The organism is Silanimonas sp., from assembly GCF_027530345.1.
Taxonomy (GTDB): domain Bacteria; phylum Pseudomonadota; class Gammaproteobacteria; order Xanthomonadales; family Xanthomonadaceae; genus Silanimonas.
Genome location: NZ_JAPZQK010000003.1, coordinates 57039 through 112597, shown reverse-complemented (window position 1 = coordinate 112597; position 55559 = coordinate 57039). Strand labels below are relative to the sequence as shown.

Sequence of the window (55559 nt, the reverse complement as noted above, 5' to 3'; positions counted from 1 at the left end):
CACCGAAGATGTTGATGCCCGCTTCGAAGGCCTCGGGGTGGAAAGTCAGTGCCGCTGCAGTGATGTAGCCGCCGTAGGAGCCGCCCATCACCGCCACCTCGTCATCGGCCACCCAGTCCTGCGCACGCAGCCAGTCGCCGCCGGCCACGATGTCACGCAGGTCGCCCTCGCCGTGCTGGCGGTCGTCCATGTGGAAGAAGGTCTTGCCGTAGCCCGAGGAGCCGCGGTTGTTGGCGCCGAGCACGGCATAGCCGTGGTTGACGAGGTGCTGGACCATCGCGCTGTAGCCGCGGCGCGTCTGCCCACCGGGGCCGCCGTGCACCAGCACGACCGCCGGCACCGGGTTCGCGGCGGACGCGCCCTTCGGGCGGTAAAGCACGGACGGAATCTGCACGCCGCCCTCGGCCGTGTAGCGGACGATCGTCGCCTCGACGAGGTGCGACTCGTCGATGGCGGGATTGAGCGCGGTGGTGAGGCGACGCACCTTGCGGTCGGCGAGATCGGCGACGAAGACATCGGACGGCGAGGTGTCGGAGGCCACGGTGAAGGCCACGCGCGCCTCGTCCGGCGAGAAGCGAACCGCGCCGATGTCGCCGTCGGGCAGGCCCTCGAAGCGCAGCGGCTGGCCGTCGCGGGTGTCGAGGATCGTCAGCGCGGTGCTGGCGTCGGCATTGATCGCCGACACGCGGTAGCGGCCGCTCGGCGACCAGGCCACGAACATCACGTCCCAGTCGGCTTCGATCAGCGGCTTCTGCTCGCCGTTGACGAGGTCGTGCGTCCACGCCTGGTTGAACTCGCCGTGCGCATTGGTGGCGATCACCAGCGTCTTCGAGTCCGGCGTGAAGCCATAGACGCTGTTCGACACCGCGCCCTCGCCCGGCGTGATCAGTGCAGGTTGGCCGTCGCCCTTCAGGTCGACGAGGTACACATCGGAATCGGCCGAGGTGTTGGGCTTCTCCAGCGCCACCCAGCGGCCGTCGTTCGAGACCTCGGCGGGCAGGAAGCCACCGGGGTTCTGGAACAGCACGCGGCTCTCGAAGGTCGTGGTGTCGTAGGCGAGCACATCGAAGGCTTGCGGATCGCGCGCGTTCGAGGTGATCCACAGCGTCTTGCCGTCCGGGCTCAGGCCCGCGAAGCCGGCCTTGAGCGTGTCGCCAGGCGTGAGGTCGCGAAGCGTGCCGTCGGCCTCGCGCAGGTAGACGTGCGTGAGCTCGTTGCCACCCTTGTCGCCCTGCACCAGCACGCGACCGTCGGGCAGGTAGCTGGCGGCGAACACGGCGTCGGTGGTCGACGCGGTGAGCGGCACCGGTGCGCCGCCGGCCACCGGCAGTGCGTAGGCGTTGAAGACGCCCGTGGCGTCGGAGCTGATCAGCACCGAGCCGCCGTCGGGCGAGAAGGCCAGACCACCGGCATCGGCGACGCGGAACGAGGTGGTGTCGAAGAACTGCGCGGCCGTGTACTTCGGCACGGCTTCGGCAGCGGCGGACCCACCGGGCGCGAGCGCGCCGGCGAGCGTCAGGGCAGCGGACAACAGGACGGTGGCGCGCATCGGCGGACTCCCGGGTGTGGAAACGCCCGCGCAGCCTACTCCGTCACGACACCCGACGCCCGGCGCCTCCCGCCCGCGGGGTTCAGCCCTCGGGCGAACCCGGCATGGCGGCCTGCGCGCGCAGCGCCTCGGCCACCTCCTCCGCCGCCGCCATCATCGGCATGTGGCCGCAGCCCGGAAGCATCACCGTGCGCGATTCGCGCAATCCCGCGGCATAGAGCGCCGCAGAGCTCGGGTCGATCACGCGGTCGTCGTCGCACCACAGCAGCAGCGCGGGCGCACGGATGTCCCCCAGCAGCGGCTGCACCGCGAAAGCCTCGACGCCGCGCAGGCGCGCGAGGACCTCGCGCTCGAACGCGTTGTCGGTGATGCGCCGCGCGATGAGGGCACGGTCCGCGGGCCACGGCACGAAGGGCGGGTCGGTGAACACGAGGCCGAGGTAGCGGTCGAGCGACGCGCGGTCCTCGACGGCGAAGGGGTGCCCGCCATCGAGCACGGCGCGGCCGAATTCGTTCGGCGCGAAGGGCACGCCTGCCGCCGACAGCAGGGCGATGCGCCGCACGCGCTCGGGATGGCGGGCGGCGACGAGGCCGGTGATGTGGCCGCCCATCGAGTGCCCGGCCAGAAGATCGGGCACGCGCGGCAGCGTGCCGAGCCACGCGGCGATGCGCTCGGACTGCGCCACCACGCCGTAATCGGCGCCGGGCTCGCGCTGGCTCTCGCCCCAACCGGGCAGATCCGGCGCGATGACGCGATGCGTCGCCGAGAGCTCGGCCATCAGCGGCAGCCAGTTCTCCTTCGTCCCGGTGAAACCGTGCAGCAGCACGACCAGCGGCGCGTCGACGGGGCCGGCCTCGAGCTGCACGATGCGCTGGCCATCCACCTCCACGCTGCGCACCTCGGCACCGGCCTGGAGGCGCTGCGCGGCGAACCAGCCCTGCAGCGCCCACTCCGGCCGCCACGCGAGCAGGCCGATGACGATCAGGACGTCAAAGGCCAGCGCCGCGAGGATGATCGTGCGGCGCCGCGAACCTCGCGGCGCACCGGACGACACGGTCGGCACGCGCGCGTCGGGCATCGCGGCTTACTTCGCCGCCGCGTCGAGCACGGCCTGCACGGCGCCGCGGGTGATCGGGTGGTAGCCCGCGCTGGCCTGCTGCAGCACCTGGGTCGCGAAGGCGAGGCCATCCGGCGTCTCGGCAAGCGCCACGTAGCTCGGCAGGATCAGCTTGCGACGACCGACCTTGCGCAGGAACTGCGCCAGCGCCGGACGCGCTTCGAAATAGCCCGCACGCACGGTGATCGGGTACCAGCGCTGCGCGATCTCGCCGTTGGCCGTACCGGTGAAGCGGAAGGCGCCGTCCAGCTCCAGCAGCCGCTCGGCGGCGATGTCCTCCGGCAGGCCCTCGAGGAAGTGCACCCACTCCTGCGTGATCCATTTCGACGTGTCGAGCTCGGCGACCGCGACGCGGCGCTTCAGCCAGTCCTCGCGCGCGGCGTCGACGGCGGCGAGGCGCGGCGACGTGGCCGCGACGGCGGTCTCGGGCAGGCCGGGGCCGGCGATCCACGCGGCCAGCTCGGCCTCGGTGAGCTTGCCCGGGTTCTTCGCGATCAGCTCGCGACGCAGGAAGGCGAGGAAGTCATCGGTGGTCACGCTCTTGAACGCATGCTCGTCGAACCACTTCCGCAGGAAGGGATCGAAGGCCTCGCGGCCGAAGCGCCCCTCGAGGAACGAGAGGAACCACTGGCCCTTGATGTAGGCGACGTCGGTGAGGGCCTCGTCCGGGTCGCGACCCGGCGATGGCGGCAGCGCCAGCACCTGCTGGGCCGGCGGCAGCGAGGCCAGTTCGGCGCGCAGGCCGCCCTGGCTCACCACGTCCTCCATGTCGGCCTGCTCGCGGCCGTACACGGCTTCGACGATGCGGTTCTCGACGTAGCTGGTGAAGCCCTCGTTGAGCCACATGTCCTTCCAGCTGGCATTGGTGACGAGGTTGCCCGACCACGAGTGCGCCAGCTCGTGCGCGATCAGCGAAACGAGCGATTTGTCGCCGGTGATCACCGTCGGCGTGATGAAGGAGAGGCGCGGGTTCTCCATGCCGCCGAACGGGAAGCTCGCCGGCAGGATCAGCAGGTCGTAGCGCTCCCAGCGGTAGGGGCCGTAGAGCGTCTCGGTGGCGGCGATCATCTTTTCGGTATCGCCGAACTCCGCGGCGGCGCGGTCGAGCACCGGGGCCTCGGCCCACACGCCGGCGCGCTCCGAGATCGCCTTGAAGCGGAAATCGCCCACGGCGATGGCCAGCAGGTAGCTGGGGATCGGCTGCGCCATGGTGAAGCGGTAGTCGCCGTCGGCGCGCGCGGCCGGGTCGTTGTCGGCGCTCATCAGCGCCATCAGGCCCGCCGCCGTGCGGATTCGCGCCGTGTAGGTGAAGCGCACGCCTGGCGTGTCCTGCAGCGGCACCCAGCTGCGGGCATGGATGGCCTGCGACTGGCTGAACAGCAGAGGCTGCTTACCGCCCGCCGTCATCGCCGGGGTCATCCACTGCAGGCCGGAGGCCTCGGGCGAGGTGCGGTAGCGGATGCGCACCGCATCCATGCGCGAAGGCAGGGCAATGCGGAGCGTGCTGCCGAAGATGGCATCGCGCTCGGCAAGGCTGAACTCGACGCGCTGCCAGCGGCCGTCGCCCTTGCGGGCCTGCACGCGCTCGATGGCGAGATCGCGGGTATCGAGCACCAGTTCGGCGGGGCCGGCCGCCGCCGGGTCGGCCCAAGCGAGGGTATGGACCACCTCGCCGGCCAGCGTCCGGGCGGCGAAATCCACCCGGAGGTCCAGCGCCATGGCGCTGATGCGCACGGTAGCGGGCTCGGCGGCGCTGTGTTCGTCATGGGCACGGTCGGCCGACTGGGCGACCGCCGCGAACAGGGCGAGGACGAAAGCGAGAAGCAGGCGCATGCAGGCTGGGCCGTTCAGGGGACGGCTTGAGTTTACTCAAAGCGCGGCAGCCGCCTGCCCCCCATGCTGGGAAGCATGGACCTTTTCGATCTCGACGACCCCGCCCGCCTCGACGACTACCTGGCCCGCCTCGCGAGCGGGCTCGACCCGCGCCTCGGCCACGGCCACACCCCCACCGTCGACCTCCGTCGCATCGCGCCGGACCCGAAGGCCCTGGCCCAGATCCCCGGACGCGCCGCGCGGCGCCTTCACGGCCTGCCGCTGCGCCGGCATGGCCATCTGCTCGCCGTCGCGATGGCACACCCCGATGACGCGGAATCCCGGCAGTCCATGGGCTTCCTGACCGACTGCACGGTCATCCCCTTCGCCGCCGACCCGCATCAGTTGACGGTGGCGCTCGCCGATCACTACGACCGCCAGGACGACGTGCAGATCGCCCGCGACCTCGGCCTCGACGCCGGCGACTCGCGCAACGAGCCTGGCTCGCCCATGGAAATGGAGCGCATCGCCGGCCAGGCACCGATCATCCGGCTGATCAACGAGGCACTGGCCGACGCCATCGCCCGCCGCGCCTCCGACGTGCACCTGCGCCCGGGCGAACACCACGCCGAGTTGCTCTACCGCATCGACGACGAGCTGGTGCCCGTGCGCCGCTTCCTGCCCGCGCTGCTCCCGGCGCTGGTCTCGCGCATCAAGGTGATCGGCCGCATGAACCTCGCCGAGCACCGCACGGCGCAGGACGGCCGAACCGCCTTCACCCTGCCCGACGGCCGCGCCATCGACCTGCGCATCTCGGTACTGCCGAGCATCCACGGCGAGAGCGTGGCCATCCGCCTGCTCGATACCTCGCAGGGCCTCCGCGACCTCGGACAGATCGGCCTGAGCGCGCGCGACCGCGAGCGCATCGACGACCTGGTCACCCGCGACCACGGCCTGTTCCTCGTCTGCGGGCCGACCGGCTGCGGCAAGACCACCACGCTGTACGCAGTGCTGCAAGCGCTGGCGAAGCAGCGCATCAACATCCTCACCATCGAAGAGCCGGTCGAGTACCGCATCGATGGCATCCAGCAGATGCAGGTGAACCGGCCGGCGGGCTTCACCTTCGCCACCGCCATGCGCAACTTCCTGCGCCACGATCCCGACGTGATCATGGTGGGCGAGATCCGCGACCGCGAAACCGCCGAGATCGCGATCGAAAGCGCGCTCACCGGCCACCTCGTGCTGAGCACGCTGCACACCAACACCGCCGCGACCGCCGTGACGCGCCTGCTCGACCTCGGCGTCGAGCCCTACCTGCTGCGGGCGAGCCTGCTCGGCGCGATGTCGCAGCGCCTGGTGCGCAAGATCTGCCCGGCCTGCCGCGAAGCCACCACGCCGGACCCGCGCATCGCCGGGCTGTTGGGCGTGCCCGCCGACGCCACGGTGTGGAAAGGCCGCGGCTGCGCGCAGTGCGAAAGCCTGGGCGTGCGCGGACGCGCCGCCGCCTACGAACTGATGGTCACGTCACCGGGCATCCTGCCGCTGATCCACGCCGGTGCCGAGGCCGACCGCATCCATGCGACGGCCGTCGCCGAGGGCATGGTGCCGCTCACCACGACGGCTGCGGCAATGGCGATGCGCGGCGAGATCTCGCTCGAGGAGGCCTTCCGCGCGCGTACCGACTGAGGCCGAGGCCTCAGACGCGATAGCCGGAATGGATCGCGCAGATGCCGGCGCTGAGGTTGCGGTAGTCGCAGCGCTCGAAGCCGGCCTCGGCCATCATCGCCTTGAGTTCATCCTGCGGCGGGTGCTTGCGGATGCTCTCGGCGAGGTACTGGTAGCTGGCCGAATCGTTGGCGAACAGCTGGCCCAGACGCGGCAACACCTTGAAGCTGTGGAAGTCGTAGACCGGCTTGAACCACTCCGGCTTCACTTCCGAGAACTCCAGCACCAGCGCGCGACCGCCGAGCTTCAGCACGCGGTGCATCTCGCGCAGCGCCTTAGCCTTGTCGGTGACGTTGCGCAGGCCGAAGGCGATGGTGACGAGGTCGAAGCTGGCGTCCGGGAAGGGCAAGGCCTCGGCGTTCAACTGCACCCAGCGCAGGCCGCGAACGAGGCCACGGTCGGTCATGCGGTCGCGGCCGACGCCGAGCATCGCCGCGTTGATGTCGCCGACGACGACTTCGCCCGACTCGCCGACGCGCTCGTGCAGCAGGGCGGCGATGTCGCCGGTGCCGCCGGCGAGATCGAGCACGCGGTCGCCCTTCGACACACCGGAGGTGGCCACGAAGTAGCGCTTCCAGACCCGATGCACGCCAAGACTCATCAGGTCGTTCATCAGGTCGTACTTGCCAGCCACCGACGAGAACACCTCGCGCACCAGGCCGGCTTTCTCGGTGGTGGGCACGTCGCGGAAGCCGAAATGGGTCGTGCCCTCGGGGCGGGTTTCGCTGCTCATGGCCGGGATTATCCCACCGCCGGGCGCGGGGCGGCATTTCTTGTCTTTTCTTGGACTTCGCCGCCGCGGTTGGTGCTATCACGGCCCTCTGGCGCTCCCAGGGGAGCCGCAGCGACGCTCGTCGCGCGGCGGGCCGCCAGACCTTCCAACCATCCAACGACCAGGGGAACACCATGCGCTCGCAGCATCTGCTTGTCCTCGCTCTTGCCTCCGCCCTCGCCTCGCCGACTTTCGCCGCCGCACCCGCCGAAGTGCAGATGGCCGCCGCCACCGCCGTCGGCACCGACAACGCCGGCGCCCAGGGCCGGGCGTCCTTCCTGTCGAACGGGGCCGCGCCCGCCCTGGCGATGCTGGCCGCGCCCGACGCGCTGGAAAACGACGCTGTCGCCAAGCGGCGCGTCGAACAGCGTCTCAACGGCCAGCCGATGGAGATCGGCTTCGTCCGCGAGCTCGGTGAGGACGTCGCCGACAGCAGCCGCGGCGCCCTGGTGCGCTCCGGCCGCAGCGGCATCCTGCGCTTCCAGCTCGGCTCGGCCGACGCCAAGGCCCTGCGCGCCGGCTTCGCGCTGGAGCGCGCCGGCAGCCGCCTCGGTAGCGATGCCGACGCCGGTCTGCGCGGCCTCGTCGACCAGCTCAGCTTCCGCTTCGGCGATGCCGACGGCGCCTTCACGGTGGCCGGCAAGGACATCGCGCTGGACGGCCTGTTCTGGTCGCCGGTGGTGGGCAGCGAGACGATGACGGTGGAAGTGAGCGGCCCGCTCGCCGCCGTCCGCGGCCTGCGCCTTCGCCCGGTGCAGCTCTCGCACTTCGACATCGACCCGGCCGCACCCGACATGTTGCAAGCGGTGACCGCCAAGATCGGCGAAAGCGACAGCTGCCAGATCGATTCGCGCTGCGTCACCAACGCGCCTTCGGGCTACCAGACGGCGGTCGACGCCGTGGCCCGCATGGTGTTCACGCAGGGCGGCTCGTCGTACCTGTGCACGGGCACCCTGCTGAACAACAGCAACTCGCCGCGTCGCCATCTGTTCTGGTCGGCCAACCACTGCATCAGCACGCAGACGGTGGCCAACACGCTGCAGACCTACTGGTTCTATGAAGCCGCGAGCTGCGGCGGCACCACCGTCGCGACGCGTGCCCGCACCCTGACCGGCGGCGCCACGCTGCGCCACAACAACAACAGCCGCGACACCCTGCTCCTCGAGCTGAAGACCGCCCCGCCGAGCGGCGCGACCTACGCCGGCTGGAGTTCGGCCGCCATCGCCAGCACCGGCACCGCGATCTGGGGCGTCCACCACCCCTCGGGCGACGTGAAGAAGACCTCGCGCGGCAGCGTCAATTCGCTGTCGGGCCGCATCGACGGCAAGGGCCCGTTCTACCGCGTGGTGTGGAGCTCGGGCGTCACCGAGGGCGGTTCGTCGGGCTCGGCCCTCTACACCGTCACCTCGAGCGGCCAGTACCAGCTGCGCGGCGGCCTTTACGGCGGCCTCTCTTTCTGCAGCGCACCGCGTGATCCGGACTACTACTCGCGCTTCAGCGACGTGTACGCCAACTTCCGCACCCTGCTCGGCAACTGATCGCCGCTGTCGGATGACCGCACGCGCCCCGCAAGGGGCGCGTCGCGTTTCCGGACTTCAACCGGCGTCGCGCGACAAACCGGCCGCCACGAGCGCGGCCTCGTAGGCGGCCCAGCGCGTCGCGTGCTCCCGGTCGAGCTGGTGCAGGTAGGCCCAGGTGTAGAGGCCCGTCGAGTGGCCGTCGGTGAAGCGCAGCGCCACGGCGTAATGGCCCACAGGCTCCACAGCCTCGATGCCGACCTCGCGCTTGCCGGCGACGAGGATCTTCTGTTCCGGGGCATGCCCCTGCACCTCGGCGCTGGGCGATTCCACCCGCAGGTACTCGGCCGGGAGGCGGACGATGGCGCCGTCGTCGAAGGCGACCTCGAGGGCGCGCGAGGCGCGGTGCAGGGTGATGGCGGTCGGACGGGGCGTCATGCCGCGATTTCAACAGACCTGGCGGGTCGCCGTCGCGGGTTGGCGGGGTTCAGGCACTTCAGCGCCCGCTGAACATTCGGCCCACGCTCAGGCCGGTGAAGGCGGGGGAGGACTATGCTCGGGGGGTCCACTGATGGAGACATGCCATGCGCAAGCCCCCTCTCCTCGCCCTCGCCCTCGTCGCCATGCCCGCCTTGGCTTTCGACCAGGCCCAGGTGATGCAGCCCGCCGCGCTGTCGAACGTGCAGAGCGTCCACATCGCGCCGGTCACCCTCGAGCTGCCGACTGCTGCGCGCCGCGTCGGCACCCGCGGCGACGAGCCGCGCCCGGTGACCGCGCGCGACGCGGAAACGAAAGCGGCCGACCTCACTGCCGCGCTGCGCCGCGCGTTCGCCAAGGACTTCACCGTGGTGGATGCGCCCGGCCCGGGCGTCCTCGTCATCGAAGCCACGCTGACGCGCCTTGAAGCCAGCCGCCCGACGATGGCCGACTACCATCGCGAGCCTGGCCTGGGCTTCGAGTCGGTGTACGCCGGCGGCGCCGCCGTCGATATGCGCCTCTCGCGCGACGGCAGCGACATCGCCGTGCTCAAGGACCGCTACGTCGGCAGCTTCAGTGACGGTACGCCGCGCATCGGCGTCTGGCAGGACGCCGACCGTGCGTTCTCGCTGTGGTCGCGCCAGCTGCCGTCGTGGGTGGCGCAGCCGGAAACGGCCTCGCGCTGACGCGCCGCGATGCACAGGAAGGCCCGGGGCAACCCGGGCCTTCGTCGTTTCAGGGTTTCCGTTTCGCTCGCGGGTGCGCGCCGTCGTAGACCTTGGCGAGGTGCTGGAAATCGAGGTGGGTGTAGATCTGGGTGGTCGCGATGTTGGCGTGACCCAACAGCTCCTGCACGCCGCGCAGATCGCCGGAGCTTTCCAGCACGTGGCTGGCGAAGCTGTGCCGCAACAGATGCGGATGCACGCGCTTCCACACGCCTTGGCGCATGGCCAGCTCGCGAACGCGCTTCTGCACCGCGCGTGGCGTGATCGGTCCGCCGTCGCGGCCGGGGAAGACCGGCCGGGCACCGGGTGACGCCACGCCGGACGACGCGCTCGACGCGGAGGCGGCCTCGCTCGCCGCCCACGCCGCCAAGGCTTCGCGCGCATGGCGGCCCACCGGAACGATGCGCGTCTTGCGGCCCTTGCCGAGCACGCGCACTTCGCCGCCGGCGAGGTCGAGATCGCCCCAGCGCAGCGCGCAGAGCTCGGAAACGCGCAGGCCCGAGGAATAGAACAACTCCATCATCGCGCGGTCGCGCAGGCCGAGCGGCGCGTCGTCCGGCACTTCGACGAGCTGGCCCATCTCATCGGCGTCGAGGACCTGCGGCAGCTTGCGGGGCGCCTTCGGCCCGCGAAGCCCGGCACTCGGATCGGCGGCGATCTCGCCGTGCTTCAACAGCCAGCGGAACATGGCGCGGCACGCCGAAAGCCGCCGCTGCACGCTTGGTGGCGACAGCCCGCGGGCGTGCTCGTCGGCGACGAAGGCGCGCAGCGCGAGGCCGTCGATCCCGCCCCATCCGGCGAAGCCCTGCGTGCCGGCCCACGTTCGCAGCGCAGCGAGGTCGCGACGATACGCGTCGAGCGTGTGCGGCGAAGCCTGCTTCTCCACGGCGAGGTGGTCGAGGAAACGCGCAAGCGCGGCGTCGAGGACTTGCTCTCCGGCCTCGCGCCCGTCGTCCGCCGGCCGGTTCATCGCGGCGAAGGACGCCCTATCGCGGTGGCCAAGGCCTCGGCCATCATCCGCAGGAACAGCGTGCCCATGCCGGGAAAGAAGCGGTTCGGGTCGACGCTGCCCACCGCCACCAGGCCGACGCCGGCCACCGGCAGCACGGCACAGGACGCCACGCGATCCGCGGCATCGCCGAACAGCAGGGCATGGCGATCCGGCGGCAAGCGGCCACAGAGCGGCTCGCCGCTGGCCATCGCCTCGCGGAAGGCCTCCATGCGGGGATCCGAAGCCGGCACCGCCTGGCACCACGACGCTTCCTCGAGGCCCATCACCGGCGCCAGCAAGGTGATGCGCACGGCATCCCCGGCGAAATCCTCGCTCAAGCACGCCACCATCGCGCGCAGCGTGTCGGCGGCGCTGCCGGCGCGCATCAGGGCCAGCGTGAGCTGGTGCGTGCGGACGGCGAGACGCTCGTTGTCCTGTGCGTTGCCGGACAGTTCATGCAGGCGCCGCGTGAGCTCGCGATTCTTCTCGCGCAGCACTTCCAGCTGGTAGCCGGCCAGCGAGGCGCTGGCGCCGCCGTCCTTGGGCACGACGAGCGTGACCGCGAGGTCCGGGAAGTGCTCGAGGAAGCGCGGATGGCGGCGCAGCCACTGCGCCACCTCGTGGGCCTCGCTGCGTGCGTTGCGTTCCTCAGCCATGGGCATCGGTTCCTTCATCCCACCACTCCCCTTCGAAAACGAACGCGGCCGGGCCGCGCATGGACACCGGCGCATCGTCGGACGGCCAGTCGATGTGCAGGGTGCCGCCGGGCAGATCGACGCGCACCGCGCGGTCGACGCGGCCCTGCCGCACGAGGATGGCGACGGCGGCGCAGGCGCCGCTGCCGCAGGCCAACGTCTCGCCCACGCCGCGCTCGAAGACGCGCAGCGCGATGTGGTCGGGAGCGAGCACTTCCGCGAAACCGACGTTGACGCTGTCGGGGAAGCGGCCGCTGCGTTGCAGCCAGGCCCCGATGCCCGCGGCATCGACGGCGGCCAGGGCACTGCCGGGCGGAGCGGAGGCGCTGGCGGCCACTTCGATCAGGGCATGCGGATTGCCCATCGAGGCCGCGCCGAAGGCCAGCACCCCGAAGGGGCCATCGGCGACGTAGCGCGCGGCTTCCGCGGGCGCGACCAGTGGGATGCGCGCCGGTGCGAACACCGGCACTGACATCGCCAGCCGGAAGCTGCCGTCGTCGAGCGCGTCCGCTTCGATACGCCCGGCCGGGCTGCCCATCGCGAAGCGCGCTGCGCGGGCGGTGCCGTTGCGCCGCAGCCAGGCGGCGACGCAGCGCGCGCCATTGCCACACTGACCGGCGGCGCTGCCGTCGGCATTCCAGATGCGGTAATCGGCGACGGCGCCCGGCGTCGCCGGTGGTTCGATGGTGAGCAGTTGGTCGAAGCCGATGCCGCGATGGCGGTCGGCCATGCGCGCGGCCTCGGCCGGCGTGGGCGGCGGCGCACCGTCGCGCAGGTCGAGCACGACGAAATCATTGCCCGCGCCGTGCATCTTGCTGAAGCGACGGCGCGGCGGCGCCGGGATGCTCATCCCGCGGCCGCTCCGGCACCCGACGGCACGTCGGCCTTGGGCTCGGGACGCACCAGATCACCCTTGTTGCCGCAGGCGGCGAGCAGGGCGCAGGCGAGAAGCATCGGCAAAAGGCGGCGGATGGTTTTCATGCCCGCGAGTATAGCGACGGCGCCCCGCCGCCGATGAATACGTTTGCGCCTCCGAAGCCCCGCGGGCGGGTTCCGGGCCGAAGGATTACGCTGGCAGGTCAAGCCACCTTCGAGTGCTCCATGACCCAGGACGCTTCGCTCTTCGTGCTGTTCGGCGCCACCGGCGACCTCGCCCAGCGCATGCTGCTGCCCTCGCTCTATGCGCTGGAGCGCGACGGCCTGCTCCCGCAGGCCCTGCGCATCCTCGGCACCGCGCGCAGCGCGATGGACGCCGCCGGCTTCCGCGCCAACGTGGCGGAATCGGTCGGCAAGGCCATCGCCGCGGGCGAGTGCAACGAGGCCGCGCTGGAGCGGCTGCTCGGCCGCTGCGACTACCAGGCCGCCTCGGTGGACGACCCGGCCGCCCTCGCCGCCTTGGCGGCCCGCATCGCCACGCTGCGCGGCGACGGCGACACCCTCGTGCACCTGTCGACGGCACCGAAGTTCTACGGCCCGATCTGCGAAGCCCTGGCCGCCGGCGGCGTCGCCGATGCACGCATGCGCGTGATGCTCGAGAAGCCGATCGGCCACGACCTCGCCAGCTCGATCGCCATCAATGAGTCGGTGGCCAAGGTATTCCGCGAGGCGCAGGTGTTCCGCGTCGACCACTACCTCGGCAAGGAAGGCGTGCAGAACCTGCTCGCCCTGCGCTTCGGCAACGCGCTGTTCGAGCCGATCTGGAACTCGCGCTTCGTCGAACAGGTGCAGATCACAGTCGCCGAGACCGTGGGCCTCGAAGGCCGCGGCGGCTACTACGACGAATCCGGCGCCATGCGCGACATGGTGCAGAACCACCTGCTGCAGCTGCTCACGCTCACCGCGATGGAACCGCCCTCGCACTTCGACCCGGGCGCCGTGCGCAACGAGAAGCTGAAGGTGCTGCGCTCGCTGCGCCCGATCGAAGGCGACGACGTCGCCACCCACACCGTCGCGGGCCAGTACACGGCCGGCGCGATCGACGGCAAGGCGGTGCCGGGCTATGCCGACGAACTCGGCCGCCGGAGCCGTACCGAAAGCTTCGTCGCCATCCGCGCCCACATCGACAACTGGCGCTGGAGCGGCGTGCCGTTCTACCTGCGCACCGGCAAGCGGCTGCCGCGCCGCACCACCGAGATCTACGTGAAGATGCGCGCCGTCCCGCATTCGATCTTCGACGGCGAAGGCGCGACGCCGGAGCCCAACGCGCTGCTGATCCGCCTGCAGCCGGAAGAGCGCATCTCGATGATGCTGATGAGCAAGACGCCAGGCCTCGACCGCGGCGGCGTCAAGCTCTCGCAGGTGGCGCTCGACCTCGACCTGCACGACGCCTTCGCCCACGAGCGCAAGCGCATCGCCTACGAGCGCCTGTACCGAGACGCGCTGGCCGGCGTTGGCACGCTGTTCGTGCGCCGCGACGAGATCGAGGCGGCATGGAGCTGGGTCGACCAGATCCTCGGCGGCTGGACGGCACGCGGGCAGGAGCCCAAGCCCTACCCGGCCGGCACCTGGGGCCCGACCAGCGCGCTGGCGCTGCCGGAACGCCACGGCCACAGCTGGCGCGAATGAGCACCGCCGCGTCCATGAGCGCCCTGCCGATCGTCCCGCACGCGAACGCCGAGGCGCTGGCTTCCGCCGTCGCCGAGGCGCTCGCCGCCGCGATTCGCGAGGGACTCGCCGCCCGCGGCGAGGCCTGGCTGGCACTGGCCGGCGGCAGCACGCCCTTCGCCGCGTATCGCCAGCTCGCGGCCATGACCCTGCCATGGTCGAAGGTGCACCTCGTCGCCAGCGACGAACGCTGGGTGCCCGCCGCGCACGAGAAGCGCAACGAGCGGGCGCTCGCGGACGCGTTCGCCGCCGCGGTGGGCGTCACGATCCATCCGCTGGTGCCGGCCACCGACGCCGCCTTCGTCGTCGCCGACGCCGGTGCCACCGCCGAAGCCAGCCTGTCGCCGCTCGCCCACCGCGCCTTCGACGCGGTGCTGCTCGGCATGGGCGCCGATGCCCACTTCGCCTCGCTGTTCCCGCAGGTCACGCCGGCCTCGGCCCTCGATGCCGGCCATCGCGCGCCGGTCGTCGCGCTGGTGCCCGACCCGCTGCCGCCGGAAGCGCCTTTCCCGCGCATTTCCCTCACGCTGTCGCGGCTGGTGGCGACGCGTTCGCTGCTGCTGATGATCACCGGCGAAGCCAAGCGCGCCGTGCTGGAATCGGCGCGCACCCGCCCCGCCACCGACGCCCCGATCCACGCCCTGCTGGCCGCCGCGCCGGACCTCGCGATCCACTGGAGCCCCTGATGTCGCTGCATCCCGTCGTCGAACGCGTCACCGAACGGATCCGCGAGCGCAGCGCGCAGACGCGCACCGCCTACCTCGCGCGCATCGAAGCCGCCCGCGCGAAAGGCACGGCCCGCGCCCGCCTCAGCTGCGGCAACCTCGCGCATGGCTTCGCCGCCTCGGGCGACGACAAGGACGCGCTGAAGCTGCAGGTCAAGCCGAACCTCGGCATCGTCACCGCGTACAACGACATGCTGTCGGCGCACCAGCCGTTCGCGACCTATCCCGAGCTGATCAAGATGGCCGCGCGCAATGCCGGCGGCACCGCGCAGGTGGCCGGCGGCGTGCCGGCGATGTGCGACGGCGTCACCCAGGGCCGCACCGGCATGGAGCTCTCGCTGTGGTCGCGCGACACCATCGCGCAGGCCACCGCGGTCGCCCTCTCGCACGACATGTTCGACGCCGCGCTGATGCTGGGCGTCTGCGACAAGATCGTGCCCGGCATGGTGATGGGCGCGCTGGCCTTCGGGCATCTGCCGGTGGTCTTCGTGCCCGCAGGCCCGATGCCCTCGGGCCTGCCGAACAAGGAGAAGGCCGCGGTCCGCCAGCGCTATGCCGAAGGCAAGGCGACGCGCGACGAGCTGCTCGCGGCGGAATCGGCGAGCTACCACTCGGCCGGCACCTGCACCTTCTACGGCACCGCCAACAGCAACCAGATGCTGATGGAAGTGATGGGCCTGCACCTGCCGGGCTCCGCCTTCGTGAACCCCGGCACCACGCTGCGCGACGCACTCACCGTCGCCGCCGCCGAACAGGCGCTGCGCGTGACCGCGCTCGGCGACGACTGGCGGCCGATCGGCCACACGGTGGACGAGAAGGCGATCGTCAACGCCATGGTCGGCCTCGCGGCGACGGGCGGTTCGACCAACCACGTGATCCACCTCGTGGCCATGGCCCGCGCCGCCGGACTGCGCATCACCTGGGATGACCTCGACGAACTCTCGCGCGCCACGCCGCTGATGGCCCGCGTGTACCCGAACGGCTCGGCCGACGTGAACCACTTCCACGCCGCGGGCGGGCTGGGGTTCGTGATCCGCGAACTGATCGACGCCGGCCTGCTGCACGGCGATCTGAAGTGCGTGCATGGCGGTGACCTGCGCCAGCAGTCGCTCGAACCGCACCTCGAGGGAACGCGGCTCACGTGGCGCGAACCGCCGCGCGCCAGCGGCGACCTCAACGTACTGCGCCCCGTGGCCGAGCCCTTCGATGCCGAAGGCGGCCTGCGCCTCGTCACCGGCCGTCTCGGACGCGCCGTGGTGAAGATCTCGGCCGTGGCGCCGGAGCACCGCCGCATCACCGCGCCGGCCAAGGTGTTCGACGACCAGGACGACCTGCTCGTCGCGTTCAAGGCCGGCCAGCTCGACGGCGATTTCGTCGCCGTGATCCGCCGACAGGGCCCCAAGGCCAATGGCATGCCGGAATTGCACAAGCTGACGCCGACGCTCGGCCTGCTGCAGGACCGCGGCCAGCGCGTGGCCCTGCTCACCGACGGCCGCATGAGCGGCGCCTCGGGCAAGGTGCTCGCCGCCATCCATCTCGTGCCCGAGGCTGTCGCCGGCGGTGCGATCGCCAAGCTCCGCGACGGCGACGTCATCACCATCGATGCCGAAGCCTCGACGGTCGAAGTCGACGTGCCCGAGGCCGAGTGGGCCGCGCGCACGCTCGCGCCGATGGATCTCGCCGGCAACCAGTTCGGAGTGGGCCGAGAGCTGTTCGCGGTGTTCCGCGAATGCGTGGATTCGGCCGAAGACGGCGCCTGCGCACTGTTCGGGAGCACCGGGCTGTGAGCGCAGCGATCTCCAATGCATCGGCGGTTGCGCCGGCGCTGCGGCGCCCTGCCCTGATCGCCGACATCGGCGGCACCAATGCGCGCTTCGCGCTGACCGACCTCGCCGCGGCGCGCCCGGACATGCATCACGTCCGCACCCTGCCCTGCTGCGAGTACGGCAGCCTGCAGCACGCCGCCGAGGCCTACCTCGCCGAGGTCGGGCAGAAGCCCTCGCAAGCCGCCATCGCTGTCGCCTGCCCGGTGGATGGCGACGCCATCCGCCTGACCAATCGCGCCTGGGCCTTCTCGCGAAGCGAACTGCAGGGCGTGCTCGGCTTCCAGCGCTTCGACGTGATCAACGATTTCGGTGCGGTGGCTTGGTCGGTGCCCGCCCTGTCGGCCGAGGACGTCGTCTGCCTGCACGGTGACGCTGCCCTGCCGCAGCGCGGCCCGATCAGCGTGCTGGGGCCCGGCACGGGCCTCGGCGTGGCGATGCTGGTGGGGGATGCGGCGCGCGGCTGGCAGGTGGTCGAGACCGAAGGCGGCCACGTCAGCTTCGCGCCGATCGGGGACGAGGAACACAAGATCCAGCGCTGGATGAACCAGCGCTTCGGCCGCACCAGCAACGAGCGCCTGCTCTGCGGCGTCGGCCTCTCGCACATCGAGGCCGCGCTGCGCGATCCGGGCACCGGGCCCAGCCCGCTCGGCGACAGCGCCACCGTGCTGCGCGAGCCCGCCGCGATCGTGGAAGCCGCGCTCGAAGGCCACGACCTCAACGCCCGCCGCACGCTGGCCCGCTTCTGCGCGGTGCTGGGCAGCGTGGTCGGCGACACCGCGCTGATCCACGGCGCGAAGAGCGTGATGATCGCTGGCGGCATCGTCCCGCGCTTCATCCCCTTCCTGCAGAGCAGCGCCTTCCGGGAGCGCTTCCTTGCCAAAGGCCGCTTCGCCGCGTATCTCGAGAAAGTGAGCCTGCACGTCATCACCCACCCGCAACCCGGCCTGCTCGGCGCCGCCTGCGCCCTGCGCCAATCGGAGAACCCCGCATGAGTTGGACCACCGAAGCGCGCAACGGCGCCGTCGATGCCGTCTTCGCCAAGGCCCCCGTGTTGCCCGTGATCGTCATCGACCGGGTCGAGGACGCCGTGCCCCTCGCGCGCGCGCTGGTGGCCGGCGGCCTGCCGGTGCTGGAAGTGACGCTGCGCACCGCCGCGGCGCTGGACGGTGTGCGCCGCATCGCCGCGGAGGTCGAAGGCGCCGTGCTCGGCGCCGGCACCGTGCTTGCGCCGGCCGACCTCGAGGCCTCGGCCGCCGCCGGCTGCACCTTCGCCATCAGCCCCGGCGCCACCGCGGCGCTCTACCACGCCGCCGACGCCAGCCCGATCGCCTGGCTGCCCGCCGTCGCCACCGCCAGCGAGGTGATGCAGGGCCTGGCCCACGGGCACCAGCGCTTCAAGTTCTTCCCGGCCGTCAGCTCCGGGGGCATCCCGGCGCTGAAGGGCTTCGCCGGGCCCTTTCCGCAGGTGCGCTTCTGCCCGACGGGTGGCATCGATGCGACGAGCGCCCCGGATTTCCTCGCCTTGCCCAACGTCGGCACCGTCGGCGGCTCATGGATGCTGCCGAAGGACGCCATCACCGGCAGCGACTGGGCCCGCATCGAGCGCCTGGCCCGCGAGGCGGCGGGGCTGCGTCCCAAGCGCTGATCCGCAGCCGCGGGAGGCACCATCACGCGGCCACCGCGCCGCTCGCGCCGGGCGGGGTATCCTCCCGCCCGCATGAACCAGAAATCCCGACCCACCTCGTTCGACATCGCCTACCGTGCCGGCGTCTCGCAGGCCACGGTCTCGCGCGCGCTGCGTGACAGCCCGCTGGTCAGCGAGGAAACGCGCAAGCGCATCCGCGAGATCGCCCGTGAGCTGAACTACAAGGTCGACAAGAACGCCTCGAACCTGCGCCGGCAGAGCTCGGTCACGCTGGCCCTGCTGCTGTTCGAGGACCCGACCCCGAACGACACGCTGATCAATCCGTTCTTCCTCACCATGCTGGGCTCGATCACGCGCGCCTGCGCGCGGCAGGGCTACGACCTGCTGGTGAGCTTCCAGCAGTTCAGCGAGGACTGGCACGCCGACTACCAGGACGCGCACAAGGCCGACGGCCTGATCCTGCTCGGCTACGGCGACTGGTTCCTCACCCGGGACAAGCTCGACCGTCTGGTCCAGCAGGGCACGCATTTCGTCCGTTGGGGGCCGGTGTTCGAACGCCAGCCCGGCATGTCGATCGGCAGCGACAACCGCGATGGCGGCCGCCAGGTCGGCGCGCACCTCGCCGCGCTGGGCCGCAAGCGCGTGGCCTACCTCGGGGCCAACCAGCCCACCGCCCCGGAGTTCCGCGACCGCTACCTCGGGCTCTGCGATGCCCTGCAGGCGGCGAAGCTCAGCACCGAGGCGGCGCTGCAGATCGACGTCATCGATTCGACCGAACTGGCCGGCTACGCCGCGGCGCAGGCGCTGTTCGCGCGCGGCGTGGCCTTCGACGCGATGTTCTGCGCCAGTGACCTGATCGCGATTGGTGCGATGCGCGCGCTGATGGAACACGGCCTGCGCGTCCCCGAGGACGTCGCCGTCGTCGGCTTCGACGACCAGCCGGTGGCCGCCTTCACCAATCCGCCGCTCACCACCGTGCTGCAGGACACCAAGCTGGCCGGCGAGAAACTGGTGGACACGCTGATCCGCGAGATCCGCGGTGAAGTCGCCGTCAGCGAGGTGCTCTCGCCGACGCTGGTGGTGCGCCGCTCCTGTGGCGCCGGCCTTGCCGCCGCCAAGCCCGTTGGAAAATCCAGCAAGACCCGCTGAGGAGTTCGCGCATGCGCCGTTTCCCGATCCTCGCCCTCGCCTTGGGCGCGACCACGCTGTCCGCCTGCATGAGCGACGGCGCGCCGCGCGCCGATGCCCCAGCGCCGCCGACCGCCGCTGCCGCCGCGCCCGCACCGGCCACGCCGCCCGCCCCGCCCTTCGACACCCGCGTGGTGCGCGACGGGAGCGTACTGATCGCGCCGCAGCCGCTCGCTGCCGATCTTGAAGCGCTGGGCGCCAAGGGCGTCCGCCGCGTGATCAACCTGCGCACCTCGGAAGAAATGGCCACGCTCGGCTTCGACGAGGCCGCACTGGCCCAGTCGAAGGGAATGGCGTACACGCTGCTGCCCATCGCGGGCAATGCCGGCTTCACCCCCGCCGCCCTCGACGCCTTCAGCGCCGCGATGGCGTCGGGCGAAGGCGACGTGCTGCTGCATTGCGCCAGCGGCACGCGCGCCGCGCACCTCTACGCCGCCTGGCTGGTGCGCGAGCGGGGTCTGAGCCCCGAGGAAGCGATGCGCCGCGTCGGTCCACTCGGCCTGTGGCCGCCGCCGATGGAGCGCCTGCTCGACCGCCCGCTGCGCCTCGATTACGCCGAGGCGCCACGCGGCTGATCGCACCGCGCCTCAGCGCGCGATGACGGCCGCTTCGGCGGCGGCGCGCAGCGCCGGGGCGGTGAGCGGCCTCTCGAACAAGTAGACCTGCACGCCGTTCGCCGGCACCTCGGCTTCGAAGGCCTCGCCCGCCACCACCACGCGCGTGCCGCCGCCCAGCGCCTCGCGCCAGCGACCCGGCTGCGCCAGGGCATCGATGTGGAAGCGCGCCGCGGTGTCGCCCTTGTTCAGCAGCACCAGCGCCGTCTGCGCCACGCCCTCGTGCTCCAGCACGCGGTAGAAGGCCGCGCGGTCGCCCTCGAACTCAATGTTCACCTGCAGCCCGCGCTGCAGGGCCGGCGTGTTCGCGCGCAGGGTCGCGATGCGCTTCAGCGCCGCGTGCATCGGGTTCGACGGCGCGGCGTCGATGCGCGCCTGCCCGAAATAGTTGCGGTTGCCGGCGTGCTCGGCGGTGCCGCGCATGAAGCCCACTTCGGAGCCCTGGTAGACCACCGGGATGCCGCGCACGGTGAACAGCAGGTTGTTGGCGTTGATGAACCCGGCATCGTCGGCGTCGAGCCGCGGCATGTCGTGGTTGTCGTAGAAGGTCATCAGCACGTAGGGGTTCGCGTACGGGCCGCCATCGAGGAACAGCGCCGGAACGATCGCCTCGAAGCCGGCATCGCGCTTGCCGAACACCTCGCCCATGGCCTTCTGCAGCGGGAAATCGAGCACGCTGATCTCGCCGTTCGCCGGCTGCGTGAAGGCCCCGAGCACCTCGGGCTCGTAGGTGAAGGCCTCGCCGAACATGAAGAGGCCGGGATGCTCGGCGCGCAGGCGATCCGCGTAGGTCTTCCAGAACGGCAGCGGCATGTGCTTGATGGTGTCGAGGCGCAGCGCATCGGCGCCCTGCCCCAGCCACTTCAGGCTGCTGCCCACGAGGTAGTCGACGACGGCCGGGTTGTCCTCGTCGAAGTTCGACAGCTGGGCGATATCGGGCTCGACGTGGAAGAACGCGTGCAGCGGGTTGCTGCCCGGCTTCAGGCGGCGCGGCGGCAGGTTCTGGTGGTCGGCAACGAGTTCGCCGGCCTCGTTGAACAGCTTGCCGAAGGTATCGCGCTGCGTCGGCGCGGTGAACGAGGGCGAACCGTGGTTCGCCACCACGTCGAGCACCGTTTTGAGGCCGCGCGCGCGCAGGCCGGCGGTGAGCGCGCGGAAATCGAGGCCCTCGGACGGCAAGTGTTCGTCGATCTCGTAGAAGTTGGTGGCCCAGTAGCCGTGGTAACCGGACTTGCCGCCGTCGGTGAACATCTTCCCCCACGCGGCCGGCGTGCCGCCGGAGAACGCTTCGTCCGGCTGTTCAACAATCGGCGTGAGCCACACGGCGCCAAAGCCCATGTCGCGGATGTAGCCGGCGTTGTCGAGGATCCCGCGGAAATCGCCGCCAAGGTAGCCGACGTAGTCCTCCCTGCCCGGCGGCGCGCCCGGCACCGGGCCACCCCAGGTGCCATGGTCGGGCAGGCCCTGTTCGCGGTGGTCGTTCGACGGGTCGCCGTTGACGAAGCGGTCCGTCATCAAGAAATAGACGGCGTGCGCCGCCATCGGCTCGGTGGTGCCGACGAACGACCCAGGCGACGGTGGCGCCGATGCGGGCTGCTGCGCTGCAGCAGCGGAGGCGGCCAGCAGGCCGACGAGCAGGGCGGAGAGCGGAGGGCGACGCATCGGAAGCTCGGGCAGCAGAAGACCCCTCGAGTGTATCGGTGGGCTGTCGTGGCGAAGTCGTGGTGTCGGCCGATGCATTCGAATGCATCGCGGGCAGAAACCTGCGCCTGCCGGACGAACATCGGCGATGAGGGGGCGGCTTCCGACCCAAAGGGACGGTCGGGATGCTCTGAACTGAGTCGAGGCACTACGAAGCATCGGGGGTACCTCGGTCAGCGCGGTCATTGATCTCGCTCCAGCTCAGTGGCACGTCGGTGCTCCATCAATTTCTGTGCATGACACCCGCGAGGGGTATCCGTCCGCCAAGCCTGCTATGGGTTCCCAGCCGTTCACCGCGATCCACCGCACTGGGCCGCGATACGCTCAAGGCCCACACCACGCCCAACGAGGCAACGAATGGCTGCCGCACGCCCCCCTCGCGCACGTCGCCGCACGATCCACACGGCGCGAACGCCCAATGCCACGGTCGAAGCAGCGGCCTACGGCGGTCCCGCCGCCGTGGCCCGCGGTAAGGAAAGCCGAAAAACCTCGCCGCGATCGGCCTTGGGTGCGGCGCCGAAGGGCCGGCGTGATGCCGTTGCGCTCCTTGAAGCGAGCCACGTGGGCCGCGTTCCCGAGCTGAAGCCCATCCGCTACGGTCGGATGCTGGCCAGCCCCTTCGCTTTTTTTCGCGGCGGCGCTGGCCTGATGGCGCACGACCTCGCGACCCTGCCGCGCAGCCCGGTGCAAACGCAGCTTTGCGGCGACGCGCACCTCAACAATTTCGGGCTGTTCGCGAGCCCTGAACGCACCCTGCTCTTCGATATCAACGACTTCGACGAATCCCTGCCCGGGCCGTTCGACTGGGACCTTCGGCGCCTCGCGGCCAGCTTCGCTATCGCGGCCGACGTGAACGGGTACGACGAGGCGATGCAGGGAAGCCTCGTCGAAACGCTGGTGCGCGCCTATGCCGACCGCATGCGGCGCTTCGCGACGATGGACGTGCTCGACCTCTGGTATTACCGGCTGACTGCCGAGACGCTGCTCGAGCTCTCGGGCGACGACGGCCATGAGCTCGACGTGATCCGCAAGGCGCGTCGCAAGACCTCGGCGATGTTCGCGGCGGAAGCCACCGAGACGCTCGCCGACGGGCGATGGAACATCAAGGACGCGCCGCCCTTCGTGTACCACGACGATGCGGCCACCGATCGCGAGCTCAGCCGCTTCCGTGCGCAGATGCCGCGCTTCCTCGCCGACTACCGGGCATCGCTGCCGGCCGACCGCCGCACGCTGCTGGATCGCTACGTGCTGCACGATGTGGCGGTGAAGGTGCCGGGCGTGGGCTCGGTAGGTCGCCGCTGCTTCATCGCGCTGTTTGTGGCCTCGGGCCAGCACCCCTTGTTCCTGCAGTTCAAGGAAGCCGCCGACTCCGCGCTCGAGGCCCCGCTGGGCCGGAGCCGCGAGGCCCACGACGGCGAACGCATCGTCAACGGCCAGCGCCTGATGCAGGCCGCGTCCGACATCTTCCTGGGCTGGGCGGGCAGCGACGACTTCGGCGCGGAGTTCTACGTGCGCCAACTGCGCGACATGAAGGCCTCGTTCGACGTCACCGCGTTCAAGGGCCGCGATTTCCACGAGTACGCCGAGGCCTGCGGCTATGCACTGGCGCGCGCTCACGCGAAAGCCGGCTGCGCCGACGAGCTTCATGGGTACATCGGCCGCGGCGGCGAGTTGGCCGAAGCGATGCGGGTGTTCGCGCTGGCCTATCGCCGCCGCAACGAGGCCGATTTCAATGCCCTGAAGAAAGCCGCGTCCGCCGGACGGGTGCCGGCAGACGCAGGGCTGGGCGAATAAGGCCTATCCCTTCGAGGGCGCTGCGGCGGAAGCCGTGCCGCGCCGCGACAACCACGCGGAACAGAACAGCGGGATCACCACCAGCGTCAGCAGCGTCGAAACGGCAATGCCGAAGAGCAGGCTGATGGCCAGGTTGGCTTGGAGTCGGGTCAGCGTTGACTGGAGTCTCTCGAAGGTCCGCTCGTGACCGAAGGCCGCCCGGTGATCCGACCGCACACGTGCGGACCGAGCCAAACCCACGAAAAAAACCCCGGCCTTGGCCGGGGTTTTTCCTTCATCGGATGAGCGTTCCCCGCCTCACTCCGCGCGCTTCTCCACGCCGAGTTGGTCGAGCATGAAGGCGTACTGCTCGGCGGCTTCGGCGAAGCGGCGGAAGCGGCCCGACTTGCCTCCGTGGCCGGCTTCCATGTTGGTGCGGAACACCAGCAGGTTGTCGTCGGTCTTCTTGGCGCGCAGGCGGGCGACGTACTTGGCCGGCTCGAAGTACTGCACCTGCGAGTCCCACAGGCCGGTGCCGACGAACATCGCCGGGTAGTCCTTCGCCGCCAGCTGGTCGTAGGGCGAGTACGACAGCATGTAGTCGTAGAACTCCTTCTTCTCCGGGTTGCCCCACTCGTCGTACTCGTTGGTGGTGAGCGGGATGCTCGGATCGAGCATCGTCGTCACCACGTCGACGAAGGGCACCTGCGAGATGATGGCGTCGTACTTCTCCGGCGCCATGTTGGCCACCGCGCCCATCAACAGGCCACCGGCGCTGCCGCCCATCGCGGCCACGCGGTCCTCGGCGGCGTAGCCGTTGGCCACCAGCCAGTCGGTCACGTCGATGAAGTCGGTGAAGGTGTTGATCTTGTTGAAGAGCTTGCCGCCGTCATACCAGGCGCGGCCCATCTCCTGGCCACCACGGATGTGCGCGATGGCGTAGACCATGCCGCGGTCCAGCAGGCTGGGCACCAGGCGGCTGAAGCCCGGGTCGGAGGAGCTGCCATAGCTGCCGTAGGCGTACTGCAGCAGGGCGGCCTCTCCGTTCTTCTCGAAGCCCTTGCGGTAGACGATCGAGACGGGGATGCGCACCGTGCCGTCGCGCGAAGGCACCCACGCGCGCTCGGTCACGTACTGCGTCGGGTCGAAGCCCGGCACCGGATCCTGCTTGAGCTGCTTGCGCTCTCCGGTCTCGACGTTGATCTCGTAGGTCGTCGCCGGCGTGGTGAGCGAGGTGTAGGTGTAGCGCACCCACGGCGTGTCCGGCATCGCGTTGACCGACAGACCCATCGTGTAGGCCGGCTCGTCGGACTTCACGAAGTCGCTGCGGCCGTCGTCCTTCAGGATGCGGATGCGGCGAAGCGCGTTCGAACGCTCGCCGATGGCCATGTAGCCGTCGAACAGCTCCACGCCTTCGATGAACACGTCACCGGCGTGCGGCACCAGCTCCTTCCAACCCTCGCGACTGCCGAGCGCGTCCTCGGCGGCGGTCATGATGCGGAAGTTCGGCGCGTTCCAGTTGGTGGTGATGACCCAGCGGCCGGCGTAGTGGTCGGCGCTGTACTCGACGTCGCGCTCGCGCGGGGCGACCACGGTGAACTCGCCCGGGCTCGCCGCCTTGGTGCAGCGCTGCTCCGAGGAGACGGTGCTGCCCACGCCGATGCAGATGTACTGCTTCGAGCGCGTGCGGCCGATGCCCATGTAGAAGCTGTTGTCGGTCTCGGTGTAGACGAGCTTGTCCTCGCTCGACGGCGTACCGATCACGTGCGTCTTGACGTTGGTGCTGAGCAGGGTCTCCGGGTCGTTCTCGACGTACCAGATCGTCTTGTTGTCATCGCCCCAGACGATGTTGCCGCTGGTGCCGGTGATGGCGGAGTCCAGCAGCTCACCGCTGGCAATGTCCTTCACCTTGATCGTGTACTGGCGGCGGCCGTTGAGATCCTCGGCCCAAGCCAGCTTGCTGCCGTCGGGGCTCACTTCCCAACCACCCACCCGGAAGTAGTCCTTGCCTTCGGCCATGGCGTTCTGGTCGAGCAGGATCTCTTCCGGCGCCTCCATCGTGCCCTTGCGGCGGGCGGTGATGGCGTAGTCCTTGCCGGTCTCGAAACGCGTGTAGTACCAGTAGCCGTCTTCGAAGTACGGCACGCTCGAATCGTCCTGCTGGATGCGGCCGACGATCTCGTCGTACAAGCGCTGCTTCAGCGGCGCGAGGGGCGCCAGCATGGCGTCGGCGTAGGCGTTCTCGGCGTTGAGGTAGGCGAGCATCTCCGGGTTCTCGCGCTTGTCGTCGCGGAGCCAGTAGTACTCGTCGTTGCGCACGGCACCGTGCGGGGCCTTCACTTCATGCGGGCGCTGCGCGGCGACAGGCGGCGTCGGCGCGTCGGCCGCGAAGCTCGCCGGCGCTGCGAAGCCGGAGGCGAGCAGCAGGCCGATCGCCGCGAGCGGACGGCGGGACAGATTCGGGCGATTCATCAGTTCGACTCCGGGAAGAGCTTCATCTTCAGGAAGGTGTAGGCCAGCGCGTTCATCTTGGCGCTCTGCGCGTTGTTCGCGGCGCCGCCGTGGCCGCCCTCGATGTTCTCGTAGTAGTAGACCGGGTGGCCCTGGTCCTTCATGAGCGCGAACATCTTGCGGGCGTGGCCGGGGTGCACGCGGTCATCGCGCGTCGAGGTGGTGAACAGCACCGGCGGGTACTGCACGTCCGGCTTGACGTTGTGGTACGGCGAGAAGGTGCGGATGAACTCCCACTGCGCCGGGTCGTCCGGATTGCCGTACTCGGCCATCCACGAGGCGCCCGCCAGCAGCGTGTGGTAGCGGCGCATGTCGAGCAGCGGCACCTGGCAGACGACGGCACCGAACAGCTGCGGGTAGAGCACGGTCATGTTGCCGACCAGCAGGCCACCGTTGCTGCCGCCCTGGATGCCGAGGTGCGGCGGCGTGGTGATGCCGCGCTTGATCAGGTCTTCCGCCACCGCGGCGAAATCCTCGTAGATGCGCAGGCGGTTTTCCTTCAGGCCGGCCTGGTGCCAGCGCGGGCCGTACTCGCCACCGCCGCGGATGTTGGCGACGACGTAGACGCCGCCTTCCGACAGCCAGGCGCGGCCGACGCCGCCGGAGTAACCCGGCGTCAGCGAGACCTCGAAACCGCCATAGCCGTAGAGCAGGGTCGGGTTCTTGCCGTTCGCCTCGAGGCCCTTCTTCGCGACCATGAAGTACGGCACGCGGGTGCCGTCCTTGCTGGTGGCGAAGTTCTGGGTGATCTCGAAGCCCGAGGCGTCGAAGAAGGCCGGCAGCTGCTTCAGGGCCTGCGGGGCCTGGCCCACCGTGCCGAGCATCAGCGTGGTCGGCGTCAGGTAATCGGTGACGGTGAGGAAGTAGTCGTTGTTCTCTTCGTCGTCGACGGCCGAGACCGACACCGTGCCGAAGGCCGGCGCGCCTTCCAGCGGACCGCGCGTCCACTCGCCGTTCGCGTAGGTCAGCACCGACAGGCGGTTCTTGACGTCCTCGAGCACGTTGAGGATCAGGTGGTCCTTGGTCGGCGTGAGGCCGACGAAGGCCGTGGTGTCGGTGGGCTCGAACAGCACGTCGAAGTCGCGCCCGCCGGCCATGAAGGCGTCGAACTTGGCGGCGATCACGGCACCCTTCGGATAGACGCGGTCGCCGACGCGGTAGTCCTCGCGCAGCTCGAGGATCAGCCATTCGCGGTACGGCGTCTTGTTCGCCGAGTTGGGGGCATCGATCTTGGTGAGCGCGCCATCGGCGCCGCGCACGTAGAGCTCGTCGTTGTAGAAGGCGATGGTGCGGCTGACGAAATCCCGCTCGAAGCCCGGCGTCAGGTCGCGGTAGCCGGCGATGTACATGTCCTGCGCCGTGCCTTCGTAGACCGCCTTGGCCTCGGCCAGCGGCGTGCCACGGGTCCATTCCTTGACGATGCGCGGGTAACCCGAGGACGTCATCGAGCCCTCGCCGAAATCGGTGTAGGCGTAGACGCTGTCGGCGTTGCGCCAGGTCAGCCCGCCCTTGGCTTCCGGCAGGCGGAAGCCGCCCTCGACGAAGGCGCGGTCGCTCTTGTCCCACTCGCGCACTTCGACGGCATCGGCACCGCCGCGCGACAGTGAGACGAGGCAGCGGTCGTAGGCCGGACGCAGGCAGTCGGCGCCGCGCCACACCCAATTCATGTCCTCCGCCTTGTTGATGGCGTCGAGGTCGATCAGCACTTCCCACTCGGGCTCGGCCTTGCGGTACTCCTCGAGCGTGGTGCGGCGCCACAACCCCGCGGGGTTCTGCCTGTCGCGCCAGAAGTTGTAGAAGTACTCGCCCTGCTTGCCGACGAACGGGATGCGGGCGTTCGAATCGAGGATGGCCAGGAGGTCGTCACGGAGGGCGCCGAACCCCGGTTGGCCCTCGAGGACCTTCTGCGAATCGGCGTTCTGCGCGCGCACCCAGTCGAGGGAACGCGGCGCTTCCACATCCTCCAGCCACTGCCAGGCGTCGGCAGGCTGCGGCGCAGTGGCCGCCGGGGCGGGCGTGTCGGCGTGGGCGAGCGGTGCGGTCATCAAGGCGAGAACAAGGGCGAGGCGCGTGCGGCGCATGAGGCCTCCATGGGGGCCGGAAGGGAGTCGTCGGAGCTTACCCCCCGCCCGCACCGCGGCGTGCATGACCAAAGTCACGGCGGACGCCACCTTCACGGCCTTGACGGTGCGTTCTCCCGGCGGCGCCCACGCTGCGGGCATCCCCCACCGGAGCCGCCCATGCGCGCCGCCGCCCGCCCCGCCCTGCTCACCACCGTGATCGCCGCCTTGGCTCTCGCGCTGGCCGCCTGCCAGACCCCGCCGGAAACCGCCCGCATGCCCGCCGAAGCCAGCACCGCACCCGTCGACCTCGAGCGCTTCATGGGCACCTGGTACGTCGTCGCGAACGTGCCCTACTTCTTCGAGAACGGGAAGCTCGCCACGCGCGACGTCTATCGCCTGCGTCCGGATGGGCGCATCGACAACGACTTCGTGTTCAAGAAGGCCTTCGGCGAACCCGACCGTACGTGGAACGGTGTCTCGACGGTCGTCGAAGGCAGCGGCGGTCGCGAGTGGAAGGTCCAGTTCTTCTGGCCGATCTCGACGCGCCTGCAGGTGCTGGACGTCGCGCCCGATTACTCGACCGCCCTGCTGGCCACGCCGGACCGCAAGCTGGCCTGGATCTTCTCGCGCGAGCCGGTGATGGACGAGGCCAGGCTGGCCGCGCTGGCGACGCGGATCGCCACGCACGGCGTGGATCGGACGGCCCTGCGGCGCGTGCCTCAGGTCGAGGGACAGACGGTCGCCCCCATCGGCCCCTGAACGGCGGAGCCGGTGGCGTGGCGAGGCCGGGTGGCCGCGTGCTATTTCATGCGCCGAGTCCCCCTACATCGAGGCCCGCCATGCCGAGTCTGTCCCGCGCCCGCCCTGTCCTTGCCTTGGCGCTGCTCTCGCTGGCCGGGCTCTCCGCCACCAGCGCGTCGGCGCAGCCCGCCGACGGCTACATCGGCCCGGAAACCTCGAGCGAGCCGCAGCCGGCGGTCGGGGCGAAATCCGGCCGCTACGGCGGCGGCGGATGGTCAGGCGACTGGCGGATCTGCGCCGAAGAAGGCCGTCGCTGCACGGTTCGGGGCTGGGGCGTGGTGCGCTACGGCGCGCGCGGCAGCTTCGTCTATCGCGAAGTGCGCAACGCCAGCCTGCAGTGCGACAACTCGATGTTCGGCGACCCGGCCTTCGGCCGGCAGAAGCGCTGCGAGGTGCGGCTTTACGACGACGGCGGCTGGGACGGCGGCGGTGATGGCGGCTACGGCTGGACGCGCTGCGCTCGCGAGAACGAAACCTGCCGCGTCGATGGCCCCGCCACGGTCCGCTTCGGCGTCGACGGCCGTTATTTCGAGCGCCGCGTCCGCGGCGGCGACGTGTACTGCAGCATCCAGACCTTCGGCGACCCCGCGCCGCGCGAACGCAAGGTCTGCGAGCTGCGCTATGACTCGGGCGGCGACTGGCCCGGCGGGGGCGGACAGGGCGGCTGGACGCCCTGCGCGCGCGAGAACGAAGCCTGCCGACTGCCCGGCCCGGCGACGGTGCGCTACGGCATCCCCGGCCGCTACCACTACGAGGAATTCCGCGGCGGCACGATCCGCTGCGACAACGGCACCTTCGGCGATCCGGCCCCACGCGAGCACAAGTCCTGCGACTTCCGCAGCGGCGGCGGCTTCGGTGGCGGCCCGGGCAGCGGCTCCGGCGGCGGCTGGACGGAATGCGCGGTGGAGGGCGGCTATTGCCGGTTCCGCGGCCGGCGCTCGGTCTGGTACGGGGTCGACGACGGTCGGAGCGTGGTGCGCGAGTTCCGCGACGGCGTGCCCTGCACCAACGAGGCCTTCGGCACCGACCCGGCGCCGCGTGCCCGGAAGCGTTGCACGATCGAGGCCTACTGAACCCAGGCAGAGAGCGCGTCCTCGGCCAGTTCGCGGCCGCGCTCCCGCAGCTCCTTCGCGCGCCAGAACTCGTAGAAGCTGGCGGCATCCCGCGGCACGCGGATGACGAGGTCGGGTGGATCCTGCGCCACCTGCAGACGCGTCATCTGCGAGTGCATGGTGTCCATCGAGCGCGACATCAGGTCGAGGAGGCTGGCGATGCCACCGGCCGGCGCCGCCGGCGTGGCGCCTACGGGCGGCGGCGGCGCGTTGAACCACGAGGCCACGCGCGTCTTCCAGCCCGAGGGGGCCGCCGGCGCGTCGTCGTTGAACATCTCCGCTTCGCGCAGCGGCACCGGCTCGCTGGTCGGCGCCCGCGGGGATCGCGCGTTGAGGTCGACGGCCACCACGTAGTCGCAATGGAAGCCACGGGTCGCGGCCAGTGGCAGCGGCGCCAGCAGGCCGCCATCGACGAGCTCGCGGCCGTTCACCTCGTGCGGCGTGAACACCATCGGGATCGCGATCGACGCGCGGATGGCATCGAACAACGGCCCCTGCTGGAACCACACCTCGCGCTGCGTGGCGAGGTCAGTGGCGACGGCCACGTAGGGAATCGGCAGGCCTTCGATGCGATGCTCGCCGACGAGGTCGCGAAGCGTCGCGATCACGCGATCGCCGCGGATCAACCCCGAGGCACCGAACGTCACATCGAGCAGGCGCAGCACGTCGTTGCGTTCGAGGCGGTCGGCCCAGTCGCGGTAGGCGGCCAGCTTGCCGGCGGCGTGGATGCCACCGACCAGCGCCCCCATCGAGGAACCCGCGATCGCGGCGATCTCGAACCCGCGCGCCTCCAGGGCTTCGATGACGCCGATGTGGGCCAGGCCGCGGGCGCCGCCGGCGCCGAGCACGAGGGCGACGCGCTTGCCGCGCGTCGCGGGCAACGCCCCCTCAGCCGTCATAGGCCGCCGCGGTCAGTTGCAGCAGGGTGCGCAGCTGCTCGCGCAGCGGCGTCGGCTCGATCACTTCCGCATCCGGACCGTAGCGCAGCACGTCCATCAGCAGCTCGCGCGCATTGCTGTACGGCACGCGCAATTCGTAACGTCCGTCGGACAGCAGCCGGCCTTCCTGCTTCGAATGCCAATGCTCGTCGGCGACCCAACGCGCGGCCTTGGCGCTGAATCGGATCGTCGCCCACGCCTTGGGCGCACCGCTGAAGATGCCGTAGCTCGAGGCGAGGTGGGCGTCGAGCTCCGCATCCGGATGATCGATCGCCGCCGCGTCGTCGATGCGCGCATGCGCGATGCGATCGACGGAGAAACTGCGCAGCGCTTCGCGCTCGTGGTCGTAGGCGTCGAGGTACCAGTTGTCGCGATAGTGGGTGAGCCGCTGCGGCGACACATTGCGTTGCGTGCGCGTGTTGGTGGAGCGCGCGAGGTATTCGAAGCGCAGCCGGCGGCGCTCGAGCACCGCGCCGGCGACCATGCGGAAAGCCGCCTCGTCGACGCGCCGCGTGCCACTGCCAATCACCCGCACGCGCTCGATCGGCCAGCGCTTCCCGCCCGCGTGCTGCTGGAGGAGGGAATCGATGCGGCCCTTCAGCGGCGCGATCGCGGCCGAGAGGATGCCGGGGCCGGTGCGGTCGAGCAGCTGCTGCGCGGCGGTGAGCGCGTGCAACTCGTCGGAGCTCAACCAGAGGCCGGGCAGTTCGAAACGCTCGGCCTCCTTTTCCAGATAGCGGAAGCTGGCCTCGCCGTCGGTGCTCTCCAGCGGCGCACCGAGCGCATCGCGCAGGAAGGCGATGTCGCGATAGAGCGTGGCGCGGGAGCAGCCGAGTTCGTCCATGAGGCGCTGCAGCGGCACCGGCAGGCGCGCGGCCCTCAGGCTGCGGTGCAGGGCGAGGATGCGTTCGTAGCGGTCCATCGGCGGCTCGGACTCGACGCGGGGGTGGCTAGCATCGCAAAGCCGCCGGCCCACCGCCATCGCGGCCGAAACGCGGCGGCGCTACGCTGGGCCACCCCCAACCCCGCCGGAGATCCGCCATGCGCCTGTCCGCCGCCGTGTTCCTCCTCGCCTGCACCCTGCCCTCGCTGGCGCTGGCCGATGCCAAGGCCGAGCTCGCCCGCGCCTTCGACAAGCTGCTCGACGCCCCCTCGTTCCGCGCTTCGATGAGCGATGCCGGCAGCGGCGAGAAGTACGTCGACATGGAATTCCAGGCCCCGGACCGCTACCGCATCGTCAATGCGCAGGGCGGCCCGACGATGATCGTCAGCGGTGGCCAAGCCCAGATGGACGTCGGCGGCCGGATGATGACGGTGCCGGTGCCGGTCAACGCCATCGTCAACGCCTACCGCAACGAGGACGCGATGCGGAAGCAGCGCGAGTCGATGGTGGTGGAAGCGCTGCCCGACGCCACGCTCGATGGCCAGGCCGCGAAGGTCTACCGCTTCACCACTCAGCATCCGAAGCCGGCCACCTCGACGGCCTGGGTGGGCGACGGCGACACCCTGCTGCAGATGGAAGTGGACGGCGGCGCGGCGGGACGCGGCAAGGTCGTGCGCGTCCGCTACCGCGACATCGGCAGCGCGGACATCCGTATTCCCTGAAGGCGCGATCCGCCGGGGCCTTCAGTGCCCCAGCAGTTCGCCCGCGCCCTGCGCCAGCAGGGCCTCGGCAACGCGTCGGCCGAGGCCTTCCGGATCGGCGGCGCTGCCCTTCGCTTCCGCGCGCACGAGGCGGCCGTCGTTGGCATCGCCCACCGCGCCGCGCAGCAGCAGCTTCTCGTTGAACAGCTCGGCGAAACCAGCCACCGGCACGTGGCAGCTGCCGTGCAGGGCGCGGTTCATCGCCCGCTCGGCCTCGACGCAAACGCGCGTGGTGCCGTCATCCAGACCGCGCAGCAGGCGCGCAATCTCGGCGTCGCCCTCGCGGCATTCGATGGCGATGGCGCCCTGCGCGACGGCCGGCAGCAAGCGCGGCGGCGTCAGCCGCTCGCGGATGCGGGCGTCGAAACCGAGGCGCTGCAGCCCTGCACAGGCGAGGATGATGGCGTCGTACTGCCCGGCATCGAGTTTCGCCAACCGAGTGTTGACGTTGCCGCGCAGGTCGAGCAGTTCGAGGTCAGGCCGCAGCGCGCGCAGCTGCGCCTGCCGGCGCAGCGAGCTGGTACCGACACGCGCGCCGCGCGGCAGCGCATCGAGGGTGGCATGGGCGTTGCTGACAAAGGCATCGAAGGGATCGGCGCGCTCGAGGATGGCGGCGAGTACGAAGGGGCCATCCAGCTCCATCGGCACGTCCTTGAGCGAATGCACGGCCGCATCGGCGCGGCCTTCGAGCATCGCGACCTCGAGCTCCTTCAGGAACAGCCCTTTGCCGCCGACGGCCGCCAGCGCGCGGTCGAGGATCTGGTCGCCGCGGGTGGTCATCGGCACCAATTGCACCTCGAGCCCGGGGTGCAGGGCACGCAAGCGCGCGGCGACGTGTTCGGTTTGCCAGAGGGCGAGCGCGCTCTCGCGCGTGGCCAGTCGGATCAGGGGCATGTCGGGTTCCGTGAGGGGCGCCGTCGTCGGCGCTACAGGTGTTTCAGCTCGTCGCGAAGCGCAGGCAGGCAGCGGCGGCTCACTTCGAGCACGGCGCCGCCATCGCGCAGCACCGCGTGCACGACACCCTCGGGCGAGCGCCGCAGCTCGCTGAACTGCTCGCGCGCAACGAGGCAGTTGCGGTGGATGCGCAGGAAGCGGCCAGCGAACTCCGCTTCGAGGCCCTTGAGGGAATCCTCGACGAGGTCCTCGCCGCGGGCATGGTGCACGACGACGTATTTCTCTTCCGCCTGCAGGTAGCGGATGTCGGCCACCGGAATGAGGCGCAGCGAACCGCGCAGGCGCGCCGCGAGATGGGTGCGCGCGCGGCCCGATAGCGCCGGCGCCGCCACCGCCTGCTTGCGCCCGGCACGCCGCTCTGCGGCGCGCTGAAGGGCCGCGGCGAGGCGCTCGGCGCGCACGGGCTTCAGCAGGTAGTCGACGGCGGCAGCCTCGAAAGCCGCCAGCGCGTGCTCGTCGTAGGCGGTGCAGAACACCACGGCGGGCGGCGATTCCATGCCGGCCAGATGGCGCGCGGCTTCGAGGCCATCCATCTCCGGCATCTCGATGTCCATCAGCACGACATCCGGTGCCTGGCTGAGGCAGGCGTCGAGCGCGCTGCGGCCATCGCCGACCGCCGCCACCACGCGATGCCCGCCCAGCTCGGCGAGCAGGGCGGCCAAGCGCTCGCGGGCCAGCGGTTCGTCGTCGGCGATCAGGACATCCATGGGATCAGTCGGCAGCGCCGAGCGGCAGTTCCAAGCGAACGCGATAGTAGCCCTCGGCGGCCTCAGACGACATCCGCGCCCCGTCGCCGAACTGGTGGCGCAGGCGCTGGCGGATCGATTCGAGGGCGTGGCCGTTGCCGGGGCGCGGGTCGACGCCGACCGGCTTCGGATTCCCCACCTCGATGCGCAACGCGCCCTCCACGACCGCCAGGTCGATCCGGATCTCGCCGCCCTCCTTGAGGCGCGCGATGCCGTGCACGACCGCGTTCTCCAGCAAAGGCTGCAGGACCAGACGTGGCAGCGGCAGATCCATCGGCAAGCCCGGCACGGCGTTCCAGTGCACCTGGAGCCGCGATCCGAGGCGCAGTTGCTCGATGCCAAGGAAGCGCTGCGCGAGGTGGATCTCGTCGGCCAGCGTGCCGCGCTGCCCCGGCGCCCCCAGCGCGGCGCGGAACAGTTCGGACAGGTCTTCCACCGCACGCTCCGCGGCCGCCGGGTCGCGACGCACCAGCGCGGCGATGGAGTTCATCGAATTGAACAGGAAGTGCGGGCGGATGCGCGCCTGCAGCGCCTCCATCTGCGCCTGCGAGACCGCCCGCACTTGCGCGCGCCAGCGATCCTGCGCGGCGAAATAGCGCAGCGCGATGGCGGCGATCAGGCCGGTGAGCCCCGCCGTCGTCAGCGCGAAGTGCCGGTTCATCTCGGCGTCGAGGACGAACTGCCCGAGGCTGGCAGCGATGTAGTTCAGGGCCCCGGCGCCGAGCAACGCCACCAGCGTGGGAACGGCCGTCGCCGCGGCGAAATCGACGCGCGGCGGCAGGCGCGCAAGCCAGGGGCGCAGCTTGCAGAGCGCCACCGCTGAAGCGATCGCGATCCAGGTGGCGAGGGCGCTGGCCGAGGCGAACTCGGTGAAGTCCCAGCGCGGTGCGCGCGTCGGGGCCAACGCAATGGTGAGCATGACCACCTGCCCGGCCGCCACCGCGGCCAACAGTCGGCCACGCGAGCAGAATTCGGGAAGGCTCAGGCGGTCGGCGGCGGGCGGCATGCCCGCATTATTGCCTCACGCGGCGGCCGGCACCCAATGCGGACGGCTCGGGAGCGCGTGGCGGAAGATGCGCCACACCACCTCGCCGAACTGCTTCGGCAGCGAGCCCGTGTTGTAGGGCACGCCGTACTTCGCGCAGAGCGCCTTCACCTCGACGGCCATGTCAGCGTAACGGCGGGCCGGCAGGTCGGGGAACAGGTGGTGCTCGATCTGGTGGCTCAGGTTGCCGGTCATGAAGTTCATGAGGAAACCGCCGGCGATGTTCGAGGAGCCGCGGATCTGTCGCTGGTACCAGCCGGCGCGCGTTTCGTCCTTTACCTGGGCCGGCGTGAACGTGATCGCATCGGCGGTGAAGTGGCCGCAGAAGATGACCACGAAGGTCCACAGGTTGCGCACGAGGTTCGCCGCCATGTTCCCGAGCAGCACCGGCAGGAAGAAGGGGCCGGCCAGCAGCGGGAAAAACACGTAGTCCTTGCCGCCCTGCCACGGCAGCTTGCGCAGCAGCGGCTTGGCGTCGGAGAGGAAGTAGCGCCACGAGCGGCGCCCCTTCACGTAGCGGCCGAGCTTCAGGTGCTGGATGGCGATGCCGGTCTGGTAGAAGACCGCCAGCAGCGCCGCGTAGATCGGCTGGCCCAGCGCGAACGGCGTCCAGCGCTGTTCGGGGAAGATGCGCAGCAGGCCATAGCCCACGTCGTCGTCCTTGCCGCGCACGTTGGTCCACTGGTGGTGGCTGTGGTTGTGCGTCTGCCGCCACCAGTCCGAGGGGCAGAGGTGGTCCCACTGGAAGCGGTCGCCCTGCAGGCTCGGGTCGTTCATCCAGTCGTACTGGCCGTGGATGACGTTGTGGCCGAGTTCCATGTTGTCGACGATCTTCGAGATGCCGAGCAACAGCACGCCCAGCACCCAGAGCGGCCAGAGCAGCCAGGGCGCCGGGGCGGCCCCATAGATCGCGATGCGGCCGAGCACTTCGGTCCAGCGCACGACGTGGCGCACGCGGCGGATGTAGCGGGCGTCGGCGGCGCCGAGGTCGCGGACGTGCTTCTCGCGCAGCGTGTCGAGTTCGGCGCCGAAGGCTTCGAGGCGCTCGCCGGTGAGCAGGGGGGCGTGGGCGGTCATGTCAGAGGTCGATCGCAAGGTCGGTGCAGGCCGCGCTGACGCAGAGCTTCAGCGAGGTGCTGGCTTCGGGATGGGCGCTGTCGTCGCGCAGGTCGACGTGCACGCCGCTGGCCTTGGCGCAGGTGCAGCGGCCGCAGAGGCCCTGGCGGCAGCCGTGTTCTGGCCTCAGCCCGGCCGCCTCGAGCGCGGCGAGCAGGGGCGTGTCGGTCGGAATGCTCAGGGTGCGTCCGCTCTTCAGCAGCGTGAGCTGCACCGCGGCGGCGGGCACGTCGGGCACGCGCAGGACCGGTGGCGTGAAACTCTCGGTGGCGATGCGTGCCGCCGCCTCGCGTAGCAGGGCTTCGACGCGGGCGACGAAGCCCGTCGGGCCGCAGGCCAGCACTTCGGCACCCTGCGGGCTGCCGGGGAGGGCGGCCAGCGTGGCCTCGTCGAGGCGGCCCTCGGCTTCGTGCGCCGCGGCCGGCGCCTCACCGGTGAGGAACAGGCGGAACTGGAAATCCGGGAAGCGCGCCTGCAGCGTGCGCAGTTCCTCGACGAAACAGGCCTCGGCGCGCTCGCGCACCCAGTACGCCAGCGAGAGCCCGGCCAGCTGGCCGCGCTCGGCCGCCGCGCGCACCTGCGCGATCGCCGCGGTGATGCCGCTGCCGGCCGCCATCAGCATCCGCTGCGGCGCGTCCGGCATCTCGAAGGCCATGCCGCCCCAGGGCTCGCTGATCTGCAGGCGGGCGCCGTCGCGGGCCTCGGACAGCCAGTCGGCGAAGCGACCGCCGGCCACTTTGCGCACGGTGATGGCGATCTCGCGCTGGCCCGGCAGGCTGGTGAGGGTGAAGCTGCGCTGGAAGCGGCGGCCGTCCACCTCGAAGCCGAAGCTCAAGTGCTGGCCGGGCTGCCAGTCGCGCAGACGCTCGAAAGGCTTCAACCAGAGAGTCTCGCTGTCCGCCGAGGCCGCCTCGCGGCGGATCAGCCGCGCGGTGTTGCCGTAGGGGCTCCAGCCCGGCTGCAGCAGGCCGCGCCAGTAGTGCCAGGCGGGACGGAACGGAGGCGGCGCGAGGGCGAAGGACATGCAGGACTCGGCTGGGGCGGGCGGTGACGCCGGGGAATACTATACAGTCGTGCAGACAGACGTATAGACAGCCATCCCGGAATTCAATCGCCCTGCCGGGCGGCGTTCATCCGGGGTCGAGCCGGCCCCGCCCCGCCACCTACACTGGGCCCCATGAGCGATCCCGTCCCCCTCCATCCGGCCCGCGCCACGCCCTCGGGCCCCGGCCGCAAGCCACAGATCAGCCGCGACGACCTCATCGCCGCGGCCCTGCGCCTGCTCGGTCCCCACCGCAGCGTGTCCACGCTCTCGCTGCGCGAAGTCGCCCGTGAAGCCGACATCGCCCCGAACAGCTTCTATCGGCACTTCCGCGACATGGACGCGCTGGCCATCGCGCTGATCGAACTCGGCGGCCGCAGCCTGCGAACGATCATCCGCGAGGCGCGCACGCGCCTGAAGCCGGGGCGCAGCGTGATCCGCACCTCGATCGAGACCTTCATGGAGCAGCTCGACGCCGACGAGCGCCTGCTGCACATCCTGCTTCGCGAAGGGATGGTTGGCTCCGACGCCTACAAGGCCGCCGTCGAGCGCGAATTGCGCACCTTCGAGGAGGAGCTCTGCATCGACCTCGTGCGCCTCTCGGAAGCCGGCGGCCGGCCGGTGCACGCGCCGGCCCTAGTGGCCACGGCGATGACGCGCCTGGTGTTCGCCATGGGCGCCACCGCCATCGACCTGCCGCGCGAGCGGCGCGGCGAAGTCGTCGAACAGCTGGTCGAGATGCTGAAGATGATCATGGTCGGCTCGCACGTGCTGGCCGAACACGAGGCGCGCTGACGCGCCCCGGATCCCGCGACGGCCGGATCAGCCGGCGAAACGCGCCGTCATCCAGTCGCCGAGGTCGCGGATCTCTTCCGCGCACACCGAATGCGGCATCGGGTAGCGGCGCAGCGCGACGTCCATGCCCAGCGCCTTCAGGGCGTCGGCGGATTTCTGGCCCGCAGCGAAGGGCACCACCGGGTCCTGCGTGCCGTGCGCCATGAACACCGGCGTGGCGAGGCCCTTGGGCGTGGCTTCCGCAGGGGTGTCCGCCGCCAGCGGCAGGTAGGTCGAGAGTGCCGCCAGCCCCAGGAAGGGCTGCTCGCGGCGCAAGCCGGCGGCCAGCGTGATCGCGCCGCCCTGCGAGAAGCCGGCGAGGATGATGCGGTTTGGCGGCACGCCGCGGTCGCGCTCGCGCGCCACCAGGGCATCCACGTCGGCGATCGAACGGCGCACGCCGGCGGCGTCCTCGCGCACCTTCGAGAAATCGAGGCTGACGATGTCGTACCAGGCGCGCATCGCATGGCCGTTGTTGATGGTGATCGGCATCACCGGCGCATGCGGAAACACGAAGCGCAGCGCCGGCCATTCCTTGCGCACCAGCTCGGGTACGATCGGCGCGAAGTCGTGGCCGTCGGCGCCGAGGCCGTGCAGCCAGATCACCGAGAAGACCGGCTTGGCGCCAGTGGTGGTTTCGATCGTGTCGAGAAGCGCGTTGGGCACGGCGGAGGCATCAGCAGATGAGGGCGCGGCATTGTGCCCGAGCCGGCAGCCCCTGCCCGCCGCCGCGCCGGCACCGCACAATGCGCGGATGAGCGCGATCACCACGCCGTCCTGGCGCCTCGACGACGAAACCCCTTCCGAAACGCTGGCCGCACAGGGCTTCGCTCGCCTCTCGCCGGCCGCCAGCGCGCGCGCCGCGGGGGTGAACCCAGAGGCCCTCGCCGGCCTCGCTACGCACTGGGCCGACCTGCCGCCGGACGAACACCTGCGCGATGGCGGCCGCTACCGCTTCCGACGCCACGCCTCGCTGGTGATGAGCGGGGACGGGCGACGCATCGAACAGCGCGTCGAGCGGCCGCACTGGCAGCCCACCGACTACAACGCCTTGCACGGCGGCTACGAGCGCTGGTTCGCCCCGGTGCTCGACGCCACGCTGGCCGATCCGGCCTTCCTCGGGCTGGTCACCGGGCTGGGGGCGGCCTGCGCGGCCGCGGCCGGCCATGCCCTGCCCTTCGTCGAGGTGCACCAGTTCCGGATCGACACGGCGCAGGGCATCGGGCGCCCCACGCCGGAAGGCGCACATCGGGACGGCGTCGATTTCGTGGCGGTCGTGCTGATCGACCGGGTGGCCGTGCGCGGCGGAGAAACCCGGGTGTTCGACGCCGAGGGCCCGGCCGGCCTGCGATTCACGATGGTCGAACCCGGCACCGCCCTGCTGCTCGACGACGCCCGGATGATCCACGAGACGACGCCCCTGCAGCCGGACGGCGCCGCCGGCCACCGCGACACCCTGGTGCTCACCTGGCGGCGGGACGGCTTCCTCGATCCGGCGGCCTGACCCTACGGCACGGATTTCCGGCGCCGAAGTCGCCCGGAACTTGACGCCCATCACGCCAAAAGACTGGCACGGAACTTGCTCCGCTTCGGGAGACCCGACCCGGAGCCCGCCATGTTCGACACCAGCGCCGATGCCCCCGCCCACGCCGCCCGCACGGCAGGCATGAACGAACCCGGCATCTTCAAAGGCTGCACGGACGCCGACGGCCCCCTCGCGGCGGCCACCAAGGACGCGATCCTCGCCTACCTGGGCAAGCCGAATGCCGCGGCCTGGGAGCGCCTGAGGACCCGAGCGATCGCCGGTCGCACCACCCTCGGCGAGGCCTGGACGCTGGCGAACCCGACCGCCTTCCGCCGCTTCCCGACCTCGGCCGAGCTGATCCGCGCGATGCGCGTGGCGGTCGTGGCGCAATGGGCGCACAGCGACGCGACGATCCGGACGCACTGAACGAGACTGGTGGGCCCACCAGGACTCGAACCTGGAACCAAGGGATTATGAGTCCCGTGCTCTAACCATTGAGCTATGGGCCCGCTCGCCGCAATTGTAGCGATGCCGCACGCCGACCCGCGTCCATGACGCGGGTCGCGTCGTTTTCGGGGACTCAGCGCAGCGGGCCGGGCGCCGGATCGGCCGGGCCGACCGCATCGACGAGGTCCGGGTTCGCCTCGCCCTCGTCACGCAACTGCCGCTCCCACTTCGATACCACGGCCGTGGCGACGGTGTTGCCGATGACGTTCGTCGCCGAACGCGCCATGTCGAGGAAGTGGTCGACACCGAGCAGCAGCAGCAGGCCGGCCTCCGGGATGTCGAACTGCGCCAGCGTCGCCGCGATGACGACCAGCGAAGCGCGCGGCACGCCGGCCATGCCCTTGCTGGTGACCATGAGCACGAGCAGCATCGTGATCTCCTGCCCCAGCGTCAGGTCGATGCCGTACACCTGCGCGATGAAGACCACCGCGAAGGTGCAGTACATCATCGAACCGTCGAGGTTGAACGAATAGCCGAGCGGCAGAACGAAGGACGCCACGCGGTTGCTGCAGCCGAACTTCTCAAGCTGGGCCAGCGTCTTCGGATAGGCGGCCTCGCTCGATGCCGTGGCGAATGCGAGCAGCGTCGGCTCGCGAACGGCGCGGAACAAGCCGACCGCGCGCCGCCGCAGGATGGCGAAAGCCGCGAGGAAGAGCAGGCCCCAGAGCAGCACGATGCCGAGGTAGAACTGGCCCATGAACTTGCCGTAGACGGCCAGCACGTCGAGTCCGCTCTTCGAGATCGTCGCCGCCACGGCGGCGAACACGGCGAACGGGGCGAACCACATCACCAGCATCGTGACCTTCAGCATCACATAGCTCAGGCCTTCGAGCGCATCGACCATCACCCTGGCCTTGTCGCCCACGCCGGCGCAGGCCACGCCGAAGAACACCGAGAACACGACGATCTGCAGGATCTCGTTGCGCGCCATCGCGTCGGCGATGCTCGTCGGCACGAGGTGGGTGACGAAGTCCTTCAGGGTGAGGCCGCTGACGGCGATGCCGCTCTGCGCACCGGCGTCAGGGAGCACCAGGCCGGTGTCGACGCCCGGCTGGAACAGGTTCACGAGCACCAGGCCCAAGGTGAGCGACACCAGCGACGCGCCGAGGAACCACGTCATCGCCTTCAGGCCGATGCGACCCACCGTCCCGAGGTCGCCCATCTTGGCGATGCCGACGGCCAGCGTGGCGAACACCAGCGGCCCGATGATCATTTTGATCAGTCGGAGGAAGACGGTGGTGACGATGGTGAGGCCGTCGACCACCGCCGTCGTGTCGGCGACGGTGGCGTTGACGATGGCGCCGACAATGATCCCAAGCACCAGGGCACCGAGGATCCACCAGGTCAGCGTGCTGCCCTTCCGTGCCGGCGCGGCCGAGCCGCTGTTCGTGGTGTCGATCGCCATTTGCCGGTCCTAGTCCTTACGAGCGCGCCGAGGCGCGGGTGACCCCACGCGGGGAGCCGCGAGGATGCATGAAGGCCGCGTCAATTCACAGCACCAGCCGCCCCTCCGGGCCCGGAAACGACGACGCCCCGCGCGGGGCGGGGCGTCGGGGCCGTGCGGGCGCGGGCGGCTTACTCGAGGTCGAGGAAGCTGCGCAGCTGCTCGGAGCGGCTCGGATGGCGGAGCTTGCGCAGCGCCTTGGCTTCGATCTGGCGGATGCGCTCGCGGGTGACGTCGAACTGCTTGCCGACTTCCTCGAGGGTGTGGTCGGTGTTCATGTCGATGCCGAAGCGCATGCGCAGCACCTTGGCCTCGCGCGGCGTCAGGCCGGAAAGCACGGTGCGGACCGTCTCGGACAGGCCCGTGGTCGTCGCGTTCTCCAGCGGCGACTCGGCGTTCGTGTCCTCGATGAAGTCGCCGAGGTGCGAATCCTCGTCGTCGCCGATCGGCGTTTCCATCGAGATCGGTTCCTTGGCGATCTTCAGGACCTTCCGGATCTTGTCCTCCGGCATGTCCATTTCCTTCGCCAGCTCTTCCGGCGTCGGCTCGCGGCCGAACTGCTGGAGCATCTGCCGCGAGATGCGGTTGAGCTTGTTGATCGTCTCGATCATGTGCACCGGGATGCGGATGGTGCGCGCCTGGTCGGCGATCGAGCGCGTGATGGCCTGGCGGATCCACCAGGTCGCATACGTCGAGAACTTGTAGCCGCGGCGGTATTCGAACTTGTCGACGGCCTTCATCAGGCCGATGTTGCCTTCCTGGATGAGGTCGAGGAACTGCAGGCCGCGGTTGGTGTACTTCTTGGCGATCGAGATCACGAGGCGCAGGTTGGCCTCGACCATCTCCTTCTTCGCCTTCCGGGCCTTGGCTTCGCCATAGGCCATCGCGCGGGCGGTGTCCTTGATCTCACCGAGCGTGAGGCACAGCGCGCCCTCGAGGGCGATCAGCGCGTTCTGCTGGGCGAGGATGGCGTCGCGATGCTCGCGCATGCCCGACGACCACTTCTGCTTGCGACGGATGATCTCGTCCGCCCACTCGAGGTTGGTCTCGTTGGTCGGCCACGCCTTGATGAAGTCCTTGCGCGGCATCTTGGCGAGGCGCGTCGAGATGTCGAGCACCTTGCGCTCGTGGTCCTTGATCTCGGACACCACCTCGCGGACCTTGCGCACCAGCGCATCGATCAGCGCCAGCGGCAGCTTGAGCTTCATGAACTCGCCGGCCATTTCCTCGCGGGCCTTGACCGTCTTCTTGTCGGCCGAGCCGTACTTGGCGTGCGTCTTCTCGAACTTGCCGAAGTGCGACTTCAGCAGCTCCATGCGGCGAGCGACCTCGACCGGATCCGGGCCGGTCTGGGTCTCGGATTCCTCGTCGTCGCCGCCCTCGACCTCGACCTCTTCCTCCTCGTCGGCCACCGCTTCGATCGGCGCGCCGCCGAACAGCTCGGGGGTCTCGAGGTCGGCGAAGCCGGTGACGATCTCGGAGAGGCGCTTCTTGCCTTCCTGGTGCAGCGCGTAGTCGTCGAGGATGATCTGGATCGTCCACGGGAACGCCGCGAGCGAGTTCTGCACCTGGTGCAGGCCTTCCTCGATGCGCTTGGCGATGGCGATCTCGCCTTCGCGGGTCAGCAGCTCGACCGTGCCCATCTCGCGCATGTACATGCGCACCGGGTCGGTCGTACGACCGCCTTCGGCGTCGATCGCGCTCAGCGCGGCGGCGGCTTCCTCGGCGGCGGTTTCGTCCGCCTCGCGGGTGCTCGTCGCGTCGGTGAGCAACAGGGTTTCGGCGTCGGGTGCGACTTCATGCACCTCGATGCCCATGCTGTTGATCATGCCGATGATGTCTTCGATCTGCTCCGGATCGACGACGTCGTCGGGGAGGTGGTCGTTGACTTCGGCGTAGGTCAGGTAACCCTGTTCCAGACCCTTGCTGATCAGCTGCTTGATTTCGGACTGCTGCTCCGGACGCGGAGTTGCCATGGAGGGGGTACCGAGAGGAGAGAGCGGGAACCGGCTATTATACCGGCGCCCTCGGCATTCACGCCAAGTAATTGATCGGAAATGGGTTTTCGTTCAGGCGGGCGTGCCGCCCTCAGGTTTCGAGCCAGAACGTGACCGGTCCGTCGTTGACCAGCGAGACCTGCATGTGGGCGCCGAAACGCCCCGTCTCGACAGTCGTCCAGCGCGCCCGGCAAGCCGCGACCAGAGCCTCGAAGCCGGCCAGCCCTTCCGCAGGGGGCGCCGCCGTGCTGAAGCTCGGCCGCAGGCCGGAGCGGGTGTCGGCGGCAAGCGTGAACTGGCTCACCAGCAGCAGGCCCCCGCCGGCGTCCTTCAGCCCGAGGTTCATCTTCCCGGCCGCATCGGGGAACACGCGATAGGCCAGCAGGCGATCGGCCATGCGGTCGATGCGGGCCGGCGTGTCGCCCGGCTGGACGCAGGCGAGCACGAGCAGGCCGGGGCCGATGCGGCCGACGGTTTCTCCATCGACATCGACGTGCGCGTGGCGGACGCGCTGGAGCAGGGCGATCATCGCGGCAGGGTCGCGGCGCCGGCCGCGGCGAGTCAAGACGCCCCCACCCTCCGGCACATGGCCGGGGCAGCGTGCCGGATAGACTCTCGACCATGAATGCCTCCCTGCCCGTCCGCCTGCTGCGCGCGCTCGCCTGGGCCGCAGCCCTGCCCGGGCGCCGGGCGCGCAGGGGACTGGCACGCGGCTTCGCGGCACTGGAGGCGGCGCGCCGGACGAAACGGGCGCGCATCGTCGCCACCAACCTCCGTCTGGCCGGACTGGACGGCCGGGTGTCGGTGCGGGAAGCCCTGGGGAACACCATGCTGACCGCGCTGGAGAGCCTGCGCTTCTGGACGCATCCGCCACGCGACAACCTGCGCCAGATCGCCGACGTGGTGGGCGCCGAGCACCTCACCGCCGCCCTCGAACGCGGCGGCGTGCTCGTGGTCGCGCCGCACCAGGGCAACTGGGAACTGCTGGTGCAGTGGCTCGCCACCCAGGGCCCGTTCTCTCTGCTCTACACCCGCGGCGAAGGCCCGGTCGGCGACGCCTTCCTGAGGCTGGCGCGCGAGCGCGGCGGCGTCCGCGCGGTGCCGGCCGATGCACACGGGATGAAGCCCCTGCTCAAGGCCCTGCAACGCGGCGAACTGGTCGGCATCACGCCCGACCAAGTGCCCTCGGGCGGCGGGGTCTGGGCCCCATTCTTCGGCACGCCGGCGCTGACGATGACCCTGATCCACCGGCTCGCCGACCGCAGCGGTGCCGCGCAGGTCCTGGCCGCCGCGGAGCGCCGCGCGGACGGCCGCTTCCGCATCGTCGTCGAGCCCCTCGCCCCGGACCCCGGGGACGCCTCGCCCGAGGCCCGCGCGACGGCATTGAACACCGCCGTAGAGGCCTTCGTGCGCCGCGCGCCAGCGCAGTACCAATGGACCTACAAGCGCTTCAAGGGCGACCACCCGGAGCGCGGCCTCCTCAACCCCTACTGGCCCGAGTGCTATTGATCCGATGACCGACACCTCCTCCCCTTGGCCGGATGGATGGCCCGGCGACTCGCCATGGCGTCCGCTGCCGGACGACGCGCGGCGCGCCTTCCGCTGGGGGTATGCCTTCGGCTGGAGCATCCCGGGCCTGCTCGGACCGATCGCCGCGGCGATCCTCGTGTTCACCGACGGGCCTTCGCCAACCGCACTGGGCGTCGCGCTGGTGCCGCCGGTCCTCGCCGGGGGCTTGGCGCTCTGGCAGTCGTCATGGGCCTTCCGTTACACGCGCTGGCGCCTCGACGAGGACGGGTTCCGATTGCGGCGCGGCTGCTGGTGGCGCCGCGAGATGCTGGTGCCGCGGGCGCGCGTGCAGCATCTCGACATCGAGCGAGGCCCCATCGAGCGTCGCTTCGGACTGGCCACGCTGGTCATCCACACCGCGGGCTTCCATCACGGTGAACTGCGGCAGGCGGGCTTCGCCGAGGACGATGCCATGCGCCTTCGCGACGCCCTTGTCCCGGCCCTGAGGGAGCATGACGATGGCCACGCCGGGTGAGGCCTCGGATGGCGCGGCGGCGCGGCGCGCCCTGCAGGCCGTCGCCACCGGCCGGCTTCACCCGCTGTCCTGGCTCTTCATCCTGCTGCAGCAACTGAAGAGCTTCGCGCTGCCGATCGGTGTCCTGCTGGTCTCGGGCCGGGGCGAGCAGAGCACGTGGGAGCTCTGGGGCCTCGCTGGCGCCGGCGTGCTCGCGCTTGTCTCGGTCTGGCGCTACTTCACCTTCCGCTACGGCTTCGCCGAGCGTGCGCTGGTGATCCGCAGCGGACTGCTCGAACGCAACCTCCGGGTGATCCCCTTCGACCGCGTGCAGAACGTCACCCTGCACCAGACGCTGCTGCACCGCCTCGCCCGCGTGGCCGAGGTCCGGCTCGAGTCCGCCGCCGGCGGCCACGGAGGCATCGGCCGGGCGGAAGCACAAATGCAGGTGCTGCCGCTGGCCGAGGCGCATACGCTGGAGGCGACGGTGCGCGGCACCGGCCTCTTGGCGTCGGGCGTGGAGGCCGGAGCGGCGCCCCCGCCGGACACGGAAGCAACGCGATGGCTGCACCTGCCGACAGCGGAGCTGGTGCGCCTTGGCCTGATCTCGAACCGGGGGATGCTCGTCGTGGCCGGCGCGTTCTGGGTGCTCACTCAGGCCGGCGAAGGCGTGATGGACGCGGTGAGCAACGCGGCCTTCGAGACCGGGAAGCGCAGCGTCGCGCTGGCGGAGGGCTGGCAGCCGGGGCCTCTGGCCTGGGCCACGGGTGCGCTCCTGATGCTCGTCGTGCTGTTCGCGGCCGTCCGCCTGCTGTCGGTCGGGCTGGCGATCATCCAGTTCCACGATTTCCAGCTCTGGTCGGGGCCGCGCGAACTCCGCGTGGAGCGAGGGCTGCTCAATCGCGTCCGCACCCACCTGCCCAAGCGCCGCATCCAGGCCTATTCGCTGAGCGAGAGCTTCCTGCATCGCCGCTTCCGGCGGCAGAGCCTGCGCGTCGATCGCGCCTCGAGCGACGTCGCCAACGAGGCGCAGTCGGTCCGCGACCTCGTGCCAGTGGCAACCCCCGCGAGCATGGACGCGATCCTCGCGGCCCTGCTCCCGGGCGCCGCATGGCCGCCGCAGCTCTGGCGTCCACTGCATGCGCAGGCGTGGTGGCGGGTGTTCGCGCTACCCGCCCTGCTGCTGGTCCTCGTCACCGTGCCGCTCGTCGCATGGCACGGCCCGCTGGCGCTCTGGCTGCTGGCCGCGCTGCCCGTGATGCTGCTGCGCGCCCATCTTTGGGCGCGCTACTCGGCCTGGTCGTTGGAGGACGGCGTCATCGCGTTCCGCCAAGGGTGGCTCGACCGCCAATGGCGATTCGTCGAGACGGCCAAGGTCCACGGCGTCTCCCTGCACGAAAGCCCTTTCGACCGCCGCCACGGCATGGCCAGCGTCCTTGTCGACACGCTGGGCACCTCCCCGCTCGTGCCGTCGCTGCGCGTCCCTTACCTGCCGGCCGTCGAGGCGCGGTTGCTGGCCGAGGCGCTGCGCGCGGCGATGCCGCGCGACGCGGGAATCAATCCCGCCAGAACTGGGGCGTCAGCAGCACCAGCAGCGTGAACACCTCGAGGCGGCCGAGCACCATCGCGAAGCTGCACACCCACACGGCGAAATCGCTCATGTCGCGGAAGTGGGAGGCCACCGCACCGAGGCCCGGCCCCATGTTGTTCATGCAGGCGGCGATCGCCGAGAACGCGGTGACGATGTCGACCCCGTCGGCCGTCAGCGCCAGCGTCATCACCAGGAAGCTGAGGATGTAGAGCGTGCAGAAGCCCGCCACCGAGATGACCACGCTCTCGGAGACGCGCTTGCCGCCCACCTTCACCAGGAACTGGCCCTTCGGGTGCACGAGCTGCTTCAGCTCGCGATAGCCCTGGCGCACCACCATCTGCACGCGCGCCACCTTCATGCCGCCGGAGGTGGAACCGGCGCAGCCACCGATGAAGCCGACCATCATCAACGCCAGCGGCGCGAGGCCGGGCCAATCGACGAATCCCGTGGTGACGAAGCCCGTGGTCGTGATGTTCGACACCACTTGGAAGGTGGCATGGCGCAAGGCCTCCACCGGGCTTTCGAAGCGCCCCCCCAGCCATACGGCCAAGGCCACCATGACGCTGATCACCACGCAGATCCAAAAGAAGCTGACGAACTCGGCATCGGCCTTGTAGTGCCCGAGCGTGGCGCGCCGCCACGCGTACCAGTGCAGGCCGAAATTGAGGCCGCCAAGGAACATGAAGAGGATGGCGATGCTGTCCAGCAGCGGGCTGTTCCAGTAGCCGAAGCTGGCGTCATAGTTGCCGAAGCCGCCGGTCGCCACCGTGCTCATCGCATGGGTGATCGAATCGAAGAAGGTCATGCCGCCAACCCAGAACGACAGCGTGCACAGCAGCACCAGGCCGGTGTAGACCAGCCACAGCGCCTTGGCCGTGTCGGCGATGCGCGGCGTGAGCTTGCTGTCCTTCTGCGGGCCGGTGGTCTCCGCGCGGAACAGCTGCATGCCACCGATGCGCAGCATCGGCAGGATCGCGACCGCGAGGATCACGATGCCCATGCCGCCGAAGTAGCAGAGCGACGCCCGGTAGAACAGCACGCTCTTGGGCAGGTGTTCGATGCCGACGATGACGGTGGCGCCCGTGGTCGTCAGGCCGGACGCCGCCTCGAACACCGCGTCGGTGTAGCTGAGGTTCGGCTCCGTGAGCATGAACGGCAATGCCGTCACCAGCACGGCGATGATCCACACGCCGGAGACGATGAGGAAGCCGTCGCGCAGCCGCATCTCGTAGTGGGCGTTGCGCACCGGGAACCACAGGATGAAACCGGCGATGCCCGCGACCAGGAAGCTCTCGAGGAAGGCGGTGGCGCTGGGCTCGTTCCACCACCAGGCAAGAAACAGCGGCGGCAGCGAGATCGTCGCCGAGAGGCCGATGATCGCGCCGAAGATGCGCAGCAGCGTGCGCGAGCGCTCCGACAGCAGCGAGTACGGACTCAGAGCCACGTCGCGCCGGCCTGGAACAGCGCCGTCACCTGCGGCATCTCGCGCTTGTCCATCACGAACACGATCAGGTGGTCCTCCGGCTCAACCACCACGTCATGGTGGGCGATCAGCAACTGGTCGCCGCGTACGATGCCGCCGATGGTCGCGGACGGCGGGAGCGCGAGCTCCTCCAGCCCGCGGCCGATCACCTGGGAGCTGCGCCGATCGCCGCGGGCGACGACCTCGACGGCCTCGGCCACGCCACGGCGCAACGAGTACACCTGCGCCGGCGCGCCCTCGCGGATGTGCGCGAGCAGGGCGCCGAGCGTCACCTGTTGCGGGCTCACGGCGATGTCGATGCTGCCGCCCTCGACCAGCTCGGCGTAGGCCGGGCGGTTGATCAGCGCGAGCACGCGCGGGCAACCGAGGCGCTTGGCGAGCATGGCCGAGAGGATGTTGGCCTCGTCGTCGTTGGTGAGCGCGCAGTAGATGTCGGTCTGGTCGATGTTCTCCTCGCGCAGCAGCTCCTCGTCGGCACAGTCGCCGACCAGCACGATGGAGTTCAGCAGGTCTTCGGCGATCGAACGGGCGCGTTCGCGCGATCGCTCCATCACCTTCACCGAGTAGCGGTTCTCCAGCACCTTGGCGAGGTTGCGGCCGATGTTGCCGCCACCAGCGATCAGCACGCGGCGCGTCGGCCTCTTCTCGACGCGACGCAGTTCGGCCATCACCGCCGGGATGTGCCGGCGGTCGGCGAGGAAGAACACCTCGTCGTCGATCTCGATGACCGTCGAGGCCTCCGGCTTCACCGGCTTGCCACGACGGAAGATTGCCGCCACGCGGGCGTCGGCGCCGGCCGGCAGGTGGTTGCGCAGTTCGCGCAACTGGTGCCCCACCAGGGCGCCGCCTTCGATGGCGCGCACGGCGACGAGCTGGGCGCGGCCCTGGGCGAAATCGAGCACCTGCAGCGCACCGGGGTAGCCGATAAGGCGCTCGATGTGGCGGACCACCAGGGTTTCGGGGCTGATGGCCGCCGTCACTGGCGAGGTGCGAGGGTCCTTCAGGACGCCGAGGTCGAGGTACTCCGATTCTCGGAGGCGCGCCACCCGCGTTGGCGTGCGGAAGCGCGACTGCGCGATCTGGCAGGCGAGCAGGTTGACCTCGTCGCTCGAGGTGACGGCCACCAGCAGCTCGGCCTCTTCCGCGCCGGCATGCGACAGCACCGACGGCAGCGAGCCATGGCCGACGACGGTCCGGATATCGAGCCGCTCGGCGAGATCGCGCAGACGCTGGTGGTCGGTGTCGACGACCGTGATGTCGTTGTTCTCGGAGGCCAGCGCGGCCGCCACGGAGGTGCCCACCTGGCCCGCCCCAAGGATCAGAATGTTCACGCGCTCCCCGCACGTCGTCGTTGCGGGCGGATCATACGCCCACGAGGGCGCGGCAGAGCGCCGCGTAATCCCGGTTCATGCGTTCCCGGCTGAACTCGGCGACGGCGCGGGCCCGGCCAGCCGCGGCCAGCCGCGCCGCCTCGTCCGGCTCGCGCAGCAAACGCTCCAGCACATCGGCGAGGGCGACCGCGTCGCCCTCGGGCACCAGCCGGCCGTCCTTGCCGTCGCGCAGCACCTCCCGCACACCCGGCACCGCGCTGGCCACGGCGACGCAACCGGCGGCCATGCCTTCGATGAGGGCGAGGGGCATGCCTTCGTAATGGGTGGAGAGACAAGCGATGCGATGCGCCATCAGCCGCGCCGGCACATCGCGCACCACGCCGACGAAGGCCACCTGCGAAGCGATGCCCAAGTCCTTGGCCAGCCGCTCGAGCGGCGCGCGATGCAGGGACTTGCCGCCACCGGCGAACTGCACCGGCGGGGCGAGGCCGCGCTCGCGCAGCAAAGCCACCGCGCGCAGCAGGGTGGCGTGGTCCTTCTGCTTGGCGAAGCGCGCCACCATGACGATGCCCGGCACGCGCGAGGCGAAGTCCACGGAATCGGCGGCGGCGAAGGGTTCGAGGCGGATGCCGTTGGGGATCGCGACGGTGCGCTCGGCGGGCATGCCCTGCGCCAGCAGCACGTCGCGCACGCCCTCGGAACAGCCGACGATGCGCGCGGTGCGCTTCGCCAACCAGCGGGACTGCGCCAGCCGCCAGCGGGTGTAGCGCTCACGCGTGTTGTGCTCGACGTGCACGAGGTGCGGCACCTTCGCCAACAGGCCGGCGTAGCGCCCCCAGAGGTGTTCCGAGAAACCGTGGCAGACCAGCACGTCGGGCCGGAACTCGCGGCACAGCCGCACCAGCGCCCAGATCGTGGCCGCGTGCGACCAGCCCGGCGCCATGCGGAAAGGGGTGCCGTTCGCTTTGAGCTCGGCAAGGCGCTCCGGCGGCGTGCGGCGCTTTCTCCGCAGCACCAGCAGGGGCTCGAAACCGGGTTCGGCGCGCGCCGCGTTCACCAGCGCAATCGCCACCTGGGTGGCGCCGCCAGAGAACCCGCCGGTGACGAAGTGCATGACGCGCAGGGGGCGCGCCGGCGGGCTCGAAGTCGCGTCGGAAGAGGGCATCGGTGAGCGCGACACGCGTCGGCAGTAACGGAATCGACGCCTACAATACCGGCATGGCCGATCCCCTGCCCCTGTCCGGCGTCGTCATCACCTTCAACGAAGCCGACCGCATCGAACGCTGCCTGCGCTCGATGCTGGCCGTCTGCCGTGACGTGACCGTGGTGGATTCGCAGTCGACCGACGGGACGCCCGAGCTCGCCCGCCGCCTCGGCGCCCGCGTGGTCGACCAACCCTGGCTCGGCTTCGGCCGGCAGAAGAACCTCGCGATCGAACAAGCCACCCAGCCCTGGGTGTTGCTGCTCGACGCCGACGAGTGGCTGGAGCCCGACGCGCAGGCGGCGCTGCGCGCGCTGTTCGCTTCGGGCGCTCCCGATACGGCCGATGTGTTCACGCTGCCAAGGCGAACGCACTTCCTCGGCACGGTGATGCGCTTCGGCAGCTTCGCCCACGAGCCGGTGCACCGGCTTTTCCGCGCGCACTGCCGCCACGAGGAAAGCCCGGTGCACGAACGCTTCATCACCGACGGCCTGCGCCTGCGGGTGTCGGACATTCGCATGGAGCACGACACCGCGCGTTCGGAAGCCGAGTATTGGGCGAAGCTGCAGCGCTACGCAGGGCTCTGGGCCAAGGAACGCGCCGCGCGCGGCAAGCGCGCAGCGGCGCTGCGCGGCCCGGCGGCGGCCTTCGCCTACTTGCTCAAGAACCTGCTGCTGCGCGGCGGCCTGCTCGATGGCCCCGGTGCGTGGCGCTTCCACGCCTTGCACGCGCGCTATGCAGCCCTGAAATACGAAAGGCTGCGGGCCCTCGGGGGCCCGCTGCCTTTCGCTTGAGGCCACCGGGTTATCCGGGCGACACGACACGCGACGATCAGTCGTTCCAACGCTCGGCGTTGACGGCCCCGGTGATCGGGTGCACACGCACGTCGCGCTCGAACCCCATCGAAGTGCGAACCTCGGCGACCCAGAAGCCGTCGTCGCGCTCCAGTTCCTTGACCTCGGTGTAGCCAGCCGCGGCGAGGCGCTTCATCACGTCGTCGATGCTGAGCTGACGCTGGCCCGGCTGGGCCGGCGACAGGATCTCGCCGCTCGCGGCGTCGATGTGGACGGTAACGCGGGCGCCATCGGCGCCGCTGGCGAGCACTTCCCACACGCCTTCGTCGAGCTCGGCGCCGCGCACGGCGCCGTAGCCGGCCTGCTGGGCGATGCGGGTGGCCTGCTCGAGGCCGATCGGCGCACCAGCCTGGGCGTGGACGACGGGCACGGCGACCGCAAGAGACAGGGCGAGGGTGGCGGCGAGGGTCAGGTTCTTCATGGGGGTTCTCCGTTGGGGTTTGGGGGTGGAACGGCGCCAGATTCGCAGCGCCCCCTGAAATCGGCTCTGAGGCGTTTTTTCATCCACCGTTTAATCGCGCCGGGCACCATGGCGCCATGCTCCGCACCCTGCCCACCGTCGTCCTGCTCGCGCTGCTGGCGCTGCTCCCGCTCCCGTCACCGGTCCACGCCGACGATGACGACGCGGACCACGAGCGTGCCCGCGCCGCCGTGCTGCGCGGCGAGGCCCTGCCGCTCGACCAGATCCTCGCGCGCCTGCCGCTGCGCGAGGGTGAGCGTCTGATCGAAGCGGAGTTCGACCGCGAGGATGGTCGTTGGGTGTACGAACTGGAATTCCTCGGCACTGACGGTCGAGTCCGCGAGCTCGAGGTCGATGCCCTCAGCGCCGCCATCCTCGAGGACGACTGATGCGCCTGCTGCTGGTTGAAGACGACGCGCCGCTGCGCGAGGCCGTCCGAGGAGCGCTGGTCGCCGAGGGCTGGGTCGTGGACGCCTGCGCCGATGGCGATGAAGCGCTGTGGCTTGGCACCGAGGAGCCGTTCGACGCCGCCGTGCTGGACCTCGGCCTGCCGCGGCGCGACGGCATCTCCGTGCTGCAGGCTTGGCGCGAAGCGGGACGCAACTTCCCCGTCCTCGTGTTGACCGCACGCAACCGGTGGAACGACAAGCTGGCTGGCTTCGGCGCCGGCGCCGACGACTACCTGACCAAGCCCTTCGAGATCGACGAGGTGGTGCTGCGCCTGAAGGCGCTGATCCGCCGCGCCAGCGGCCACGCGTCGTCCGTGATCAGGGTCGGCCCACTGGAACTCGACACCCTGGCCAACCGGTTCCGCGTGGACGGGCGCGGCCTCGTGCTCACGGCGGGCGAGTACCGCCTGCTCGCCTTCCTCGCGCACCATGCCGGGCGCACGGTGCCGCGCAACGAACTCGCCGAACACCTCTACGATCGCGACTTCGACCTCGACTCCAACGTCATCGATGTGCAGATCGGGCGCATCCGCAAGAAGCTCGCCCCGCACAAGCTGCTGCACACGGATCGCGGGCTCGGCTTCCGGCTCGCGGAGGCATGAGCGCCAGCCTGCAGCGCCGGCTCTGGTGGGCAGCGGGCCTCCCGCTCGTCGCCCTTGTCGTGGTCGGTTTGCTGCTGCTGCAGTGGGCCTTCAAGGACACCGTTCGCCGTGCGTTCGATGCGCGGCTCGATCGCACGCTGGCCGCTTTCATCGGCGGCCTCGAGGCGACGCCCGACGGCCGCGTCGTGGTGGGTCGCCCCATCGGCCAAGCGGCCTTCGACAGCATCGGCTCCGGCTGGCATTGGCAGGTCGCCGACGACACGGGGGTGCGACTGCGCTCTCGCTCGCTGTGGGATCGCGAACTACCGATGCCACGCGCCCGTGCCGACGGCCAGGCCCGCCACATGGACCTCGCCCCCGACGGGGCCGCCCCTTTGCGCGCCGTCGTGCGACGCATCGAGCTGCCAGGGCAACGCGCACCGATCACGGTCCTGCTCACCGGACCCCGTGACGACATCGACGCGGAAGTCGCCGACTTCGTGCAGCTGTCTTGGCTGGCCGCCGCCGGCCTCGCCCTGCTCGCGCTCGCCACCATCGGCCTGCAGCTTCGCCTCGGCTTGGCCCCGCTGCGCCGCTTCAGCGAGCAGGTCGCCGAACTCGCCGCCGGCCGACGCGAGGCCCTTGAACGCTTGCCGGTCCGCGAGCTGGATGCCGTGGTCGAGGAACTCAACCCGGTGATCGAACAGAACCGGCGTCTGGCCGAGAGTGGACGCAAGCGCGCCGGCGACCTCGCGCACGCGCTGAAAACGCCCTTGGCCCTGCTGCGCACCCTCGTGCCACCGGGCGACACCACGCAGCGCGAGGCCTTGGCGCGGATCGACGAGATCGTCGACCGCCACCTCGCCCGCGCCTCGGCCGACGCGCGGCGGCGCAAGGCGCGCTGCGAGGCCAGCGAGGCGCTGGACGGGCTCGTCGTCCTGCTCGCGCGCTTGCATCCGGCGAAGGCCATCGACGTGGCGTCATCGCCGGCCATGCCCCCGGTGGCCTGCGAGGCCAGCGACCTGCAGGAAATCCTCGGCAATCTGCTGGACAACGCGCTGCGGGCGGCTCGGCACACGGTCCGCGTCGACCTGCGCTTCGAAGGCACGGAGGTCCGCATCACGCTCGACGACGATGGTGCGGGCCTCGACGACGCCGCGCTCGCCCGCTTGGGCGAACGTGGCCTGCGGTTCGACGAGAGCACCCCGGGCACAGGCTTGGGGGTCTCGATCAGCCGCGACATCGCGGAAAGCTACGGCGGCGCGCTGGAGTTCGGCCGAAGCCCGCTCGGTGGCCTGCAGGCGCGGCTGCGGCTACCGGCGTGGCGCAACGCCTGAAGGCTCAACCCGCGCGGACGAGCCGGGCGTAAAAGAAGCCGTCACCGCCATCCTCCCCGGGGAAGCGCTGCGTGCCGTGGCCGGTGTCGTAGCCGAAGCGTGCATCAAGCGGCTCGAGCCGGGCGTCCGGATGGCGCGCGAGGAACGCCGCGACCTGCTGGTCGTTCTCCTCGCGCAACACCGAACAGGTGGCGTAGAGCAGCACGCCGCCGGGGGTGAGCAGCGGCCAAAGCGCTTCGAGCAGGCGCGCTTGCGTCGCCGCCAACACGGCGATGTCGTCCTCGCGCCGGTGCGCTTTGATGTCGGGTTGACGGCGCAGGATGCCGGTGGCGGAACAGGGCGCGTCGAGCAGGATCGCGTCGAACGCCCGGCCGTCGTGCCACGACCCGACCTCGGCCGCATCGGCGGCGCGCGCCTCGAAGCGCGCGCGGGAAGGGCTCACGGCCTGCACGAGCGAACGCACACGCTCCAGCCGCTTCGCATCGACGTCGAGCGCCAGCACCTCGCCACCGTC

Annotated in this window: 51 protein-coding genes, 1 tRNA gene and 1 pseudogene (2 of these 53 cut by a window edge); 24 read left to right on the top strand and 29 right to left on the bottom strand. The window is 70.4% G+C overall.

Annotated elements, in window-relative coordinates:
- From O9255_RS01705 to O9255_RS01695, 3 genes are all read right to left on the bottom strand, one after another.
- Window positions 1-1549, bottom strand: partial view of a S9 family peptidase gene (locus O9255_RS01705; protein WP_297865095.1) — the 5' portion only. 359 nt of this gene lie to the left of the window's left edge; 1549 of the gene's 1908 nt are visible here — the first part of the coding sequence; it begins with the start codon at window positions 1547-1549; its stop codon lies off the left edge, out of view.
- Between the two features lie 82 nt (window positions 1550-1631).
- Window positions 1632-2627, bottom strand: a complete 996-nt coding sequence (locus O9255_RS01700) for an alpha/beta fold hydrolase (RefSeq protein ID WP_297865094.1) — start codon at window positions 2625-2627, stop codon at window positions 1632-1634.
- A gap of 6 nt (window positions 2628-2633) precedes the next feature.
- The gene (locus O9255_RS01695) at window positions 2634-4499 is read right to left on the bottom strand and encodes a M1 family metallopeptidase (protein WP_297865093.1); all 1866 of its coding nucleotides are present in this window, start codon (window positions 4497-4499) and stop codon (window positions 2634-2636) included.
- A gap of 75 nt (window positions 4500-4574) precedes the next feature.
- Here O9255_RS01695 and O9255_RS01690 point away from each other — a divergent pair, with 75 nt between their 5' ends.
- Window positions 4575-6164, top strand: a complete 1590-nt coding sequence (locus tag O9255_RS01690; RefSeq protein WP_297865092.1) for a GspE/PulE family protein — start codon at window positions 4575-4577, stop codon at window positions 6162-6164.
- Window positions 6165-6174: 10 nt separating this feature from the next.
- Here the strand turns inward: O9255_RS01690 and ubiE are convergent, their stop codons facing one another.
- Window positions 6175-6936 carry a bifunctional demethylmenaquinone methyltransferase/2-methoxy-6-polyprenyl-1,4-benzoquinol methylase UbiE gene (gene ubiE / locus O9255_RS01685; protein ID WP_297865091.1) on the bottom strand — a complete coding sequence of 254 codons (762 nt, stop codon included), beginning with the start codon at window positions 6934-6936 and terminating at the stop codon, window positions 6175-6177.
- 173 nt (window positions 6937-7109) lie between these two features.
- Between ubiE and O9255_RS01680 the strand changes: the two genes are divergently transcribed.
- The gene (locus O9255_RS01680) at window positions 7110-8513 is read left to right on the top strand and encodes a serine protease (RefSeq protein WP_297865090.1); all 1404 of its coding nucleotides are present in this window, start codon (window positions 7110-7112) and stop codon (window positions 8511-8513) included.
- 57 nt (window positions 8514-8570) lie between these two features.
- Here O9255_RS01680 and O9255_RS01675 read toward each other — a convergent pair whose 3' ends face one another.
- The gene (locus O9255_RS01675) at window positions 8571-8930 is read right to left on the bottom strand and encodes a DUF971 domain-containing protein (protein ID WP_297865089.1); all 360 of its coding nucleotides are present in this window, start codon (window positions 8928-8930) and stop codon (window positions 8571-8573) included.
- Between the two features lie 146 nt (window positions 8931-9076).
- Here O9255_RS01675 and O9255_RS01670 point away from each other — a divergent pair, with 146 nt between their 5' ends.
- Entirely contained in the window at window positions 9077-9655 is a 579-nt protein-coding gene (locus O9255_RS01670) for a DUF3313 family protein (protein ID WP_297865088.1), read from the top strand.
- Window positions 9656-9704: 49 nt separating this feature from the next.
- Here O9255_RS01670 and xerC read toward each other — a convergent pair whose 3' ends face one another.
- Genes xerC through O9255_RS01650 form a run of 4 tightly spaced genes read right to left on the bottom strand, consistent with a single transcriptional unit; the run spans window position 9705 to window position 12361 of the window.
- Window positions 9705-10664 (bottom strand): tyrosine recombinase XerC, encoded by a 960-nt coding sequence (gene xerC, locus O9255_RS01665; protein WP_297865087.1) that lies wholly within the window; start codon window positions 10662-10664, stop codon window positions 9705-9707.
- A complete protein-coding gene (locus O9255_RS01660) occupies window positions 10661-11341 on the bottom strand; it encodes a DUF484 family protein (RefSeq protein WP_297865086.1) in 681 nt (226 codons plus the stop codon). The genes xerC and O9255_RS01660 overlap by 4 nt, the downstream gene beginning before the upstream one ends.
- Window positions 11334-12230, bottom strand: coding sequence for a diaminopimelate epimerase (dapF, locus tag O9255_RS01655; protein WP_297865085.1), 897 nt, complete (start codon window positions 12228-12230; stop codon window positions 11334-11336). The genes O9255_RS01660 and dapF overlap by 8 nt, the downstream gene beginning before the upstream one ends.
- Window positions 12227-12361, bottom strand: a complete 135-nt coding sequence (locus tag O9255_RS01650; RefSeq protein WP_297865084.1) for a lipoprotein — start codon at window positions 12359-12361, stop codon at window positions 12227-12229. The genes dapF and O9255_RS01650 overlap by 4 nt, the downstream gene beginning before the upstream one ends.
- 120 nt (window positions 12362-12481) lie before the next feature.
- On the opposite strand from O9255_RS01650, the gene zwf reads away from it, so the two are divergent.
- The 7 genes from zwf (at window position 12482) to O9255_RS01615 (ending at window position 19943) form a co-directional block, all read left to right on the top strand.
- Complete coding sequence (zwf, locus tag O9255_RS01645; RefSeq protein ID WP_297865083.1) at window positions 12482-13945, top strand: glucose-6-phosphate dehydrogenase; 1464 nt, start codon at window positions 12482-12484, stop codon at window positions 13943-13945.
- Window positions 13942-14670, top strand: a complete 729-nt coding sequence (pgl, locus tag O9255_RS01640) for a 6-phosphogluconolactonase (RefSeq protein ID WP_297865082.1) — start codon at window positions 13942-13944, stop codon at window positions 14668-14670. The genes zwf and pgl overlap by 4 nt, the downstream gene beginning before the upstream one ends.
- Window positions 14670-16496, top strand: a complete 1827-nt coding sequence (gene edd, locus O9255_RS01635; RefSeq protein ID WP_297865081.1) for a phosphogluconate dehydratase — start codon at window positions 14670-14672, stop codon at window positions 16494-16496. Before pgl ends, edd begins: the two co-directional genes overlap by 1 nt.
- Window positions 16493-17527, top strand: coding sequence for a glucokinase (gene glk, locus O9255_RS01630; RefSeq protein ID WP_297865080.1), 1035 nt, complete (start codon window positions 16493-16495; stop codon window positions 17525-17527). The genes edd and glk overlap by 4 nt, the downstream gene beginning before the upstream one ends.
- Complete coding sequence (locus tag O9255_RS01625) at window positions 17524-18180, top strand: bifunctional 4-hydroxy-2-oxoglutarate aldolase/2-dehydro-3-deoxy-phosphogluconate aldolase (protein WP_297865079.1); 657 nt, start codon at window positions 17524-17526, stop codon at window positions 18178-18180. The genes glk and O9255_RS01625 overlap by 4 nt, the downstream gene beginning before the upstream one ends.
- Before the next feature lie 72 nt (window positions 18181-18252).
- The gene (locus O9255_RS01620; protein WP_297865078.1) at window positions 18253-19329 is read left to right on the top strand and encodes a LacI family DNA-binding transcriptional regulator; all 1077 of its coding nucleotides are present in this window, start codon (window positions 18253-18255) and stop codon (window positions 19327-19329) included.
- 11 nt (window positions 19330-19340) lie between these two features.
- The gene (locus tag O9255_RS01615; protein ID WP_297865077.1) at window positions 19341-19943 is read left to right on the top strand and encodes a sulfur transferase domain-containing protein; all 603 of its coding nucleotides are present in this window, start codon (window positions 19341-19343) and stop codon (window positions 19941-19943) included.
- Window positions 19944-19955: 12 nt separating this feature from the next.
- On the opposite strand, the gene O9255_RS01610 is transcribed toward O9255_RS01615, so the two are convergent.
- Window positions 19956-21644, bottom strand: a complete 1689-nt coding sequence (locus tag O9255_RS01610; RefSeq protein ID WP_297865076.1) for an alpha-amylase family glycosyl hydrolase — start codon at window positions 21642-21644, stop codon at window positions 19956-19958.
- Window positions 21645-22040: 396 nt separating this feature from the next.
- On the opposite strand from O9255_RS01610, the gene O9255_RS01605 reads away from it, so the two are divergent.
- Window positions 22041-23477 carry a DUF2252 domain-containing protein gene (locus tag O9255_RS01605; protein ID WP_297865075.1) on the top strand — a complete coding sequence of 479 codons (1437 nt, stop codon included), beginning with the start codon at window positions 22041-22043 and terminating at the stop codon, window positions 23475-23477.
- A 297-nt stretch (window positions 23478-23774) separates the two neighbouring features.
- Here the strand turns inward: O9255_RS01605 and O9255_RS01600 are convergent, their stop codons facing one another.
- Window positions 23775-25928, bottom strand: a complete 2154-nt coding sequence (locus O9255_RS01600) for a S9 family peptidase (RefSeq protein ID WP_297865074.1) — start codon at window positions 25926-25928, stop codon at window positions 23775-23777.
- Window positions 25928-27949 (bottom strand): annotated as a pseudogene (locus tag O9255_RS01595) (prolyl oligopeptidase family serine peptidase); the annotation flags it as partial. The pseudogene O9255_RS01595 and the gene O9255_RS01600, both read right to left, overlap by 1 nt.
- A gap of 258 nt (window positions 27950-28207) precedes the next feature.
- On the opposite strand from O9255_RS01595, the gene O9255_RS01590 reads away from it, so the two are divergent.
- Entirely contained in the window at window positions 28208-28789 is a 582-nt protein-coding gene (locus O9255_RS01590; protein WP_297865073.1) for a lipocalin family protein, read from the top strand.
- 80 nt (window positions 28790-28869) lie between these two features.
- Complete coding sequence (locus O9255_RS01585) at window positions 28870-29904, top strand: hypothetical protein (protein WP_297865072.1); 1035 nt, start codon at window positions 28870-28872, stop codon at window positions 29902-29904.
- Here O9255_RS01585 and O9255_RS01580 read toward each other — a convergent pair.
- Both O9255_RS01580 and O9255_RS01575 read right to left on the bottom strand, forming a co-directional pair.
- A complete protein-coding gene (locus O9255_RS01580) occupies window positions 29898-30842 on the bottom strand; it encodes a patatin-like phospholipase family protein (protein ID WP_297865071.1) in 945 nt (314 codons plus the stop codon). The genes O9255_RS01585 and O9255_RS01580 overlap by 7 nt on opposite strands.
- Window positions 30832-31803 (bottom strand): YafY family protein, encoded by a 972-nt coding sequence (locus O9255_RS01575; protein WP_297865070.1) that lies wholly within the window; start codon window positions 31801-31803, stop codon window positions 30832-30834. Before O9255_RS01575 ends, O9255_RS01580 begins: the two co-directional genes overlap by 11 nt.
- 119 nt (window positions 31804-31922) lie before the next feature.
- On the opposite strand from O9255_RS01575, the gene O9255_RS01570 reads away from it, so the two are divergent.
- On the top strand, window positions 31923-32486 hold the full coding sequence (locus O9255_RS01570; RefSeq protein WP_297865069.1) for a hypothetical protein: 564 nt from the start codon (window positions 31923-31925) through the stop codon (window positions 32484-32486).
- A gap of 21 nt (window positions 32487-32507) precedes the next feature.
- On the opposite strand, the gene hemC is transcribed toward O9255_RS01570, so the two are convergent.
- Genes hemC through O9255_RS01545 form a run of 5 tightly spaced genes read right to left on the bottom strand, consistent with a single transcriptional unit; the run spans window position 32508 to window position 37410 of the window.
- Window positions 32508-33419, bottom strand: coding sequence for a hydroxymethylbilane synthase (gene hemC, locus O9255_RS01565; protein WP_297865068.1), 912 nt, complete (start codon window positions 33417-33419; stop codon window positions 32508-32510).
- Window positions 33420-33451: 32 nt separating this feature from the next.
- Complete coding sequence (locus O9255_RS01560; RefSeq protein ID WP_297865067.1) at window positions 33452-34186, bottom strand: LytTR family DNA-binding domain-containing protein; 735 nt, start codon at window positions 34184-34186, stop codon at window positions 33452-33454.
- Between the two features lie 4 nt (window positions 34187-34190).
- Window positions 34191-35231: a histidine kinase gene (locus O9255_RS01555; protein ID WP_297865066.1), complete on the bottom strand. Its 1041-nt coding sequence runs from the start codon at window positions 35229-35231 to the stop codon at window positions 34191-34193.
- Window positions 35232-35246: 15 nt separating this feature from the next.
- Window positions 35247-36347: an acyl-CoA desaturase gene (locus O9255_RS01550; protein ID WP_297865065.1), complete on the bottom strand. Its 1101-nt coding sequence runs from the start codon at window positions 36345-36347 to the stop codon at window positions 35247-35249.
- Window position 36348: 1 nt separating this feature from the next.
- A complete protein-coding gene (locus O9255_RS01545) occupies window positions 36349-37410 on the bottom strand; it encodes a 2Fe-2S iron-sulfur cluster-binding protein (protein WP_297865064.1) in 1062 nt (353 codons plus the stop codon).
- A gap of 153 nt (window positions 37411-37563) precedes the next feature.
- Between O9255_RS01545 and fabR the strand changes: the two genes are divergently transcribed.
- Entirely contained in the window at window positions 37564-38223 is a 660-nt protein-coding gene (gene fabR / locus O9255_RS01540) for an HTH-type transcriptional repressor FabR (RefSeq protein ID WP_297865063.1), read from the top strand.
- A gap of 27 nt (window positions 38224-38250) precedes the next feature.
- Here the strand turns inward: fabR and O9255_RS01535 are convergent, their stop codons facing one another.
- Window positions 38251-38928, bottom strand: coding sequence for a dienelactone hydrolase family protein (locus O9255_RS01535; protein ID WP_297865062.1), 678 nt, complete (start codon window positions 38926-38928; stop codon window positions 38251-38253).
- A gap of 88 nt (window positions 38929-39016) precedes the next feature.
- On the opposite strand from O9255_RS01535, the gene O9255_RS01530 reads away from it, so the two are divergent.
- Window positions 39017-39766: a 2OG-Fe dioxygenase family protein gene (locus O9255_RS01530; RefSeq protein ID WP_297865061.1), complete on the top strand. Its 750-nt coding sequence runs from the start codon at window positions 39017-39019 to the stop codon at window positions 39764-39766.
- Window positions 39767-39877: 111 nt separating this feature from the next.
- The gene (locus O9255_RS01525; RefSeq protein ID WP_297865060.1) at window positions 39878-40213 is read left to right on the top strand and encodes a hypothetical protein; all 336 of its coding nucleotides are present in this window, start codon (window positions 39878-39880) and stop codon (window positions 40211-40213) included.
- A gap of 7 nt (window positions 40214-40220) precedes the next feature.
- Here the strand turns inward: O9255_RS01525 and O9255_RS01520 are convergent.
- The 4 genes from O9255_RS01520 to dtd all read right to left on the bottom strand — a co-directional run bounded on the left by O9255_RS01520 (window position 40221) and on the right by dtd (window position 44264).
- Window positions 40221-40296: transfer RNA gene (locus O9255_RS01520), tRNA-Ile, on the bottom strand.
- Window positions 40297-40367: 71 nt separating this feature from the next.
- The gene (locus O9255_RS01515) at window positions 40368-41699 is read right to left on the bottom strand and encodes a dicarboxylate/amino acid:cation symporter (RefSeq protein ID WP_297865059.1); all 1332 of its coding nucleotides are present in this window, start codon (window positions 41697-41699) and stop codon (window positions 40368-40370) included.
- Between the two features lie 170 nt (window positions 41700-41869).
- Window positions 41870-43714 (bottom strand): RNA polymerase sigma factor RpoD, encoded by a 1845-nt coding sequence (gene rpoD, locus O9255_RS01510; protein ID WP_297865058.1) that lies wholly within the window; start codon window positions 43712-43714, stop codon window positions 41870-41872.
- A gap of 112 nt (window positions 43715-43826) precedes the next feature.
- Entirely contained in the window at window positions 43827-44264 is a 438-nt protein-coding gene (dtd, locus tag O9255_RS01505) for a D-aminoacyl-tRNA deacylase (RefSeq protein WP_297865057.1), read from the bottom strand.
- A gap of 92 nt (window positions 44265-44356) precedes the next feature.
- Here dtd and O9255_RS01500 point away from each other — a divergent pair, with 92 nt between their 5' ends.
- From O9255_RS01500 to O9255_RS01490, 3 genes are read left to right on the top strand one after another with little or no spacing between them, the layout of a single operon-like run.
- Entirely contained in the window at window positions 44357-45244 is an 888-nt protein-coding gene (locus tag O9255_RS01500; protein ID WP_297865056.1) for a lipid A biosynthesis lauroyl acyltransferase, read from the top strand.
- 4 nt (window positions 45245-45248) lie between these two features.
- A complete protein-coding gene (locus tag O9255_RS01495; RefSeq protein WP_297865055.1) occupies window positions 45249-45779 on the top strand; it encodes a PH domain-containing protein in 531 nt (176 codons plus the stop codon).
- Window positions 45763-47358, top strand: a complete 1596-nt coding sequence (locus O9255_RS01490) for a PH domain-containing protein (RefSeq protein WP_297865054.1) — start codon at window positions 45763-45765, stop codon at window positions 47356-47358. The genes O9255_RS01495 and O9255_RS01490 overlap by 17 nt, the downstream gene beginning before the upstream one ends.
- Here the strand turns inward: O9255_RS01490 and O9255_RS01485 are convergent.
- The 3 genes from O9255_RS01485 to O9255_RS01475 are packed head-to-tail and all read right to left on the bottom strand — an operon-like array spanning window position 47315 to window position 51328.
- Window positions 47315-48793 carry a potassium transporter TrkG gene (locus O9255_RS01485; RefSeq protein ID WP_297865053.1) on the bottom strand — a complete coding sequence of 493 codons (1479 nt, stop codon included), beginning with the start codon at window positions 48791-48793 and terminating at the stop codon, window positions 47315-47317. The genes O9255_RS01490 and O9255_RS01485 overlap by 44 nt on opposite strands.
- A complete protein-coding gene (trkA, locus tag O9255_RS01480) occupies window positions 48784-50163 on the bottom strand; it encodes a Trk system potassium transporter TrkA (protein WP_297865052.1) in 1380 nt (459 codons plus the stop codon). The genes O9255_RS01485 and trkA overlap by 10 nt, the downstream gene beginning before the upstream one ends.
- A 31-nt stretch (window positions 50164-50194) precedes the next feature.
- A complete protein-coding gene (locus O9255_RS01475; RefSeq protein ID WP_297865051.1) occupies window positions 50195-51328 on the bottom strand; it encodes a glycosyltransferase in 1134 nt (377 codons plus the stop codon).
- Window positions 51329-51381: 53 nt separating this feature from the next.
- Here O9255_RS01475 and O9255_RS01470 point away from each other — a divergent pair, with 53 nt between their 5' ends.
- Window positions 51382-52158 carry a glycosyltransferase family 2 protein gene (locus O9255_RS01470; protein ID WP_297865050.1) on the top strand — a complete coding sequence of 259 codons (777 nt, stop codon included), beginning with the start codon at window positions 51382-51384 and terminating at the stop codon, window positions 52156-52158.
- Between the two features lie 37 nt (window positions 52159-52195).
- On the opposite strand, the gene O9255_RS01465 is transcribed toward O9255_RS01470, so the two are convergent.
- Window positions 52196-52639 carry a PepSY domain-containing protein gene (locus O9255_RS01465; RefSeq protein ID WP_297865049.1) on the bottom strand — a complete coding sequence of 148 codons (444 nt, stop codon included), beginning with the start codon at window positions 52637-52639 and terminating at the stop codon, window positions 52196-52198.
- Between the two features lie 116 nt (window positions 52640-52755).
- On the opposite strand from O9255_RS01465, the gene O9255_RS01460 reads away from it, so the two are divergent.
- Genes O9255_RS01460 through O9255_RS01450 form a run of 3 tightly spaced genes read left to right on the top strand, consistent with a single transcriptional unit; the run spans window position 52756 to window position 55045 of the window.
- A complete protein-coding gene (locus tag O9255_RS01460; protein WP_297865048.1) occupies window positions 52756-53067 on the top strand; it encodes a PepSY domain-containing protein in 312 nt (103 codons plus the stop codon).
- Window positions 53067-53729, top strand: a complete 663-nt coding sequence (locus O9255_RS01455; protein ID WP_297865047.1) for a response regulator transcription factor — start codon at window positions 53067-53069, stop codon at window positions 53727-53729. The genes O9255_RS01460 and O9255_RS01455 overlap by 1 nt, the downstream gene beginning before the upstream one ends.
- On the top strand, window positions 53726-55045 hold the full coding sequence (locus O9255_RS01450; RefSeq protein WP_297865046.1) for a HAMP domain-containing sensor histidine kinase: 1320 nt from the start codon (window positions 53726-53728) through the stop codon (window positions 55043-55045). Before O9255_RS01455 ends, O9255_RS01450 begins: the two co-directional genes overlap by 4 nt.
- Window positions 55046-55049: 4 nt before the next feature.
- On the opposite strand, the gene rsmB is transcribed toward O9255_RS01450, so the two are convergent.
- Window positions 55050-55559 carry the end of a 16S rRNA (cytosine(967)-C(5))-methyltransferase RsmB gene (gene rsmB / locus O9255_RS01445; protein ID WP_297865045.1) on the bottom strand. The gene runs 816 nt beyond the window's last position, so 510 of the gene's 1326 nt are visible here — the last part of the coding sequence; its start codon lies beyond the right edge, outside the window; its stop codon occupies window positions 55050-55052.

Excerpts from the sequence above, each read along its gene's own strand:
- O9255_RS01650 (WP_297865084.1), bottom strand. The coding sequence starts at position 12,361 with ATGAAAACCATCCGCCGCCTTTTGCCGATGCTTCTCGCCTGCGCCCTG.
- O9255_RS01670 (WP_297865088.1), top strand. The coding sequence starts at position 9,077 with ATGCGCAAGCCCCCTCTCCTCGCCCTCGCCCTCGTCGCCATGCCCGCC.
- O9255_RS01470 (WP_297865050.1), top strand. The coding sequence starts at position 51,382 with ATGGCCGATCCCCTGCCCCTGTCCGGCGTCGTCATCACCTTCAACGAA.
- O9255_RS01695 (WP_297865093.1), bottom strand. The coding sequence starts at position 4,499 with ATGCGCCTGCTTCTCGCTTTCGTCCTCGCCCTGTTCGCGGCGGTCGCC.
- O9255_RS01675 (WP_297865089.1), bottom strand. The coding sequence starts at position 8,930 with ATGACGCCCCGTCCGACCGCCATCACCCTGCACCGCGCCTCGCGCGCC.
- O9255_RS01620 (WP_297865078.1), top strand. The coding sequence starts at position 18,253 with ATGAACCAGAAATCCCGACCCACCTCGTTCGACATCGCCTACCGTGCC.
- O9255_RS01560 (WP_297865067.1), bottom strand. The coding sequence starts at position 34,186 with ATGGATGTCCTGATCGCCGACGACGAACCGCTGGCCCGCGAGCGCTTG.
- O9255_RS01690 (WP_297865092.1), top strand. The coding sequence starts at position 4,575 with ATGGACCTTTTCGATCTCGACGACCCCGCCCGCCTCGACGACTACCTG.
- O9255_RS01590 (WP_297865073.1), top strand. The coding sequence starts at position 28,208 with ATGCGCGCCGCCGCCCGCCCCGCCCTGCTCACCACCGTGATCGCCGCC.
- O9255_RS01575 (WP_297865070.1), bottom strand. The coding sequence starts at position 31,803 with ATGGACCGCTACGAACGCATCCTCGCCCTGCACCGCAGCCTGAGGGCC.
- O9255_RS01450 (WP_297865046.1), top strand. The coding sequence starts at position 53,726 with ATGAGCGCCAGCCTGCAGCGCCGGCTCTGGTGGGCAGCGGGCCTCCCG.
- dapF (WP_297865085.1), bottom strand. The coding sequence starts at position 12,230 with ATGAGCATCCCGGCGCCGCCGCGCCGTCGCTTCAGCAAGATGCACGGC.
- pgl (WP_297865082.1), top strand. The coding sequence starts at position 13,942 with ATGAGCACCGCCGCGTCCATGAGCGCCCTGCCGATCGTCCCGCACGCG.
- O9255_RS01500 (WP_297865056.1), top strand. The coding sequence starts at position 44,357 with ATGAATGCCTCCCTGCCCGTCCGCCTGCTGCGCGCGCTCGCCTGGGCC.
- O9255_RS01460 (WP_297865048.1), top strand. The coding sequence starts at position 52,756 with ATGCTCCGCACCCTGCCCACCGTCGTCCTGCTCGCGCTGCTGGCGCTG.
- rpoD (WP_297865058.1), bottom strand. The coding sequence starts at position 43,714 with ATGGCAACTCCGCGTCCGGAGCAGCAGTCCGAAATCAAGCAGCTGATC.
- O9255_RS01555 (WP_297865066.1), bottom strand. The coding sequence starts at position 35,231 with ATGCCGCCCGCCGCCGACCGCCTGAGCCTTCCCGAATTCTGCTCGCGT.
- O9255_RS01660 (WP_297865086.1), bottom strand. The coding sequence starts at position 11,341 with ATGGCTGAGGAACGCAACGCACGCAGCGAGGCCCACGAGGTGGCGCAG.
- O9255_RS01550 (WP_297865065.1), bottom strand. The coding sequence starts at position 36,347 with ATGACCGCCCACGCCCCCCTGCTCACCGGCGAGCGCCTCGAAGCCTTC.
- zwf (WP_297865083.1), top strand. The coding sequence starts at position 12,482 with ATGACCCAGGACGCTTCGCTCTTCGTGCTGTTCGGCGCCACCGGCGAC.
- xerC (WP_297865087.1), bottom strand. The coding sequence starts at position 10,664 with ATGAACCGGCCGGCGGACGACGGGCGCGAGGCCGGAGAGCAAGTCCTC.
- O9255_RS01605 (WP_297865075.1), top strand. The coding sequence starts at position 22,041 with ATGGCTGCCGCACGCCCCCCTCGCGCACGTCGCCGCACGATCCACACG.
- O9255_RS01490 (WP_297865054.1), top strand. The coding sequence starts at position 45,763 with ATGGCCACGCCGGGTGAGGCCTCGGATGGCGCGGCGGCGCGGCGCGCC.
- O9255_RS01700 (WP_297865094.1), bottom strand. The coding sequence starts at position 2,627 with ATGCCCGACGCGCGCGTGCCGACCGTGTCGTCCGGTGCGCCGCGAGGT.
- dtd (WP_297865057.1), bottom strand. The coding sequence starts at position 44,264 with ATGATCGCCCTGCTCCAGCGCGTCCGCCACGCGCACGTCGATGTCGAT.
- O9255_RS01625 (WP_297865079.1), top strand. The coding sequence starts at position 17,524 with ATGAGTTGGACCACCGAAGCGCGCAACGGCGCCGTCGATGCCGTCTTC.
- O9255_RS01495 (WP_297865055.1), top strand. The coding sequence starts at position 45,249 with ATGACCGACACCTCCTCCCCTTGGCCGGATGGATGGCCCGGCGACTCG.
- ubiE (WP_297865091.1), bottom strand. The coding sequence starts at position 6,936 with ATGAGCAGCGAAACCCGCCCCGAGGGCACGACCCATTTCGGCTTCCGC.
- O9255_RS01615 (WP_297865077.1), top strand. The coding sequence starts at position 19,341 with ATGCGCCGTTTCCCGATCCTCGCCCTCGCCTTGGGCGCGACCACGCTG.
- O9255_RS01570 (WP_297865069.1), top strand. The coding sequence starts at position 31,923 with ATGCGCCTGTCCGCCGCCGTGTTCCTCCTCGCCTGCACCCTGCCCTCG.
- hemC (WP_297865068.1), bottom strand. The coding sequence starts at position 33,419 with ATGCCCCTGATCCGACTGGCCACGCGCGAGAGCGCGCTCGCCCTCTGG.
- O9255_RS01475 (WP_297865051.1), bottom strand. The coding sequence starts at position 51,328 with ATGCCCTCTTCCGACGCGACTTCGAGCCCGCCGGCGCGCCCCCTGCGC.
- O9255_RS01585 (WP_297865072.1), top strand. The coding sequence starts at position 28,870 with ATGCCGAGTCTGTCCCGCGCCCGCCCTGTCCTTGCCTTGGCGCTGCTC.
- O9255_RS01455 (WP_297865047.1), top strand. The coding sequence starts at position 53,067 with ATGCGCCTGCTGCTGGTTGAAGACGACGCGCCGCTGCGCGAGGCCGTC.
- O9255_RS01600 (WP_297865074.1), bottom strand. The coding sequence starts at position 25,928 with ATGAATCGCCCGAATCTGTCCCGCCGTCCGCTCGCGGCGATCGGCCTG.
- O9255_RS01515 (WP_297865059.1), bottom strand. The coding sequence starts at position 41,699 with ATGGCGATCGACACCACGAACAGCGGCTCGGCCGCGCCGGCACGGAAG.
- O9255_RS01680 (WP_297865090.1), top strand. The coding sequence starts at position 7,110 with ATGCGCTCGCAGCATCTGCTTGTCCTCGCTCTTGCCTCCGCCCTCGCC.
- fabR (WP_297865063.1), top strand. The coding sequence starts at position 37,564 with ATGAGCGATCCCGTCCCCCTCCATCCGGCCCGCGCCACGCCCTCGGGC.
- O9255_RS01610 (WP_297865076.1), bottom strand. The coding sequence starts at position 21,644 with ATGCGTCGCCCTCCGCTCTCCGCCCTGCTCGTCGGCCTGCTGGCCGCC.
- O9255_RS01525 (WP_297865060.1), top strand. The coding sequence starts at position 39,878 with ATGTTCGACACCAGCGCCGATGCCCCCGCCCACGCCGCCCGCACGGCA.
- edd (WP_297865081.1), top strand. The coding sequence starts at position 14,670 with ATGTCGCTGCATCCCGTCGTCGAACGCGTCACCGAACGGATCCGCGAG.
- O9255_RS01580 (WP_297865071.1), bottom strand. The coding sequence starts at position 30,842 with ATGACGGCTGAGGGGGCGTTGCCCGCGACGCGCGGCAAGCGCGTCGCC.
- O9255_RS01530 (WP_297865061.1), top strand. The coding sequence starts at position 39,017 with ATGAGCGCGATCACCACGCCGTCCTGGCGCCTCGACGACGAAACCCCT.
- O9255_RS01545 (WP_297865064.1), bottom strand. The coding sequence starts at position 37,410 with ATGTCCTTCGCCCTCGCGCCGCCTCCGTTCCGTCCCGCCTGGCACTAC.
- O9255_RS01465 (WP_297865049.1), bottom strand. The coding sequence starts at position 52,639 with ATGAAGAACCTGACCCTCGCCGCCACCCTCGCCCTGTCTCTTGCGGTC.